This window comes from Paenibacillus sp. FSL H7-0716 (assembly GCF_038002705.1).
In the GTDB taxonomy this organism is placed as follows: domain Bacteria; phylum Bacillota; class Bacilli; order Paenibacillales; family Paenibacillaceae; genus Paenibacillus_AQ; species Paenibacillus_AQ odorifer.
In genome coordinates, this window is record NZ_JBBODA010000016.1 from 1 (window position 1) to 57,671 (window position 57,671).

Below are 57,671 nucleotides of genomic sequence, written 5' to 3' on the forward strand. Positions count from 1 at the left end.
TTTCGCCATTTCCAGCTGAATCGACCAATTGTACGGGAGTTATACCGTTCATTTCGCCACTTCCAGCTGAATCGACCAATTGTACGGGAGTTATACCGTACATTTCGGCATTCCTAGTATGTACAAGAAAATTGTGCTAGTCAGCTATTGATTTTTCTTTCGTTACTATCATGATTAATAGTAAAAAAATCAAAACTAGTTGAATACCTAAATATATTATAGGAAAAAGATAGATAAGACTTATCAGATCAAAGTCAGGCTTCATATCAAAAAAACTTAAATCAACAACCCCTGAACCTCTAGACTCTTTTCCTTGTAATTCTTTTAAATAAAATAGAATTCTCGTGCTAGGAACAATACTAATAACTAACCAAGAAATATTGTACCTAAGCTTTTCCGTCTTTAAAGCTATCTTGCAAGACACATTCAGAAGAATTATTGGTGCTGCATACATTATAAACATTTGTTTTACTACTTCTACTTCCAACTTCCCCGTTTTCATTCCCAAAAGGTAGATAATAATTAAATGCAAGAAAACAACAATGGTAACTTGTAGGAGTGCTTTCATCCTTGTGCTTCTAGACTCACCTTTCAATCTATCACCTCTCACAAGTTATATTCTAGTTTCTATAATTTTACAATGAAAAAATGGAGATACTGAGATACAACAACAAATAAAAAAAGAGCCGTGTAGTGAACACGACTCCCTCTTCATATAAACCGCATCAGTAGCGGCATATTTGCAAGGAGCTTAGCAATAAGCTGTCATCCTTGATTTATTTTTTCGCTATATGAACCTTCAGCTGCTTGCCCTTCACGGTGGTCTCTCTCATCGCTTGCAGCACCATTGCGCCTTTACCGTTCAAAATATCCACGTAGGTCACATTGTCCTGAATCGAAATAATCCCGATATCCTCGGCGGAAATACCTTCAAGCTTTGCTATTGTGCCGACAAAATCCACGGCTCTTAGCTTCTTTTTCTTGCCGCCGTTGAAGTATAACTTCATAATCTCTTTGTTTAAGCTTTCGCTTTTGTCCTTCTTGCGGACAGGCTGCTTATTGATCTTCTGCTCGAACGCTTCCTTTGCGTAGGCAACTGCGTCGTCCGAAGGAGCTTTCATATTCGGAATGCTGAAGCCAATATAGCTTTCAATTTCAGTTACCCACTTCTGCTCATTCGGAGTGACAAAAGTGATCGCTTTACCTGTCTTGCCTGCACGCGCGGTTCTGCCTGTACGATGCACGTAGCTTTCTTTTTCCAGTGGAATATCGTAATTAATCACATGGGTGATATTCTCGATATCAATCCCTCTAGCCGCAACATCGGTAGCGATTAAATAGCGGAATTGCCCTCTTTTAAAAGCATTCATGACCTCAAAGCGCTCATCCTGCTCCATGCCCCCGTGGATCTTATCACAAGGATATTCCAGATCCGCCAGTCCTCTGAATACAGCATTCACCTGCTCCTGCGTACGGCAAAAAATAATACAGCTATCCGGATTCTCCACCGTAATGATATCGCTTAGCAAAGAGAATTTGGCAGCTTGTCTCACCTCAATCAACGCATGTTCAATCGTAGCCGTCGTAATTCCACTTGCCTGAATCTCGATATCCGTTGGATCGTTCATATATTTTCGGCACAAATTCTTAATGACTTCGGGTAAGGTAGCTGAGAATAACATGGTTACTCGCTCTTTGGGCAGCTGCTTGATGATCTTCTCGATCTGCTCAATAAAGCCCATGCTCAGCATTTCATCAGCTTCATCGATGATCAAATATCTGATTCGATTTAGCGGAAGTGTGCCTCTTTCAATATGGTCAAATACGCGTCCAGGCGTACCTACGACAACATGTGTTTTTTGCGTAAGCTCTATCTTTTGGGGAGCAAAGGGCTGCTTGCCGAAAAGAGCAACTGCCTTAATCCGTTTAAAACGTCCTATGTTCGTAATATCCTCTTTCACCTGCATCGCAAGCTCTCGAGTTGGCGTAAGAATCAAAGCCTGCGGCTTATTCTCCACCCAATCCACCAGATCGCAAAGCGGAATACCATAAGCTCCCGTCTTGCCACTGCCTGTTTGCGATTTCACAATCAGATCCTTTTGCTGCAAAGCCACAGGAATTACCTTGCTCTGTACCTCCGTAGGTGTCATAAATTTCAGAACATCCAGTGCTTTAATTATCTCTTCGTCTAACTCATAATCTCTAAATTGCAATTCACTCATCGTTCAACCTCTTCTATGCCGATTGTTCTGGTTAAAGCGGAAACTCCGCGATCCTTCCATCTTGTGCATACTTATCATTATAACAGTTATTGGCGTCCTTGATTCCATTCCTTATAGAACTGGTCCAGAAAATTCAACATGAAATCATGCCGTTCTTCCGCTAACTTGCGTCCATAAGCCGTATTCATTAAGAATTTTAGTTTCAACAGCTTCTCATAAAAATGATTCACAGCCGTCCCCTTGCTATAATCCCTGTATTCCTTTTGCAGCGACTCCTCGCGTGGAGCCACTTCTGGATCATAAGCCGGACGTCCCTTTGCGCCTGAGAAAATAAAGGTTCTGGCAATGCCAATCGCGCCAAGTGCATCTAGTCGATCTGCATCCTGCACCACTTGACCTTCCAGAGTCTGCATAGGTTCTCCTCCACCACCACTAAAGGACATCGTTTCAACGATCAGCATGATATGACGAATTTGCTCCTCCTCTGTAAGGTTTGCCGTGAGCCAAGTGTGGACTTTAAGCAGACCTGCTTCTTTTGACGGATTAAGCTTCTCATCTGCAACATCATGCAGCAAGGCTGCCATCGTACAGATAAAAAAATCCGCACGCTCGATCTCAGCAATTTCACATGCCGTGCTGCGGACCCGATGGGTGTGCCACCAGTCATGACCCGTAGTATCTTGTCCCAGTTGTTCTTTAACAAATTCTTCCGCCCGGGCTATTATTAAAGGTTGATTCATCGTCAACAAACTCCCTTCGCCTATGAAGTATCGAAGCCCTATTATAGCTGATTGCCTGTCCATTCGCCTACTAAAAATCTTCGTGATAACAAATTCTTACTTGCACGACTCCAAATGATCCGCTATAATCGGCAGTAATCAAAATGTCGAAGGGAATTGATTCTGATGAACACCATAACAATCATGCTGAATCAACTTCATTATTATCACAAACAGCGTTAGCAACCCTGAATTTCTCAGGGAGGCTAACGCTACTCGCGTTGGCCTCCCTGCGGCATAGATCACGCGCAGGACCATGAGGTCCTGCGCGTTTTTTTATTGTCTAAACTATGCCAATTCAAAGGAGCTACTAACGATGCAAAACATTAAAGGAACTTATGATTACTTCGGAAAAGAACAGGCGCTGAGAAAGAACATTCAAAATACGCTGGAGAATTTGTTCGAACTCTATGATTTTGAATCCATGGACACCACATTATTAAATGAACTGGAGTTATTAACCTCGAAATATGCAGGTGGGGATGAAATTCTCAAGGAGATGTACCAACTCACCGATCAAGGCAACCGCAAGTTGGGCTTACGGTATGATCTGACCATTCCTTTTGCCAAAGTGATCACTTTAAATCCTGGAATAGAGTTTCCCTTCAAGCGTTATGAGATCGGAAAAGTATTCCGTGATGGCCCCGTGAAACGTGGGCGCCTGCGTGAATTTTTGCAATGCGATGTTGATGTTGTTGGTATTTCAGGACCTGAGGCGGAAGCTGAATTGATGCAGCTGGCCACAGAAGCTTTTCGCAAGCTGGATATCCCGATCATCCTAAAATGGAACAATAGACGTTTTCTCGGTGAGATTCTGGAATCGATTGGTGTACCTGCCGAGGACCAACTGTCCGTTATGCTAACCTTGGATAAATTAGAAAAAATCAACCTCAGCGGCGTGAAAAATGAATTGATCAGCAAGGAAATAGATCCTGTAACCATCGCTGCTATTCTAGAGCTTATTGAAATGGACAATCCAAGCTTTGAGCAGTTATGCGAAAAATATAGTCTTACCGGACAACCGGGAGCGATAGAGGTTCTTATCCTGCAAAAGCTGCTTCAAGACATTCAACTGCAGCAGACTTGCCGTTTCGATCCCTTCTTGTCCCGCGGGCTTTCTTTCTACACCGGAACCGTCTACGAGATCTTTGATGCATCCGGTTCCTTTACCTCAAGCTTGGGGGGTGGAGGCAGATATGACGCTATCATCGGACAGCTGGTAGGCAGAGAGGATATTCAATACCCTACGGTTGGCTTATCTTTTGGTATGGAGTCTATCATGGCGCTCCTTGCAGAACGTCCTATCCAAGAGCACAAGACAGCAGAGGTTATGGTCATTCCGATTGGCGAGACGCTCCCACAGGCTTTAATTGCAGCCGCCGAGCTCCGTGCCTGTTCTATCCGAACCTCTCTGGTATCCGGTAAAAGAAAACTTAAAAAGCAACTCGCCACAGCCTCATCCCAAAAAATACGTTACGTTATTCTGATCGGCGAGAGCGAATCCAGTGTGGATAAGGTGCGTCTGAAGGATATGAAGGAACAAACAGAGGTTATAGTTCCATTAGATGAAGCCATCTACCTTATTACTGGCTAAACTGCTGCCTGATATTCTTCTAAAAAGATCCGTATAAAAAAAGACCCCGCCGGCGACCGGCGGGGTAAAGTCTATATATAAGGGAGGTTATACATGTACTATAACCCTGCAAGCTTAATATTTTATGAAAAAGAGATAAGGATTCCCTTAATTCATTTCAAACCCTTAGATCTTAAACTTATCTACTAACCCTTGAAGTTCTTTGGCACTTTGAGTATTTTCATCAGCCATAGTAACCTCTAGGAATGTTTTTTCCACGATATCCGCCGTTTTCACCGCGATATCCTGAATCCCTATAGCTCCTTCGTTTACTGTAGCAGCTACCTCATTAACGGCAATATTAATACTTGATATGGCCATACTCAAATGATCAGCTGCGCTCTCGAATTGTTTTAACAGCGTATTTACAGTGGCAGCATCACTGTTGTATTGCTGACTTACCTCAGTTAATCGTTCATAATCTGCTAGGACATTCTGGTCTATAAAGGAAAGTAATGCCTCAGAATTCTCCTTCATGGATTCAACAGAGGAATATACACCAGTTACCACACCTTGAATTCCAGCCGCAATCTTAGACGACTTCTCAGCCAACTTCCGAATCTCACCAGCTACAACCGCAAAACCTTTGCCTGCCTCACCCGCTCTTGCCGCTTCTATAGCTGCATTCAGGGCCAGCAGATTGGTCTGACTGGCAATGGATAGAATCGTATCCGTCAGTACATTAATCTCTGCAATCGCGCTCGACTGCTCAATTGCTTTTTCCATATCGATTCGCACGGATTCATAAATTTGTTTAGCATTCGTCGTAGATTCTGTTGCCTCATCCTGAAGAGTCAGCGCCCGCTCACTAATTTGTCTAGAAACGGCAGCGCCTTCCTTCACATTATTGGTGATCCCGGATACATTGTTATCAATTTCAGTAATTGCTGCTGTCATTTCCTCTGTGGAGGCTGCGGTCTCTTCCATACCTGCCGATAGCTGCTGCGTAGTCGCTGAATTATCGTGGGCATTTTCCCGCACATCTATAGACAGCTTCTCCAGCGTTTCTGCATTTTCAAGCACTTTGGACGAGATCGTAATTAAGCTTCCAGCCATCTCACGAAGTGTAGCCCGGGTGCGGAACATCGCTTTGGCAATCGTCCCTGTCTCATCTTTGTTTTTAGTCAAATACTCATACTCTGAGTCATGCGTCAAATTCAATTCTGCCGTTTTATTAATCATGTCCGTTAGTTTAACAATCGGAGAAGAGATTTTTTTAGCAAAATAAAAAGCAATCAGCAAGGCAATAATCAAACTTCCGACACCAAGAAATAAGTTGAAGTTTCTCATATCAGTGACAGGTTTCACGATTTCATCGAGGTCTGCGGTTAATACAAGCAACCAGTGCGTCTCAGGTAAAACTGTATAGGTTGATTTTTTTTCCACATCATTATATGTATTATTGAGCAGGCCATCCGCTACCTTCTCACCAGATTTCACACGCTCCATAACAGCTGCGATCTGCGTATTCTCAATAGGCTGACCAATTTGTGTTTTATCCGGATAATATAATTTATTGCCGTTCTCATCCAGTAAGTAAGCGTAAGAGCTCGTCGTGTTTACCACTTTGGTATCCGCCAAATACTTGATCATACTATCTGCGGAAACAGCTGAAGCAATAAATCCAATCATCTTACCATTACTCTTTACGGGCTGTACAAAAGCCACTACATAAGCTCCTGTAGATTTTGATTTCAGCGTTTCACTGATCACAGGCTCAGCTGTCTCCATTACTCTTTTCGTATAAGCTCTTTCACTAAAATCTGTCCCTATAAGCTTAGTATCACTGTCAGCCACACTAATACCTTTCATATCACTGACTAGAATGTGCTCAAGGTTTCCGGCCTCCTCCACAATGCTTTGAAGACTGGCGTTCACCTCATTCTGAAGCTTATCTCCTTTGTTAACTCCACCATTCCCAGCTTGCAGCAGTAGATCAACAATTTCCGAGCGGCTCGCAATAAGCTCTGTACTTCTCTGCTCTTTTGCTATCATGGCTGATATAGTCTGAGCTTTGTTCGTATTGACCTGCTTCATAGAATTCTCAGTAAGATTCACAATCGCCTGAGTTGATTTCAAATACGTAAATATCCCCATTACAGAAATACACAAAAGGGTCACACCTATCATAACAAGTGATAACTTTAGGCGAATCTTCATATTCTTTTCATCCTTCCGACTGCTTGTTCATTTGCGAACAATGAAATTGTAAATAATACAATTACTATCGGGTGGGCAAGTTGAATTGTGAATATAAATCGCGCAAAAATAAGAAATATATCATAAAATGTCGAAAATTTTCATGTAAATGAATAAAATATCACAGCTTTTAGGTCATATATCCTTCATAAGGTGGTTAACAAGGCCTGTCATCTGTCCTAGAAGAAACAGGTGGTTCTATCTGAGAGGCAGTATTCACTTGCATTAATGCACCCTCACTTAACAGTCGTTTAGTTCTACTACGTAAAAATAGACCAGACATCGCAGCGAGTATTTGTTGGAACAACATCCCCGAAATTACTGGAAGTGCGACAGCAGGAGGAAAATATTTCACTGCTAATACAGCTCCTGCACTTAAATTCCGCATACCCGAATTAAACTGCACAGCCACGGAATCTTCATAACTAAAGCGGAAACGGCGTGACACCAAAGCTCCGATCACATAGCCAAGCACTACGGTTATGAAGGTCACTCCAATAATGATGGCTAATTTGCCATCCGGATGTTTTAGATAACGGGCAATGCTGGCCCCATTAATAGAAACAACTACAAATAATCCGACTTTAACAAACGGAGCAAGCGGCGGTCCACATACCGTATTTACTTTCCCTTTTGTCCATTGATTCAGCAGCATCCCAACTACAGAAGGAATGACTACCATCCATAGCAGCCCTTTCATCATATCGCCTAGCTGAATTTCCACACTCGCTCCCATCAGCAAATATAAGGTACCCGGGACAACAATTGGCGACAAGAGCGTATCAATCAGAATAAGCGCCAATGTCAGCGCAATATTCCCTCCGTACATCGACACCCATACCACACTTACAACACCTGTAGGAATCGCGAACAACAATACATAACCAGTCACTGTATATGGATCTCCCGGAAAAAATGCCATAGCTGCAAGCCAGCCGATCAGCGGCATTACAATATGTAAAATTACCATTAGAATAATCAGCTTCTGAGGTTTCAGAAGTACCCCCAGCAGATCCTTTAGGTTGGACTTCAAGCTACCTATCAGCGTCATTACAGCGAAAATCCAGGGCACGAGACCTGTGAACGGCAGCAGTCTGCTTTCGTTAAGTACGCCGACCACGATGGCCGTGGGTGTTAATAACGGCATAATCTTTTCTAGAACAACATTAGATTTAATGAGTCCATTTCTTATATTAGCAAACACTTGGCAGTACACCTTATGTATGAGGCTCATACATCCCTTATCTGTGTTTTTTATAAGTCTACCATAAAAAAATAGGAACCAATTCTTAAATTGGTCCCTCGAAGTAATCTATATAGAGTGTTAAACTTCTATGCCTTGTGGAAACAAGGCATCCAGCGCTGGGCAGGGTTGCTTATCCAAAAACTGTGCCAATGGCGCCGGCATATTATTGTATAAATCTTTTAGTGAAGTTCCTTGATAAATGTTGCCGATAATCACCGGATGGCAAAGCTCTGAAATCAAAATGTCGCCATTTCCATGCAGATGAAGCTGCTTTTTCCCCTCGATACAGTGAGGAAAATACACACCCGGCTGCTCTTCGAACCCAAGGGCGTCCATAAAGCGGTCCATGCAGGTGAAATACAGAATCGTATCTTCTTTCTTCCGTGCGATCAGCTCACTCACTGCATTCTTTAATTGTTCCCGAGCAGCTATCGACTTCCACCCTGTATGATCCATGATAATACTGTTCTGAATTTCATGTGTGCGCACGCCCATTGCGTAGACATGATCGCTGATCTCCTTCATATTATCCTGGGTTTCACTAAACAGCAGCGTCTCCAGCACAGTATCTACACTTGTTGCGGCGAACAGGGTAATATTTTCTCTTATTTTTTCATAGATGCTTGGATGAATATTATAATATTTTGAGAAAGCTTCCGCAGTAGTAAAATTGAAGGAAATATGTATAGTCGTTAATCCTGCGGAGACCAATTGGCCAATTCGTTCAGCATTTAAAAGACTACCGTTGGAATTTAACTGTGTCTGAATCCCTCTGGATGCGCAGTAGGTTACAATTTCCACACAGTCATCGAACTTCAGCGTCACTTCTCCACCTGATAAGCGTACTCTTTTAAGGCCTGGAAGTTCGTCCAGAATGCGGATGACCTCTTTGGCTTTGATGCTTTGTCCATCATTTCTATTATATGCACAGCAATAATCACAGCGGAAATTACAGTTCGAAGTTACCCCTATTTCTAACCCTTCCAACTCATAAGTAAGCGGTTTGTCGAGCTCTAATGCTTTATATCTCATACTCTAAAGTCCTCCTGAAAAATAATGAATTTCGTTCAAAAGTTCAACCTTAGAGATTATATAGGTTTATGGCTTAGGTTAATGTGAGTTTTATAACATTCGAGTGTACGGTTTGATTAACGAATTAGTCGGAAGCGCATGCGTAATCACTTTCAGATACGCATAGTAATCTGTAACGGACTCAGCTGATCCTAAACCTAAAATTATCCTATTTTAAGAATGACAACGGACTCCAGTGCACTTATTGACCGGAAAAACGCCCAATATGAGCCTTTTGCCAATGAATAGCGTCAGCGGAGTCCGAAATCATGTTTTGATAGCTGATAACATACAAATAACGTCATCCGAGTCCGAAAGCCTCGTGGAGTGATGGATAAACAGATACGCATTCAGGCATGTATATTACAGGTTATCTTCAAACTGGTGATGTCCACCGACACTTTTTATAGGGATATAAAGATCAACTTTTGCTTTACCTGCTGGGTCTGTATATGGATCATTCATACAAAATTCGAGCGCATGCCGATCATCCGGTTCATAATCACTGTTAGGTAGCCATTGACCGTACACACTTTGATAGGCAATGGCCAATTTGTCGATCGTATCATAAAACGGATATAAGGCATAAAGACCACCAGATAAAGTTTTAAACTCTACGTTCGAATCACCCTCTTTAACAAACTCTTCTGGAATGGTTATGCAGGCATCATATCTACAAGAGTATTCGTCAGTCACGCTGGGATCATCTAAAGAAATACCAATGAAGTATTCTGTTGACGGTAAATCATTTTTCTCAACCCACTTGCTGAGTGTTTCCCATGCCTTATACGTTTCAAGATAGCTGCCAACATGCCTTACATATGCCACTTGATAACTTGGAAGTTCTTTTACCTCAATGTTCATTTCCCATACTCTCCTTAAAAAATTATTGATGTTGATACTCACATCATAATTTTTAGAAGGAGACAATTCTTCCTGATTATTGCTGGACATTAACTGATAATTGCTATGTTCTTGCATTGACCTTTTCATCTCGCTTGGGGTTGTCTTAAACAGTTTCCTAAAGGATGAATTAAAACTTGAGATGGAACTAAAACCGCATAGAATTGAGATATCCAGCATCGTTCTATTTGTTGTCTCAAGATAGGTTACCGCGTGATGTAGGCGTCTTTCCGTCAGATAGGTCATCGGTGTTTTATTTGTTATTGCAGAAAAAACTCTAGAGAAATGATACTTAGAAAAATTAGAAACTTCAGCTAACGTTTCCAGATTTATTTCTTGATCTAAGTTGTCCTCGATAAAATGAAGAACAGTCTGAATACGCACCCTGTAATCATTGTTCACTAGACCTACCTCAATCCCCTGATGATAAAATGTTTTTTTTTTATTTTCTACGCCCTATATACAACAGATGAGATGAAATCCCCAAAATGGATGGATCCTTTGCTGCATTAATGAGAAATTCTAAGAGCTCCTCATGCTCACCCCGGTCTGTCCAGTATTGTTTCTGCTCATTTGTCAGTAATGCTCCGAGGCTAGAAGAACCAATTAAATCAATGGTTTGAAATCCATTCTCCTCCATGAAAGATTTTATGTCCTCAATATTGAAGTAATAAGCTCCCGTAAACCTACCTTCATCTTTATGATTAAAAATCCCGCTATCATAAAACTCTTTAATTGAATCCATGTTGTCATTAGGCTTCCAGTGTTGTGGGAACTGTAAGGATGTAAGAGTCATTCTCATTCGACTTTGAAAGGCTACAAATACGATGCCGTTCTTCTTTGTCACACGTAACAATTCCTTAACTGCTAAAATCCGATCCTCTTCTTCTTGCAAATGATATAAAGGGCCTAACATCAGAGAAGCATCAAAGCTCTCGTCTGATATTCCCTCTAAACTAGTTGCATTCAGCACATGAAAACCCTTAAATTGCTCAGTTAATCCTAATTCATTAACCTTCTGCTTAGCTATTTCAACTAACTTAGGGGTAAGATCCGATAACGTTACGTTATAGCCCAGCTTCGCCAGCTCCATGGCATATTTACCGGGTCCAGCACCATTATCCAGTATAGATTGTGCGGTAGTTAAATACTGTTTTATATAATGCAGATTAATGATGAACTCCAGCGGCTCCCTATCCAATCTTCCCCACTCATCAAATTTGGAATAATAATCAATAATATTGCCCATAACCAAAACACCCACTTCAATTGTATTTTTTCTGTAGAGAACAGAAAAAACCTATCGCCTCCAAAGAGGCGATAGGTTTAACCTTCGCGGTACCACTCTTTTTGATCGTTGCTTATTGCTCATAGTAAACAACGAATCTTAGAACCCGATTACGGAGGGTTAGCCGTTAAGATCTACTGAGGTTCGATCTTACCGTTCATGGGTGAGTTGGGGAACCTAACTACGCTGTCTTGCACCAACCGGCAGCTCTCTGGGCAGTAGTTATTCCTTAATACTCCCAATCATTACGTTTATTCCGTATTGTATTTTGACCTAGTATATAGTTAACAAATATTCCCTGTCAATACAAATTCCACTTACAGCTCTACTGACTTCCCCATCTCGTTCCAGACAGGCTGTCCGATCAGACCTAAACGCCAGATTGCAATTCCTTTAAGACCATATCGTTTAGCAAGTCCTACCTTCGAATTCACTGAAGATTCGTTTTCGCTATATACAGAGATCCCGAGGATCAGCTTATCCTTACTCACTTGCTGAAGCGCAAGCCGGATGCCTTCATCAACTAAACTCATCGGCTCTGGAACTTTTTTCTCTTGTAAATAATCGTACGCCATAATGACCAAATCATCTGCAAGTGTTCCTAAAGTTTTGTAATCATAACCTTTATAAGAACTATTTAATGGATGAAGAATAACGGTAAGTTTAAGTCCTGCTGCATGTGCTTTTTGAGATAGGTTTTTCACAAAAGCATTGTAATCCGCTTGCACCTTCGCCTTATCACCTGTTAAACCTAGGCCCTCCAGATCCAAGGTAATGCCTTGGAATCCTTTTTGCGTTGCAAGATCTACGATTCCAGTAATCGTCTGTTCCTGAAGCTGCTTATCTTCCAGGTTCTTAGTTAACTCTGATGCAGTATCTCCAGAGAAGACCATCAGATAAGGAGCTGTTCCGCCTGCCGCTGCATTCGTGACAATCGATTCTGGTGTTACGTCACCAGCCGCTTGAGGCCATTTGAAATCAGTACCCGTAGTGGTGAATTGCCCGCTTTTATCAATCCCACTCCAACCAAAGGCCACAGCATCAAAATTAGGAAGTAAGGAAATCTCACTATAAGAACTCAGAGCATAGAAACCAAGAGTGTACAGCTCAGTCTTCGGCGAAGTAATAGATACGATCTTCGTGGATTGATTCCAAGCTACACCCGCACCAAACTGCTGGCCGAAGAAGCTAAGGGGAATCATCGTTGTATCCCGGATCGTCTGTGGAGCAACTCCTAACTTCACAACCGTGCCGTTAACTCCTGCATCTTTGCTGCCAAGGGTCAGAGTTACCACTTTGGTCCCTGCAGTATCTGTTTTGGTAGCCGTAATTTTCTTCTGCGCTTGATTCCACTCGACATTAATTCCCAAAGCTTCAGATATAGCTCGGAATGGCACCATCGTTGTTCCGCTCATCACAACAGGTTCTACTGGAAAGGGTAGTGGATAACCATCCAACACAATACTAACTCCACCAGCTGTGGCTGCCTGTGTGGTATTTTGAAATAATGCTGTGGTGCCTCCTAGCGAAATAGCCATACATAATACTAATTTACCGATTCGCTTATTCATGAATGTTAAGTCTCCCTCTTCTATGATATGCAGTCTAATCTTGTAAACTCTTATATGTCCTCTACCATTTTACCAAAGATTATCCAATTGTAAAATTAATAGATTGTCATCTATGAGCTTCGAAATTATTTTTCATATTAGAAGAGGTCGGCAAAATTACATAAACACGCTCAAAAAGGTTCCCACTGCTCGTTCAACATCTACATCCACTGCAACTTGTATGGGTTTACCCACTTTTGGCTGAGCCCGCAAGTCCGCTACGACCATTCCCGATGTAAACTCACCTTTGTGTTCCACACGAACATTCATCTCTTTGTAGGTTACTAGATCTGGTTGCAGCGCAACCATAAGTGCGAGTGGATCATGCAGCGGTGCGCTGTTGATCAAAAAGTTCGCTTCACGATAGAAATTAAAATAATGAGTAAGCGATTGTTCCATAAACGAAATGATCGCTTTATTTTCTTCACGTCCAAAACGGTTTAATAAATCGATATGCTCTTGTGTAATCCGCGTCTTAAGCGTAACGTCTAGACCCACCATCATAATAGGAAGCCCAGATGTAAATACATGATCAGCAGCTTCCGGATCCCCGGCAATATTCGCTTCCGCAACCGGTGTTCTATTGCCGGGATTGAAGATCGTACCGCCCATCACCACTACTTTTTTCAAAGTATTCTTAATACCAGGGTCCATATCAAGCGCCATAGAAAGGTTGGTTAGATGTGCCAGTGTGACTAATACAATCTCTCCGGGATTATCATTAGCCATCCGAACAATAAACTCAGATGCAGTTTCGCTAATGGGACGCTGGCTGGATGGAGCAATTTCCACATTGCCAATACCGTTCTCACCATGCACATGAGTGGCGTAGCCTGAGTGCTCACGAACAAGTGCCTTGGATGCTCCTATCGCTACAGGAATCTCATAACCGGGCTTAGCAAGCTCAATTAGCCGCAGTGAATTGTCCGCCGCCTTTTCGACATCAATATTCCCAAAAACGGTTGTAATCCCTTCTACAATTACGTTTGGAGCGCGTAAGGCATATAGAATCGCCAGTGCATCGTCAATACCTGTATCTGCATCAATAATAATTCGTGTTTTGCTCATTTATGTTCTCTCCCATTATGTTTTTTCATAAAAACTATCATATCACGGCCAACGAGGGTCGCTCAATTTTTATTCAATTCCTGTTCTTTAAAGGCTTCAATAAACCGCTCAGGATCGCACTCTATCAAATAAGCATACACGCCCTTACTCGTGTGGAGATAGAACATACCGCCCATATCCCCCATTGAGCGATAAGACATATCGAAAATATCTTTAAGCGGGAATTCCCGATGACGAGTCACAATTCTATCTTGATACAGATACATTAGCCGATTGGAAGCAACACTTCGTTGTTCTCCATCCCTGATTTCTCGTTGTATTTTATAATACGGAAGCTGAGCTACCCATTTCATTTGCAGTCCTCCTGCTTATCGTAATGGACTCCATTTTATTATTCTTTTTACCCTATTGCAAAATAAAGAAGCTTAACGATCCCATTAGCGGAATCATCAAGCTTCAGTAATCACCGTTTATTTCGTTGTATAAGCTGCTGCTGCCTTGCAAAAGCGTTCCAATGCCTCAACTAACGTGGATCTCGGACAAGCCAGATTAATCCGCAGATGGCCTTTGCCCTCTGTTCCAAAAACAGAACCTTCATTAAACGCAACTTTAGCCTCTTTGTACATCAGCTGCTTCAGACCGTCTATTTCCAAATTCAGTTCGCGGCAATCCACCCAGAGCAGGTAGGTTCCTTGCGGCTGCATCACATGAACCTGTGGTAAATGCTCCGCCAAATAGCTGACCGTATAGTCCACATTATCTGATACATATTGTAACAGCTCATCCAGCCATTCTTCTCCGTCGTTGTAAGCGGCTTGTACCGCTCCTTGCGCGAAGAAACTAGCCATATGTAAGCTCAAGGCTTTCATTTTTTGATCAAATTTGCGTTTCAATTCCGGATTCGAGGACACGATAAAAGAGGATTGAAGCCCCGGAAGATTGAAGGTTTTGGTCGCAGCAAGTGTGGTTAACGTAATATTGGCAATTTCCTCAGACAAGGATGCAAAAGGAATATGCTCATACCCTGGAAGCGCCAAATCGCAATGGATCTCATCAGAGATAACTGTCACTCCGTGACGCAAGCACAGTTCACCGAGCTTCAACAGCTCTTCTCTCTCCCATACTCTACCGCCTGGATTATGCGGACTGCATAACAGCAGCAGCTTCGCTCCACCCAACATCAGCCCTTCCAACTGCTCATAATCCATCTCAAAGCGCCCATTACGGACGATAAGCGGATTCTTGGCAACCTTCCGGTCATTCATCTGTATGACATCATAAAAGGGATAATAAACTGGCGATTGTAAAATTACCTCGTCCCCAGGCTCAGTAAACAGTTCAACAGAGAGGCTTAAGGAAGTTACAATTCCGGGAGAATCTGAAATCCACTCCGGTTTGATCTGCCAATCATGCCGTCTTTTAAACCATGACGTGATGGCTTCTTTATAAGTATCACTAGGTACACTGTAACCGTAAACTCCTTGTTCTGCGCGGCGCAGAATGGCTTCCTTCACTGCGGGAGGACTTTCAAAATCCATGTCTGCCACCCAAAGCGGCATAATATCCTTCTCACCAAACAACTTCTCGGATTGGTCCCATTTGTAAGAGCTAGTATTACGGCGGTCAATTACGCGATCGAAATCATACTTCAACTAAAGTCACCTCATCCTTATAAACTTATCTTTTATTGTATCATGAGGAAACCGATATGGCATCTTAAGATAGAATCAAAAGAATTCACATAAATAGATGATTAATTCCAAGTCGTTAGACGATAGAAAAACAATAGAATATTAATAGTAAATACTCTGAATAAAGAGGAGGACCTTCGTTCGTCCTCCTCTTTACAATATTTTATACGAAATACACCTAGTTACGCTAATTGTGTAATAACGAGATGCGCTGAAACAGATCTTGTTCCTCCAGCGAGAGGAGTAATAGTAAGTGCAGTAGAGTTACCGGCAGGATTCCGAACGGTCAGGATGGTGTTAATGACCGTTGTTTGCACTATAGCCATTTCTACGATTTGTGATGTACCTGTTGCGCGTCCAACTACGGTATAGGCGAGATCCGCACCATTAAGAGTCAAGATTAGTTGTCCCGCTTCGGTTACACTAACCTGAAACAACACCTGATAAGTCCCTATTGCCGCTAAATTAAAAGAACTAGGACCTGTTCGTGCAATTGTCGTCCCGCTGGTAGGTCCGTTTTGAGGAAAACTTACGTCTGTGCCCGGTGCTACAGTTGCTGCATTATCAGGAGGCATTAGGGCAAAAAAATCAGCAAAACCTAATACGCCTCCTGTTGCTCCGGTCGCCCCCGTTGCTCCTGCTGCTCCCGGTGCTCCGGTTGCGCCCGCGGCTCCTGCTGCCCCCGGCGCTCCTGCTGCTCCCGGTGCTCCGGTTGCTCCCGCGGCTCCTGCTGCCCCCGGCGCTCCTGCTGCTCCCGGTGCTCCTGGTGCTCCCGGTGCTCCTGTTGCTCCGGTTGCTCCCGGTGCTCCTGGTGCTCCCGGCGCTCCCGGCGCTCCCGGCGCTCCCGGCGCTCCGGTTGCTCCTACAAAACCTTGGGGTCCTATAGCTCCTGCAGGACCCGGTAAACCTTGCGATCCCTGAGGACCTACAACTCCTTGGGCACCCGGCACACCTTGTGCACCCTGAGGACCAACGGGTCCCGCTACACCCTGTGGACCAATAGCTCCCGCTGGCCCAGGTTCACCTTGAGGTCCTTGGGGTCCCGGAGGTCCGCCGGCGGGTCCTGGAGGTCCTTCAGCTCCTTGGAGTCCTCGTGCTCCTTGAGCTCCGGGAACGCCTTGCGTCCCTTGTATTCCTTGGAGTCCTTGTGCTCCTTGCGGCCCTTGTGGTCCTGTAGCACCAACGACTGTCGGAGTAGTTACATTCACTTCTGGTGGAGGACAAGTGACTTTTACAATCTTCTTAATAACTTTTCGACGATGATCTTTTCTTTTTCTTTTCGAAGGAAATACAGTGGCGACTTTTTTCTTATGACACTTTTTATCGTCTGGACAACTCAATGCGTACACCTCCCTATAAATATAGTTCAGTGTACGCATCTTACTAATTTTAGACATGGACCAATAACTAGTTTCTATTAGACTGGAACCTATTTTCATAAAAAAGGGCTAATAAAGTAGGAGGTGGCCCTTAAGTACATTACAATGTCCACACCATTTTTATTTACTTTTCGTATTTTATGATTAGGACAACTGACACTTCCCTATTAGGCCCAAATCATAGATTTGGGTCTTTTTTATGAGCACATAAAAAAAACAACCCCCAAACCACGGGAGCTGCTAATCATCAACTATTATATTGTATCAACAGGCTTACAGATGGTATTGCCTACCTTCGTAAGAATATCCGCCATTGATGCCGAATCATTTACATCATAATCATCAATGTTCAGTCGGAGCACTGGGCAAGCTGTAAACTCATTGATCCATTTCGAATATCTGCCATGCATATGTTCCCAGTAGGACACGTCCGTTTGAATTTCCATTTCACGGCCACGTTCATTAATTCGCGCTAAAATAGAAGGAAGACTGCCTTCAATATAAATCAGCACATCAGGGTGCGGGAAATAAGGTGTCATAACCATAGCTTCATACAAGCTTGTATAGGTTTCATAGTCTGTCTTGGACATCGTGCCTTGATCCGCATGCATTTTAGCAAAAATACCAGTGTCTTCATAAATCGAGCGATCTTGAACAAAACCACCGCCCATTTCAAACATTTTCTTCTGTTCTTTAAAACGTTCGGCTAGGAAATAAATCTGCAGATGAAAACTCCATCTCTCAAAATCATGATAGAACTTTTCAAGATAAGGATTATGATCAACTTGCTCCAGCGAGGTTTGAAAATTCAACCTTTTAGCCAAAGCACCTGTTAAAGTGGATTTTCCCACCCCCACGGTTCCTGCCACAGTAATTATGGCGTTATCTGGGATGTTATATGGATTCATTTCATTAGCTCCTTTAGGTGAGAGGCAATTTCGACGAAGTGTTCGGAGTTCTCCACGAAATCGACTGCATTTCCATCTATGGTAATAATAACGGTAGACGGCTCTTGAATCGCTAAAGAGGCCATCGCATCATCATAATCTTCTATCAATTGCTGCAAATACGCAGTATCCATATCCCCTTCAAAAGGGCGTCCGCGTTTGGCGATTCTTTTTAACAAGGTGTCGAGATCCGCTTTTATATAGAGAATAATATTTGGCTTCGGCAGGTCATCCGTCAGCACATGATAGATTTGTCGATACTTTTCTCGTTTCGTTCCCTTCAGCGTTCGTTCCCCAAAGATAAGGTTCTTATAAATATGATAATCCGAAATCACCGGTTTACCTTTATCTATGTATTGAGTTACTGTATCTTCAAGCTGCTTGTACCGATTACAGAGAAAAAACATCTCCAGTTGAAAGCTCCAGTCATCCATGTTCTGATAAAATTTAGCCAGAAACGGATTTTCATCCACAATCTCCTTAATAATCGGTAAGTTTAATTCCTCTGCAAGCATCGAAGCTAATGTTGTTTTTCCAGCCCCGATCGGGCCTTCCACTGCAATAAACGGTGCATGTTTCATTGATGCTGACTTCCTCCTCAGATACGGACCCTTCAATAACTATTTTTAAAAACAGACTAAATTATTGTATCACATGAGACCTTACTTGTGAGCGGCTAATTATGAAGAAACTTTTCCAGTAATACAAGTATCCAACTGTAAGATAAACCCAATATCAAGAGAAGGATCCCTATGATAAAACGGTTCGATATCTATCTTCTCCCCACGAGCATGAATCGGACCGAGGAGACTCTATTTCCGAAAAATCGGCTGTTTCAGCATACAATTGGACTCAGTTGCAGCTATTCTACCAAATGCACCTTAATAATAGTCACTATCCGGCCAATAAGAGCTATACAGTCCATAACCTTAGCTAAATAAGCTAATAAACACCAATAGCTGCTATACGGTCCTTTAGCATCACTTCTCTTTTCCTAGATGTAATTGTGCATTCAAAGGACTGGAACCATAGCAAAAAAAGGTGTCCCTGAAGGGACACCTTTTTAGATCATTCTATTAAGATAAACGTCCGCTGAAATCTTCGAAAGCGAACTGTTTGATTACTTTAATTCCCTCTTCGTCATTGTAGCTGACGATAGCTGGCAGATTCACGCCGTTAAACATATGGTTCTTCACCATAGAATAATGCGCCATATCTAGGAATACGAGTCTATCGCCGTATTTCAAAGGCTCCTTGAAGGAATAATCTCCAATAACATCTCCGGCTAGGCAAGTCATTCCACCTAATCTGTAAGTATAAGGATATTCCCCAGGTTGTCCAGCATCGATAATGTTCGGACGGTATGGCATAGCCAGTACATCTGGCATGTGGCATTCAGCCGAAGTATCAAGAATCGCAATGTCCATACCGTTATGCATAACATCCAGAACGGTAGCTACCAAATATCCAGTATTAAGCGCAACGGCCTCACCTGGCTCCAGATAGATTTCCACACCGTAAGTCTCTTTCATATGCAAAATGCAGCGGACAAGGGTCTCCAGATCATAATCGGGACGTGTAATATGATGACCGCCACCAAAATTAAGCCATTTCATCCCTTTGAGATAAGGTCCGAACTTCTCTTCGACTACTTTGAGCGTACGCTCCAGTGTGTCTGAATTTTGTTCGCACATGGTATGGAAGTGTAATCCATCAATTCCCTCAAGCTCTTCAGGTCTAAAGTTAGGGAGAGTTACTCCCATTCTGGAATAATTGTAGCATGGATCATACAGCGGAACTTCGATCTCGGAATACTCCGGATTCACTCGAATACCGCAGCTGATGTGCTTCGGTGCATTTTTCACACGATCCTTGAATCGATTCCACTGGTCAAAAGAATTGAACACAATGTGATCGGAGTATTCAAGAAGCTCATCGAATTCACTGTCCACATAAGCTGGTGCGTAGACATGAACCTCTTTGCCCATTTTTTCATAGCCCAATCTGGCTTCGAATAAGGAGCTGGAAGTTACGCCATGCAAGTACTTGCCAACTAGCGGATACAAGGAATGCATAGAGAAGCCTTTTTGGGCGAGCAAAATCTTAGCTCCTGTACGTTCTTGTACAGAATTCATAATCTCAAGATTGCGGGTAAGCAATCTTTCATCTACAAGGTAACATGGTGACGGGACAACGCTGATATCAATATCCATCAATCGCGCCTTAGTCTAGCAGCGTTGGCGAGAAATCTTCTTGCCAAGGCAGACCATGTTTATTCAAAGCTTCCATGAATGGATCTGGATCGAACTCTTCTACGTTGTAAACGCCTGGTTTCTTCCAGATTCCTTTTATAATTAACATTGCTCCGATCATTGCAGGAACGCCTGTAGTATAGGAAATGGCTTGGGAGCCAACCTCTGCATAACATTCTTCATGATCGCAAACGTTGTATACATAATAAGTTTTTGGCTTACCATCTTTAGTACCTTGGATGATACATCCAATGTTAGTTTTACCTTTTGTTCTTGGTCCCAGGGAAGCTGGGTCAGGCAGCATTGCCTTCAAGAATTGCAAAGGAACGATCTCTTTACCTTCGTACATGATAGGCTCGATAGAAGTCATACCCACATTTTCAAGCACTTTCAAGTGAGTCAGATAGTTCTGCGAGAAAGTCATCCAGAAACGGATCTTTTTCACGCCCTTGATGTTAACAGCCAAGGATTCCAGCTCTTCATGGTACAAAAGATAAATATCTTTAGGTCCAATTTCCGGAAGATCGTAAACTTTCTTCTCAGAAAGTGGTGCAGTTTCAATCCACTCGCCATTCTCGAAATAACGGCCATTAGCTGTAATTTCACGAATATTGATTTCAGGATTAAAGTTTGTAGCGAATGGATATCCATGATCACCTGCGTTGGCGTCAACAATATCAATAGTATGGATCTCGTCAAAATAATGCTTTTGCGCGTAAGCCGTGAATACGCCAGTTACACCTGGATCAAATCCACTGCCGAGCAAAGCGGTAAGGCCAGCTTTCTCAAATCTTTCTTTGTAAGCCCACTGCCAGGAATATTCGAATTTCGCTGTATCTTGTGGTTCATAATTGGCAGTATCCACATAGTGCACTCCTGTTGCCAGGCACGCATCCATGATCGTCAGGTCCTGATATGGGAGAGCGACATTAATAACGACATCCGGCTCAAAGCTCTTGATCAGTTCAATGACTTCGTCCGTGTTATCTGCATCGAGCTGAGCAGTAGAAATCTTCGTGCGGCCTCCGGCTAATTTATCTTTCAGAGCGTCACATTTCGCGACAGTTCTGCTAGCAATGCAGATCTCTTCAAATACATCCGGGTTCTGGCAGCATTTATGAACAACAACACTTGCTACGCCGCCAGCGCCAATAATTAACGCTTTTCCCAAAATAAAAACCTCCTAAAATTCCATTTGCAAAATCAACAAGGCTGATTATACATAATATTTTTGAATAAATCAATAAAAACCGACAAAAAATGATGTGTTTTGTGTAAAATCTCTAAGAAATCTTGTTAATACTCTTAAATGCTCATATTTCCTCGATTATCCACGTGTATAGATCAGGTGTTTTGCTGGAACAGAGTGGATTTTCAGAAACTAGGGCAACTAGATTATTCTATCACAAGAGGGTTATACTTCATACGATTTATTTTAAAATCAATGAAAAAACTCACCACCCTTTCAACTCCGCCTAAAAACGTTCGGTTTCCACCATTCCAATTAACAGTACTGCAGCAAATACAAAAGGCCGTAATATATACTCTTACCCGTTTTTGTTCCAATAGTAATCGTTGTTGCTATGCCCAACCGTTTCGCGACCCTAATTGAACGTTCATTGGGATAATTATAAGTTGTCCCATTTTTCCAATATTCATCATCATCCGTATAAATAATCCTCGAAAAGATTCCCGCTTACATTCTTCAAAATCGCGTACTGCCTTCCACGCAAAAAAAGCTGAGCTTCCCTGAAGGAGAGTTCAGCCTAAAGCTTCTAATAAATAGTCAACTTATTTATTGGAATTTATTCGAACGGCATAAGCATCTGCATCCCATTCTACCTGCGCCCCCAACATTTCGCTTATCAATCTGAGGGGGACATAAACGCTATCATTAATGAAGACCGGTTTTTGATCTGTCTCTATTACCTTTCCATTAACAGTCGTTTGTCCAGTTACCGAATTCAAGATCAGAGTTGTAGATCCTTTCACAGCAACCACAGCTCTCGATGGAACATCCCAACGAACATTAACTCCCATCTGCTCGAAGACTCCTCTTAAAGGAACATATGTCGAATTATTAATTAGTAACGGCGGCATCGTCAGTTCCATTTCATTCCCATTCAACAATACTTGAATAGATTTCTTCACGAGCTGAGGCGTACTCACCTCGATCTCTCTGACCCCCAGACCCGTCTGTCCAAATTCATTTGCTCCCCAGGCAAGGACATGACCATCTTTTAAGAGTACATAATGATTTCTGCTCCCTTTAGAAATGGAAACTGCATTCTGAATACCCTTAGACTGTGTAACATTAATCTTGTTCTTATCGCCAACCGTCCACTGCCACACGGTCCCATCCGCCTTCACTGCGGAATCTGTTGTCAGCGAAATGACGTCTGTAAGTCCTGGAACCTGAACAGGCTTTAGAGCTTCTCCCAGATATGGATCTATGTAATTATTCCAAATCCATACTGTACCATCCCATCTCAATGCCGCCCCATAAAGTCCATAGGCTCCATCCATATCAACCGCTCTATATTCTCCGCTTCCTTTAATAAGCGTAGGCTTTAAGATTACGCCCTTCTGAGTTCCCAGCGGTTGCTGTGATCCCCACACCCATACCTCTCCGCCGTTACCAAGAGCCACTGAATTATTCGATCCCGCTGCTATAGACAGGACGGAGGGTAGTCCCTTCACCTGCACCGGGGCTAGCTTGTTTTTCCGCGAATCGTCACCGAGTTCTCCTTGTTCATTGCCTCCCCACGCCCAGACCGTTCCATCTTTAAGAAGAGCTAAGCTAAAGGTGCCCCCCGCAGAAACAGCTTTCACATCTGCTAGCCCTTGCACTTGAACAGGCTCTACAAGAATCTTAGAGGACTGTGTTCCAATGCCAAGTTGTCCATGCTCGTTCCCCCCTACCGCCCACACTGTTCCATCGTCCTTCAACATCAAGTTATGGCGATAACCACCTGAGATTTGCTTTACATGATCGATATGCATTTTGACAGGAGTATACGCTGGTGTGGTCGCCCCATTACCAATAGAGCCATACCCACCACCCCACGCCCAGGCTGTTCCATCCGCAGTGACGGCATACGCACTTCTGTCACCAGCGTCCAGTTGGGTGATGCCAGACAATAATTTCTTTTCTTCAATTGAATTCACATTATCTGCTGCTGCCACTAAAGGTGAGACCATAGTCAGGCAAAGAACAGTCCCAACAACAACTCTACAAATCCGACTTACCTGCACTTTTGACATCAAGCTTTGTTTAAACACTTGAGATCACTCCTTTTTATTAAAAAAATAGATAACGCAACAACTCACGGTCCCGTCCCAAAACCTCCAATCTTCCAGCCGTTAGCGTGTTTGGTCAACACTGCAAAGCGAGTTTCCCGACCATCTGGGGTATTAAAGACAGGATTTAGTGATTTCATATACAGATCGACCACAATATTTAACGTTGTGCGATCGCCGATGTCTTTAATTTCTGAGCCAGTATCATAATCCATCACTTTATAAGAGGTAGGCTTAGCCTCAACAATACTTTCACTGAGCGCATTTTCACCACCAAAACCCGGGTTATAGAGTTGATGCGCTTGACGGTTAACCGTCAATGCAGTGAGTAAGGCATTAGGATTCAAACATGCGCGGGCACGGGTATGTTTACCGTCCTGAATAGCCTGAAAAAAAGCATCCAGCAGCTCGAAATGGTCTAATGAGGCTAAGTCACCATTCTCACCTTCCTCAGCAAACAAACCTTCTCTCTCCGTCCACTCCTCAAATGTAAGTCCTGTAATGTCGGTCAAGCTACGCTTCTTAATAGACGGGCCGATACTTTGAATATTAAATTCCAGCCACGCACCAACGGTATTCCCTGATTGCACAAGCAAAACAAGATTCGAGGGATAAGAAAATTCTTTTTGTTCGCCAGAACCTGGTAAACCTTCGACTAAAGAATACCGCTGTACCTCTACCGTGGTCCCCTTCAGCAGTGTCAAATCCAATCCTGCATCTTTAGAGAACTCATTCGCTAATTGCCAGTAAAGTCCCGCTGGATACTCCCCTAGCTTATCTTCCCAGTTCCGCGGTACCTCAACTGCAAATGCCTCCGGATGGCTCTGAACTTTATAATCCAGTGTTTGCAAAAAGTCTTCGGGAATCATAGTTACTTGAGCAGATGTTGGCGTTACCTGTGGTACAGACGTTGAAGCTATAGAGGCAGTAGGTTCCACACCTATGGAGTTCTCCCCTTGATTACAACCAGAGTTTAAGAGTACAAAAAAACAAATCGTTACCATCGTTAAAAACTGCCGCTTAGTCATCTGATTCCCGCCTCTCTAATCACTCCTCTATATTTAGACTGAGGAATATTATACAAAGTTGCGGGATACTGGAAATTATTAAAATCATTTTATACGCATAGGACCCTGTAGTTTGGGTTTGGCGTTGATTTTACCTGCTTATGCGGCATAAATCGCCTGTTGCTTCGCTCTAGGGCTCTCGTCCACCTTTTGACACTTGTTAACTTCAAGAGCATAATAAGCTTCGGCATATTGCAACGGATTTCCATGAAATACAGGTATATGCAGGACCTTGGTGTAATTGCATCAGAGAGGATGATAACGAGTGAAAAAAGATTTTGATATAAAAAACAAACCCTTCCTAGTCTTTAGCTTCGTCCTGCTGCTAAAATGCGCAGTGGCCTGGTTCGTAGTTTTTAGCGACGGTCCTAACTGGAGCATGCTGCTGACAGAGATCCCATTTTTCTTTATCGTATTTGGACTCATAGAATGGATGGCTTCCAAACGAAAATTTCTGTATTACATGATAGCCAATCTATTGATTTCAGTCATATATTTTGCCGTGCTAATGTATTACAAATATTACGGTGTAATTGCTACTTATCATGCCTTGGAACAAGCAGATAAAGTAACTAAGGTGGGAGAAAGCACATACTCATTGCTGGACCCTTACTACTTGTTCATTTTTGTGGATATTGTAGTTTTCATGTTTTTTATGTTCCGTCCGAAATATATTGCGATCTGGAAAGAAAGAGGTATGAACCGCCGCATGAACCGGACTGCTTTGTTTGGAATCATCAGTGTTTCTTTGGCGGTCTGTGTCTTTAATGTTTGGCCAAATCATGCCAGTATGAACGAGAACAAAAAAGCGGAGAGTATGGGGATTCTTAATTACGAGGTTTATACTATTTTTGCCGATACAAGGGAAACAGAAGAAATAATCGACAACAAAGAAATCACGCAACAATCCATTAACAAGACCAAAGGGATTACAGAGCCTGTCTCACCGAAGTACTGGGCGGCAGCTCAAGGTAAAAATCTAATCGTGGTACAAATGGAATCTTTTCAGAACTTTTTGCTGAACCTGAGCATTGACGGGCAGGAAGTAACACCCAATCTAAATAAGCTTTTGAAAAGCGAACATTATTTCAATAACTTCTATACTAATGCCGGGCAAGGAACAACTTCGGATGCTGAATTTGTAGTGAATACTTCGTTGTACGTTCCCCACCACGAGGTAGCCACTTCATCCAATTATATGGATAAGGCGCTTCCGAGCCTGCCTAAGTTGATGAAAGCTAATGGATATAACACAGCAACCTTTCACACCAATAGCGTAGAATTCTGGAACCGCAAAACCCTATACAAAGTACTAGACTTTGATAAGTATTATGATCAAGCGTTCTATGGGGATGACGATCATATCGCATTCGGTGCTTCAGATGAGGTACTCTATGCCAAGACTGTTCCTGAATTAGTCAAAATGGATGCTAAAGATGATCCTTTTTACGCGATGGTCATTTCTATGAGTGCTCATCACCCTTATAAAATGCCAGAGTTAAAAAATAAAATGACACTGCCTAAACGGTATGAAGGTACCCTAGTTGGCAACTATATTCTAGCTCAAAATTACGCAGATTATGCAATGGGACAATTCCTGGATCAATTAAAGTCCAGTGGTCTATGGGATGATAGCGTCATTGTCTTTTACGGTGACCATCAGGGTGTATCGCTATATTCCCTTGATGGCAACGAGAAATCGTTAATGGAAGAAATGGTCGGCCACGAATATGGTTATACCGATATGTTCAATGTTCCTTTCATCGTTCATGCCCCTGGTGTAGGTGAACCTGCCGTGTACAGCCAAACTGGTGGTCAGATCGATATTATGCCAACTGTAGCTAACCTGTTAGGGATTTCAATGAAAGACCAGCTCCACTTTGGAGAAGACCTGATGAACCAACAGACCAATATGCTGCCTGTCAGACACTTTTTGCCTACCGGCTCTTTCATTAATGACACAAGCATGTATTTAACTGGTGTCGATTACGACGATGGAGACAACTTTAATCTAATCGATGGCTCAGAAACAGAGGGCGGTTCGACAAAAGAACAATTTGACGCCGTTCAGCGGCTTCTAAATATGTCAAACAGCTACATTCAACAACTGCCGGATTTACCCTCTACGGATGATGCAAAGTAACTATAAAAGAATGCCCCTCAGCCAAATAGCTGAGGGGCATTTTTGCATTTTTTTATAAGAACCTAAACCTTAATTAAGCTTCAACATCCTATCGATAATCACTGCTGCTTGAGCACGGTTGGCAATATTTTTAGGACCGAAGGTATCCGCAGTCAGACCTTGCACAATACCTTCCTGTGTTAGTAATGCCACCGCTTCTTTACCGTAAGCAGCGATTGTTGCCTGATCTTTAAAGTTAACCAAAGCGGCATTTGTATCACTTACCGACTTGCCTTTAAATTTCTTAAGTGCGTTGGATACAATGATTGCCATTTCCTCGCGTGTAATTGCACGGTTAGGATCAAACTTTCCGTTGCCTACACCGTTAATCAATCCGTTCTTGACCCCGGATGCAATGTATCCGTAAGACCAGTCAGAAGCTTTCACGTCACTGAAGGCAGCGGATGATTTCACATCAAGCAGATTAAAAGCTCGCACGATCATGGTAATAAACTCGGCACGCGTCACCTCTTTAAGCGGAGCAAAGGTATTGTCGCTCACCCCTTGCAGAATCCCTTTTGCCGCCAGCTCTTTAATCGCCGATGCTGCCCACGCCACCTTACCTAGATCCGTGAAGTTTGAACCTATTGGGTTTGGTGTTGCAGACGGCTGCACAGTTGGAGCTGGCGTTGGTGTTGCAGACGGCTGCACGGTCGGTGCAGGTGTTGATGTTACAGATGGCTGCCACGGTGTCGAAGGTGTTGTTGGCTCTTGTTCATTCACCCCGTTATCCATACCATCCTCTTCGGTCGCCGCTGGAGCAGCAGCATAGATTGAATTGGCAAGCAATCTGAATTGATTTTGCGGATGATATTTATTCATCAGATCATTCGCAAATAACGTCACATGAATGTTGTCTGTATTGTAAGTAAGCGCCAATATTTGGTCTTGTGCAGCCTCGTTATTCGGCCACCAGCCTGCTTTGAAAAAGTCAGCTCCTGATCCGTATTTCGCCAAGATCTCTGCGCCTTCAGGCACTTTCGTAATATAAGCCGCGGAAACCGTGTAGAGGTATTCGCTATCGGCATAAGGCGCTGTAATTACATTGTCCTGAGAGACCTCAGCCTTAAACAATCCCTCATGAGCATCTTCTTTGCCATCCTTATTGACCGGAGTTGAATAGTCCAGCCCAGGGAGGACCTTAAGCCCTTTAACAGTTTTCAGCATCGTTCTTCCATAACCGATAAATGGTTTACCTGCAGCAATCAGATTCGTTCCCGAATTGATTAGAACATCTGCTGCCACTGTATCCGTAGTTACGTTAAATCCAAGATCCTTCAGCATAAATGCAGTCGCTCCTGCAATAGCTACCTTAGGAGCCTTAAGCAATTTACCCGTTCTGTTCTCTGAAGCACTAAACGGAACAATATCCAGCAGATATTTAGACGATACTGTTCTAAGGTTGGATCTGGAAACAAGGAAGCTTCCCTTCTCGTAACCCGTCCCCCCATTCTCCAGCAATGTTACTGCCTTATGATTGGCTAGCAGCTCATTCACAGCTTTTATGGCATCATTGTTGCTGTTTTTAATGACATAATTTTGCTCGAACGGAGATTGATCCAGATTCGTACTAGGGATCGTTACACTGCTAACCTGTTCTGTCTTCCCAGTGAATGCTCCTACAGAACGGCTAATATATCGGTCAAAACCACGCATAGCCGAGAAATTCTGTACCGTATCTGAATACATCTCATTAAAATCCGAGACATCTAGTCCATCATACAAGACAAGATTCGCATAACCTCTTTTGGCTTGATGCATATTCACCACATAGGTTCCAGCCGGATAGACTACGGAATCTACAGTTACACTGGTTGTTGTCCGTTCTACCTTCACATTGTTACGTAATAGGTACTGAACCATTTTGTAGGTTTCCAGATCATTTTTTTGCAAATCTTTTGCAACCGGAAGAATGTAATACTCAGGGAAGAAATTCGTATTTTCCTCTACCCCTGGACGTCCAATAGACTCATTTTGTGCATTGATTAGATAATCTTTAACAGCAGCATTAGTATTCTCATTTTGGATACCCCGTTTGAAGATTTCCAATTGATTCAGGAACAGTTCCTGCTTGTTGTTGATCACATAATCGGTTGCCCCCAAAGCCGCATAATAAAAGGCATCCAGTGAATCTTCATTCAATTCAGGCACTTCAATGGTATGCCCAAGTGCTCCTTGATGCATGGCATATACAGCTGTGTAGGCTGGTGAAGCATCATCCCAACCTGTTGCATTCGTTCCTTTATAGTTCGGATCCTGTTGTGTTTTTTCGTATTCTTCATAAGGGATATGGTAGGAATCATATTTAGTATTAGCAATTCCCGCCTTACCCATGGCATTTGCTTGCTCAAGCATACTTGGCATTACAAGATCATATTCAATGTTAGGATCATGAGGTGGTGTGCAAGGCTCAATCAAGAAGCCACTTACAAATCCATGCATGTCCAAAAAGGTAAGCGGCGTCCACTTAGCAATTTGTGCAGTTACCGCTTGTGTCTCAGGTTGCGTCTGGTAAGAGTTGTCCCGATTTGGATCAAGCAGTGTTGAAGTTTGACGCGTGTTTAACGCGCGACCGTCAGGATTCTCTACATAATCAAGCAGGAAAATCACATGGTCAAGCGCTTCGTCGATGTTCAGAACAACCTTTTTCGGATTTCCATTCTCATCAGTGGTATCATAGGTGACAATTTGCTGTGTCATCAGCGTATCCAAAAACTTAATGATTACATCGACACCATTGGCTTCATCGGCATGAATGTTATTCAACCAGATAGGTACCTTATAATCCTGCAGATCCCCGTCGTTAATTTTCTTTTGCAGGGCTTCAGGATCATTCATCATAAGCGGTAAGGTCTCGTTCAAATATTGATCTACTGAGGACTTATCCTTAGCAACAATAGAGAAATGAATGGCACGACCTTGAGTTGAGGTCCCAATTTGCTGATACTCTACATATCGATCATATTTATTATTGCTTTCAGCAGTAATCCTATCGATCGCGGGTTTAATCTCATCATATGTATGATAGGTTTCATATGGATTTAGTTTGACTTGCTGCTCTACCAGCACATCTCCAGCAGGTAATGTCCCGATTAGATTATAAATTCCCACTCGTTTAACGTACTCTGCACGTATACCCGTTAGTGAGAGATTCTCTCCGTACAGCAAATCAAAATGAATTAAAGCTTTTACTTTTGAACCTGAGATCGGCTCATAGGTCACTGTTACGAAAGGATTACCTGAATAATCTTTCGCATCTTTATTCCATTTCTTCCACTCTGCCAGCGGCTTCATCTCTTCCGCCGTTCTGCCAAAATTCCAGATGATATCTTGAGGCGATGCCCCATCAGGAAGATCTAAAGTCAATTCTAATGTTCTAGCTTCCGTCATAGAAGCTTTGTATACTTCTGTGGAAACTGTCGCCGCTATTTGTTCATAGACAGCAGTCGCTACCGTAGTTTGTTCTGAAGAAAGCACCGCTGGATCAGCTGTGTTCTCCGTAGAAACCGGAGCAACAACCGCCTGCGGGTTAATTTCGGTTGCAACTTCACCTGCATATGCAGCTGGAAGCAGACCCGACATCATAAGTGTAAAAGCTAGTAATAAAGATAGTATTCTCTTGGACATTTTTTACCTCCTATAATTTTGTCTACTTTCACCCCGAATTGAATGAATATACACTTATATGAATCTGTATTCATAACATAATATAGTATTCTATTAATTTTGGAAACAAAAATAATAGAAAAAATAATATTTTTATACGACTTGCCTAGGTAAGCGCATTCATTTTGTGCAAGAGTCCTACACTACCGCAACAAAAAAAAGCGCCCGGATAACCGAACGCTTTGAATTACAATAAATATATTAAACGGTTTCTGGAAAAGAAGCTTCACTTAACTCTTGTGCAGGTACAAGTTCACTGCTACCCTCTTGCTCTACAGGTGCGTTAACCAGCATATACACACGGGACTCGTAAGGCCGTAATGCGACAGTCTCAATCGGCTCCGCAGGATCAACCTCATAGTTATGCAAGAGCAATTCACTAGTATCAAACTCCAAATCAAATGGAAGGTCAAACAGTGCTTCCTCTGCTGTCAGGTTAGACATGACCAGCAGTTTTTCATTTCCAAGCGTCCGAGTATAAGCATAAATACGTTCATCTTCAGGCAAAATGAGATCATAAGTCCCGTAAACAGTAACGGAATTAGCAGCCCGAAGAGCGATAAGCTTTTTGTAATGATGATAGATGGAATAAGGGTCCTGCTTCGCCCGCTCCACATTGATTTCCGTATAATTCGGATTCACCTTCATCCATGGCTTGCCGCTGCTGAAACCAGCGTTTTCAGAGTCGCTCCATTGCATTGGTGTTCTAGAGTTGTCCCGGCCGTTCTTCCAGATTACCTCCATGACTTCCTCATGTGTTTTACCGGCTTCAGTCTCCAAACGGTACAAGTTCTTCATCGCCACATCATCGTAATCATCCATTGATTCAAATCTTACATTGGTCATCCCAATTTCTTGACCTTGATAAATAAATGGTGTTCCCTGCATCAGGAAATACATCGTAGCCAACGATTTAGCTGACTCTTTCCAATACTGGCCATCATTTCCCCAAGTAGAAACTGAACGCGGCTGGTCGTGATTTTCGATGAACAATGCGTTCCAGCCTCTGCCCTCAAGACCTTTTTGCCAACGGGAGAGAGCTGATTTTAGCTGCAAAACATCCAATCCACCTGTCACACTCTTATTCCAAAGAGCTAAATGCTCGAATTGAAAAATCATATTAAATTTGCCTTGCTCTTCACCCACCCACGACTCCGCCTGATCAACATTTACACCACTCGCTTCGCCAACCGTCATGATGTCATATCGGTCAAACGTCTCCTGCTTGAGCTCCTGCAAGAAATCGTGAATCCCTTCACGGTTCATGTGCCCATCGCCAGACGGAACATACGGAAGATTCTGTGGATTCGGCAGATCGGGATGTCCGGTGATTTTTTTAATATGTGAAATGGCATCCACCCGGAAGCCGTCGATTCCTTTGTCCAGCCACCAGTTGACCATGCTATACAATTCACGGCGCACCTCAGGATTCTCCCAGTTGAGGTCTGGCTGTCTTTTGGAAAATACATGCATAAAATATTGCTCTGTGGCAGGATCAAGCTCCCAAATCGAACCGCTAAAAATACTCTCCCAGTTATTCGGCTCCTTCCCGTCCTTAGGATCACTCCAAATATAATAATCCCGCTTCGGATTATCCATGCTTGAACGTGCTTCAACAAACCATGGATGTTCGTCCGAAGTATGATTAATCACTAGATCCAGAATCAGCTTCATGCCTCGCGCATGAACCTCATGCAGCAGCTGATCAAAGTCGGCCATGCTGCCGAACTCCGCCATAATATCCTGATAATCCGAAATATCGTAACCATTATCATCATTTGGGGATTTATAAATAGGACAGATCCAAATGACATTGATGCCAAGCTCCTGCAAATAATCAAGTTTAGAAATAACTCCCTGCAGATCGCCTACACCATCACCATTGCTGTCCATAAAGCTCCGTGGGTAAATTTGATACGCCGTGGCTTCTTTCCACCATGTTCTGTTCAATGCATCCAGCTCCTTCGTATTCATATACCCTTCACGGGAAAATATTTTCCCGAAATTCATTAGAATTAATAATTCAGTTATTATTTTTAGCAAAAATTCAACTTTATCGTTCAAAACAAGCTTTTTTCAAGGAAATAATTTTCCTACAGCGATCATTATAGGACCTTTTATTTCCTAGGTCAACAACAATCTTTTGGATTCTTGAAGCTATCCGTGATATGCTTGCGAGAGTTGAAACACCAAGTGAATCATATGGAAAGTTATGGTGATCTTCTTGAAGGTAAAGATAAAAGATATAGCCCAAATGGCGAACGTTTCGATCTCTACGGTGTCCAGGGTAATCAATAACAGCAAACCAGTAAACGATGATGTCCGTAAACGCGTACTGGAAGCTATTAAACAAACCAACTACCGTCCGAATGTCATCAGCCTTGAAACGGACAAAGCTAATACACAGTTGATCGGTGTGATCATTCCGCAGAATAGCAACACTGTACTGGATGACTTCAATGTTGGTATTCGCGATCTCGCGGATTTGTATGGATACGACATTATGGTCGGATTAACGGACGGCAGTGCAGAAAGTGAACAACATTATTTGAAGATGTTCCAGCGGATGGGGACAGAAGGAAATATATTTGTGGGTTCTATTCCAAACCATGAACATCTGGAGATCATCCGCAGCTCAAATACACCTTGCGTGCTTGTCGGGCAACAATCGCAGGTGGATACGATTCCTTCCGTTCATCTGGACAATATAACTGCCTCTTATGAAGCTGTTACTTATCTGATTCAAAAAGGTCATCGCAAAATCGCTATGATTCGCGGCTCGGGAGATAATGCGGTGGGTGGGGATCGGTATAAAGGCTATCTACAAGCCCTTATGGATGCAGGCATAACCTTAAGGAAAGAATGGGTAGTAGAAAGTGCGATGGCCGTCGAAGATGGGAGCGACGCCATGCGCCGAATTATGGATAGCGGGGAGTTACCTACTGCGGTGTTTTGCTCTACAGATTGGATGGCAGTTGGAGCCATGAATCATTTAACCGATAACGGTCTACGGGTGCCAGCTGATGTCGCCGTGTTCGGATTTGATAACAGCTTCATTGCCTCTATCGTTCGACCTAAGCTTTCCTCGGTTGAATACTCTGGAACGGAGATTGGGATGACCGCCACCCGAACCTTAATCAAGCTGATTAAAGGGGAGACCGTTGTGCCGCATCATGCAAATGTGGCTCATTATTTGGCTATTCGGGAAAGTACGGGTTAGGAGATGTGGAGCTCCTAACCCTTTTTTATACAGATGATGTTGTTGATGTTATTGTGTGAATCCTACTTTGGCTCGTTCACGCGTTTTGGTATCTAGAGAGATGGAACAGATCGAGCTGATTGGAATATAAAACTCTTCAAAATCCGTCCGATATTTGACGAAATTTTCACTTACCGTTTCCAGCACTCCTTTTGTAGCGTTGGAGCCATCCACAAAATAGATTGTTACCTCTTTTCCCTGCAAAACCTCCAGCATAGCCTTCTTCACTCCTTCGTCTTAGAGATTTGTGATGACCTTATCGATAATTCCGTATTCCACCGCCTCATCGGCTGACATGAAATAATCTCGATCCATATCTTGAAGTACCTTCTCTACCGTCTGCCCAGTTCGGTCCGCTGTAATTTGCACAAGCACTTCCTTTGCCTTCAAAATACGTTTGGCACTGATCGCAATGTCACTAGCCTGCCCCTGCGCCCCACCATGCGGCTGATGAATCATAATCTCGCTATTCGGCAGGGCATAACGTTTCCCTTTGGCCCCAGCCAATAACAACAAAGAACCAAAAGAAGCCGCCATTCCTGTACAAATGGTATTCACCGGCGGCTTAATAAGCTGCATCGTGTCATAAATACTGAAGCCTGCGGTGATAGAGCCACCTGGACAATTAATATACATGTGTATATCTTTATCCGGATCTTCTGCTGATAAAAACAATAACTGGGCAACAATACTGTTAGCCAGCTGATCCTCAATTTCCGCACCTACGAACACTATCCGGTCCTTCAACAGCCGCGAATAAATATCGTAAGATCTTTCACCTTGATTCGTTTGTTCGACTACATAAGGAACGTACGCCATCCGTATTCGACCTCCATCTATTTTAGAGTTTTGAAATCTACCCTGTAAACGGATTAGCATGGGGATAGGATACGTTAGGCGTGAGAATTTTTATTTTTTAAAATTGCGTATCTTAATTTCCTGCTCATTCGTTTATTATTAGAAGTAATCGAAATCACCTTACTGGAAAAGGAGTTATGCAGAGTGATCATCCTTGAGAAGCTTAGCACCGGAGATGCGCCGGATGAAAGTAACACCAGGTCTTTGCAGATAGCTCTGAAGCGATATTGTCTTGCATTGACACAATCCCCGTGGGATGCCGATGATTTAGCTCAGGATACATGGGTCAAGGCCCTTGGTTATATGAAGCCTTCGGACTCAACGAGCACAAATAATGGGAACAGTCTAATGAATGAAGTTAAACAAAATAAAGAAACCATTGAAAATGATAAAGCTAATGAAAAACTTGAAACTAATCAAACTAATCAAACTAATCAAATGAACTATACGTTTTGTACGGCTGCAACGTCTGCTAATACTGCAACGTCAGCCAAGGCTGTAACGCCATCTAAGACTGCAACGTCTGCAAAATCTGCAATGCATTCTACGATTCCTACAAATTCTACTCATCATACAAGTTCTACAAATCACCCAAATCCTGAGGCATTGCTTTTTCGGATTGCCCGAAACACATGGATTGATATCATGCGGCGAAAAGCCACCTTGTCACGAGTGTTGGAGCTGGATCAGTCCCCCACTGAGGCCTCTGCGGAGTATGGTTCATTTGAGATTGAAGCTGCTTTTCAAGCACTACAGGAGCATTTATCTCCGCTGCAGCAGGCGGTGTTCCTGCTTCGAGATGTGTTGGGGCACTCTGCAATGGAAGCTGCCGAGATTCTCGATACCACAGAAGGGGCAATAAAAGCCGCTCTGCACCGAGCCCGGCAAGCCCTTCCTCTCGTAAGACAAGAGCTGCTTCAGGCCGATGGTCCTTCTTTACCACAGGACACAGCCATGCAGATCGTCTTGAGCCGCCTTGCAGCCGCGTATGAACATGGAGAAATTGCCGAGCTGATCGAGCTTGTATTTGCGGACGAAAGCCAGGAACCTGTAATGGCGGTATCGAGCCAAAGCTTGCAAGGCTTCCAGACCTCCCAAGCTGGTGGATTCAGTTCAAACAGTTGGAACTATACCACGCCAGGAATGTGTATGGTGGCGTAGTTTTTCGTTATGCTGGATTTCGGGCAGCTAAGTGTCTCGTTACGTTAAAAACGAACAGATATATTTGCGATTAGTTCGCTTAATGTGTAATTAGCGGTTAGGCAGTTTGTAGTAACTAGCTGTAGACTTGCATATTGTGCAACAGAATCAGCCGTCCTGGCCGCAAAATTGAATCTGCAGCACTTTCTGCAATAGATTCTGGTGAAAAGTTAGTTCAATGCCACTTGCTCATCCATTGATTGTATAGAGTGCAATAGGATCTCGATGATCCTGCCGCTTATCCACAATGAGTCAGAAGCTTTATATAAACCAATAAACAGTCGTTTTAATAACCATTAATAGCAATCAAGGAGTGAGGTTGATGAGGAAGATTCTTATTTTAGGCGGCACACGCTTTTTTGGAAAACGTTTGGTCGAGCGTCTGCTTGAGGATTCTAAGAACGAAGTAACCATATTAACGCGCGGGGAAACAAGCGATCCTTTTGGCGATCTCGTTCACCGGATACAGGTAGATCGGTCTCAACCGGAGGTCTTCGCTCAAGCATTAGGTGGTACGAGTTGGGATGTAGTTTACGATAATATTTGTTTTTCACCTGATGAAGCGGATCAAGCGCGCCGTATTTTTGACGGCAAAACCACACGTTACATACTGACTTCAAGTTTATCTGTCTATGATTTCAGTGAGCAAGCGCTGACGGAAGAGATATTCGATCCTGAAACGTACCCGATTCGTTATGGAGGACGAAATGATTTCACCTATCAGGAAGGGAAAAGACTGGCGGAAGCCGTCCTTATCCAACAAGCTAACTTCCCTGTAGCCGCTGTCCGCTTTCCGATTGTCCTGGGAATGGACGATTATACACGAAGACTCCATTTTCATATTGAACATGTACGTAACGAACTGCCCATCGGGATTCCGAATCCAGATGCAAATATCTGTTTTATCCGTTCGGACGAAGCCGCTGATTTTCTATATTGGCTCGGCAACTCGACGGTGACGGGTCCTCTCAACGCTTGCTCAGACGGTACGGTTAGCATTCAAGACCTTATCTGGCTGATTGAAAAAGAGACCGGAAAACAAGCCGTCATTCAAAGCGAAACAGCGGATGCACATAATTCTCCATTCGGGATCACACAATCTTGGTTTATGGATACAGCTAAAGCTCAATCGGAGGGATACAAGTTTCTCACTCTAAGCGACTGGCTCCCAGAGTTAGTTGACACCCTAAATCAAACTTACGAGGACTAATTACTAACTATGTTACTACGATAAAAAGCTGGCTTTTCGTGGACACTCCCACGAATGAGCCAGCTTCTTTATGCAACAAATCACAATTACGCGTTGAGTTAATTGCACTCTATACAACTATTTTCAGGTATGTGTACTCACGCCTGGTTTTAGTTGTATTTCATGCAATTATATCCCCACCAAACCACCGTTATCATCATTTCGCCTCGAAATAACTGCACTAAATACAACTAAACCCTAATCAAGCTACATACAAACTTTTTTAGTTGTATAAAATACACTTAAAATCAAAACGGCAGGTAGAACCTTACTAAGCGCTAAACTTTAGCCTCTCATGTTTAAACTCTACTCTCTAGACTCTACTCCCTACTCACTACTCACTACTCACTACTCTTTACTCACTACTCACTACTCTTTACTCACTGCTCACTACTCTTTACTCACTGCTCCCTACTCACTACTCACTACTCACTACTCACTACTCACTACTCTACTCTATTCTCTATTCCTCCTTACGCTAAGAATGCCAATTCCCGCTGAGCTAAGCAGAGATTGTCAGATATGATCCCTCTTTAGAAACGTCTGCATTTGGTGTACCACCATCATCTGGAGGATCGCCAGCACCCAATGTATCATCTCCTAATGCGTCTCCTAATGCATCTCCTAATGTGTCCCCAGCTTCTGGAGTGCCAGCATGCTTTGTATCCCTGTCACCTTCATCGCTGATCCCTTTGTCTCCATCCGAATCAATCTTAAAAATGTTGATTTCTTTGAATAAACTCTGCGAAATTTCATTAATCTCAATGGCTTGACGGGCTATATCACGGATAGCATGATCCTGCTGTACGCTGGAGGCGTTCACCTCTTGCACCCCTGCCGCAGTTTCCTCGGCGATGGCCGCGACGGCATGCACAGACTCTGCGAGTCTACGGTTCATAGTCTGCGTCATATCCACTTTGTCGTGAATTTGCCCAATCTGTTTACTAATCTCCACAATAGATTGATCAATCGCTTCAAAAGAGGACAACGTTTCAGCCACTTTATGATCCTGTTCCTCAAGATTTCCTTTGGTCACCAGCATATATTGCTGGAATTCATCCATCCCGGATTGCAGCTCGCTAATAATCTGACTGATATGTACGGAGGACTCTTTGGTCTGTACAGATAATTGTCTTACTTCATCAGCGATGACAGCGAACCCTTTTCCGTAGGCACCTGCCCGGGCTGCTTCAATTGCTGCGTTAAGTGAGAGAATATTGGTCTGATTAGAAATATCTGTTATGGATTTAGTAATGCGCGAGATGTCCTTTGATTGATCACTCAGTTTGGTTAAAGCCAGATATACTTTATTCACAGATTCTCGCGAATGCTCAGACACCTCCCGGAGGGCGATGACGGATTCAGATCCTTTACGAGTATTGTGATTAGCCGTTTGACTGGTAGCCAGCATAACCTCGGTATACTCCGTGATCTCATTCACTTCACGTTCCAGCTCCTGAATTAGGCCAGCGCTCTGCTCGGATTGTCCTGCCTGCTGTTCTGCCCCTACCGAGATTTCCTGTATTGTGCTTACGATATCTTGATTCGTATGCGCAGTTATAGATGAAGATTCTTGAAAAGAATGCGAATAAGTTGCCAGCGAAGAGGCTACTGACTGGGTATGCTGAAGCATTTCCCGGACCCGCTCTACCATATGATCAAAATGATGACTCAAACTGCCCAACTCATCGTTGTAAGGAGAATTAATCTGCTGACGCAAATCTCCTTCGGCAATTTTTCGCAGAGCCACTTGCAGTTTATGAATAGGATTCAGGAAGGAACGTATGAGCATAACCGCAATCACTAATGTGAAAATAAACACTAGCACAGCTGCGTAAGCAACTATAGAGGTGGTTAGATTAAGCAGATCAAAAGAATAATCCTGTGCTTTTTCTGCATTTTCTGCTGCTGCCGTATACAATTTTTCATTAGTCACTAGCATGACTTCACTCAACGCTGTAGCCTTCGTATGTAATTCATCGATTTGTTCCAGCACACTCATGGGATCAAGCTGCTCGTCTTCTATGGTCTTTACCAATTCGTCAAAATATCCCGTATATTCCCCAATCTGACTATGTAATTGTTCTAACTCTTTAAATGCCGGCGAATCTGCCGCAAAATTCACCGTCGCCAACTCTTTAGTCAGCTTTGTTTGCTTGTCCTTAAAGGGTTGGACGAACTCCAAATCACTCGAACCCGCTAACGAAGATTCTACCGCATTCATTTCCTGCAGCAGTTGCGTAATGATTGACACGGTAATTCGTTTTTCCATCTCAGCTTTTTGCGTTTCCATAGAAATCTCCACTTGGCTGATTTTATGGTTTTGATAAAACGCTACTCCCAAAAAGAAAAGAACAACGGCGGAAAAACTCAAAATCAACTTCCATTTCATAGTTAGATGCATAGACCTAGCTTTCAACAATATCATCCTCCGTATAAAGCCTCATATTGCAATAGGTACATTCTACCAATATCTTGATTGTAGAAGCTGGACGTTAAATACTGGACAATGTTTTGTATGAGAAATGTAAATTATCTCGAATACCCAATCATTAATTCTCCTTGCAATTGACGTAACGTTAAATGCTAAAATAATCCACATAAGGCGCCTTATCAAACTATGAAATGGGAGTTGTCTATGAGCGGATTTGTTACCATTGATAAGCTTTCTGCGCAATTCGGACTGACGAGTCGGACTCTGCGTCACTGGGAAGCTCAAGGATTGTTTGAAAGTAAGCGGGATAGCAGCTCTGGCTGGCGGATTTATGATGAGAAAGCAATACTTGCCATTCGGGTTACCTCATTATTAAGAAAGCTGGATATTAGCATCAAGGATATTGGAACCGTGCTTGTAAATATGTCCGTTCAGTCCATGTACGAAGCGCTCAGCCAGCAAGCGGCTTCTATTCACAATCAAAAAGCAGAACTAACGAATAGAGAAAGTGAAATCCATCTCTTTTTACAGTGGATATCCGCCCATGTCGAGGAACCCATTACAAATCAATTATTATCTGAACTAAACGAAAAGTCATGCAATCCTTCGGATGGTATGACTAAAACTGAGGAGGTTATATCTATGCCAACTATTAATCACTCTACCCCTATTCATGTAAGATTCATTACTCTTCCAGCTATGAGATTTGCCTACAATGTTGCGGTTAGTACCTCTCCAGAAGATGAGGCTATGATCCCAGTTAATGAATGGCTGGAAGCTAGTCAACTATTAGGCACAGCACGGCTTTTTGGCGGCAATACGAACCCGCATCCAACTGGTGAGAATAAACCTTACGGATATGGATTCTGTGCCTCAATTCCGGAAAATGTGAAGATACCAGCTCATCTAAAGGAAATGCGGCTCGACGGCGGCCTCTATGCTCTGACAGAAAGCACTGATGATATCTACGGCTCATGGCAAGCCCTAATGCGGTATCTGGATACTCATCCTGATTATCAAGCGGATCACAATTCCAGATTATGTCTGGAGGAGCATATCCGTAACGATAGTCCCAAAGGTAGCGGAAATGAGTATGCCCTAAATCTACTCGAACCTGTAAAAAAGAGAGTTCACGCGCTTGCGTAAATGAGCGAGCCATAGATAAACGTTTCTAATCTTTAAAAAAACAAAACGCTCTCATCTGCTTATTCGGGCAGACGGAGAGCGTTTTGTTGTACATTGCTTCTATTGATTTATTCCCTGCGCAGACACAGCTGGAGTAATTTTCACAAAAATAAATCGTGTAAGCGGCCCAACTAAAATGATCTGCAGTGGAAGTGCAAAAATAAAATTTTTACCTATGGCAGACAGATAAGCTCTTGGTAGTTCAGCAGAAAATCCAACATGGAGAACTGCGCCATAGAAGGACATGAACAATACCATTCCGGTCACCATAAAAAAGGATATGAACATGATTTTTTTGATCATCGGATCATTTTCTTTAACCAGCTTATGCGCGATCCCCTTTGCAACCTTGCCTACAACAAATACATCTAGAATGAGTGCAACTATAAATGCAGGCAAGTAGCCGACAATCACATCCTTAACTAACGTGCCTGACCAACCCTCCATTAGTGCTACATTGTAAATACTCATCCCCAGCACCATTAAAAAACACATGATGAACGTAAATAAAAATGCTTCTTTTTTGTTTCTTCCCATCTTCAAGCTCCTTTTATCTCTGTATTGTCAACTTGGATTACAATAACATAGATCCTCAAATCAAGTCAACCAAGTTGACAATATTCACAAATGACTTATACTGGGATAAACGAGCCATCATTTAGGAGTGTTCTAATGAATAAGCAGCTGCAAAAAATGAACCTGATTGATTTACTCAGTGAGAAGCATCTAGCTTTACGTAAAATAGTGACAGACAAAGACCCGGATCAAATCAATAAGACCGAATCCCACATTCTTGCAGTTCTTGCGGCCCGAGAAATGTTATCGATCTCAGAAATCAGTAGAATAATTCATATTTCAAGACAGGGCACGCATAAAAGCATTCAAGGCATGTTATCCCGTGGTTATGTTGAAGCCGTTGAAGTCGAAGGAAATCAGCGTGACAAAAATATTGTCCTCACTCCAAAGGGTATAGAATGCAATAACAGAATGATGATCACCAAAATTGAATTAGAGCAGCAGATCGCTGCCAAGCTGGGAGTAACAAATGTAGAGCTTCTTAAATCTTTGCTAAAAGAAGATTGGCTCTAATCTCCAGCAAAAAAAGCCGCAGAGTTGTCTACTCTGCGGCTTTAAAAAGTTTGAATTATTTTCCGGGAAATTGTCGTTAATTAGCTTTCAAAGCACTGTTTGCCGCGCTCTCTCCACCTAGACGACCTGAGGTAAAGGAATAACCAATTCCAACCCCATTGCCTACATAGGTATCGTTGAATAATACGCCTTCCGATTCAAGCCCTACAGCAAACAATCCTTTTACTGGTGTACGTTTATCATTTAGCACTTGGAACTTAGTGTTTACCAGCAAGCCACCTACAGAACCCAAGTTGTTGATTTCAGCGACGATGGCATAATACGGTCCTTCTTCGCCCATTGGCTCTAAATAATCAGCAGCTTTACCAAATTCAGTATCCACACCAGTTTTTGTAGCTTCTTTATAACTATTGTAATTTTCTACAAACACATCTACATCCATACCTGCATTTGTTGCTAATTCTTCGATTGTATTTCCTTTGAAGCCATCTCCGTTTTCTACCATAGAATCAAACACCTTTTCTGCATTTACCCATGGATTCTCTAACGTGAATTGATCTGCAAATTCGGCATAAAATTCTGGTGGCATTCCTGGCAGGCTTGGTGCGTTAACACCCTTCATCCCCTTGGACTGAAGAGCAGCCAATTGTGATTTTGATACGATAACCATATGATAAGCACCATTAAATGCACTCGTATTAGCTGCGGCGACCGATGTTAATGTCGCTGCTTCATCTCTGAAACGTGCTCCGGAAGAACCTACATTCATGAAGTTAGGCAGATACGTCAACATCAGCGGATAACTTGCTTCAAAAGGCTCATATTGTGCTTTTAGTCCTTGTGTTGCTCTGGCTAATGTTTGGTGCAGCATCTGACCACCGAAGTTATCAGGAACCTTGGCTCCTGCTTCCCAAGCCATCTTCAGACCTTCCCCAACATTCTGACCTAGTCCTCCGTTAACCCCTTCAAAACCAAAAGCTTCTTTAACCATTTCCGAATTTGCAGCATAACCGCCTGTTGCCATTACGACACTTTTGGCTGTGATTTCAAGAGTAGTCCCGTCTGATTTCTCAGCCACAATACCTGTAACTTCTCCTGCTTCATTGGTAATCAGCTTTTTGGCAGTGGTTTCGGTGATCACTTGTCCACCCTTTTGTTCAACCGATTCAGCCAACATTTTCCGAAGGGTCTCTTCCCGGGTTTCATAAGCTGGCAGTACATGCAGCTGCTCTCCGAAAAAGTTTAGAAAGCTGGTTTTATAACCTTTTTCCGCTAACCAATCATAAGTTTCACCGGATTTCGTTACGTATTGTCTAATCGCTGCAGCGTCAACTCTCCAGTGATTGTTGACAATCCAATCGGTAATTTCTTTTTCCACATTTACTTTAAGATTATTGTCAGTAGCTGCGGAAGAATTATAGAACTTACCGGCCCAGGATAGATTACTTGCTCCCCCGATAACTCCTGTTTTTTCGATAATAATAACCTTGGCACCTTTATCAGCAGCGGTTACCGCTGCGGACACACCAGATGCACCGGCGCCTACTACCACTACGTCTGTTTCAAGCTTTTCCGTTTTACCTTCACCCGCTTTTTGCACGCCACCGGCTTTGAGGACTTCCAGATTTCCTCCACCTTTGGTTACGGCATCTTCAACGGCCGCGAGCATTGCTTCACTGGAAAGACTCGCACCACTAACAGCATCTACCGCCAAGGTTTGTCCTTCCAGAATTTGATCTTTTATTTTTTCAAGTGCACTATCGCCTAGACCACCTGTTTCTGACTGGCTTACGATCTTGATATCTTTAATTTTATCTGGCTCATCCATAGTGACTTCTACTTTAATCACGCCCTCTTTGCCTTCCGCTTCCCCAGCGAATGTACCGGCTTTAAAAGATGATGATGACGAATTTGCCGACTCCCCATTTCCTTTGCATCCACTCAGCATGGAAACGATCAGCACCATACAAAAAGTTAACATGAGCATTTTCTTGGTGAAATTTCTGTTGCGCATTCTCTTCTCCCCCAGTATCTAATATCTTATAGCTCGCCAAGAACGTGATATTTTTCACATTCATATCTATATATATCTACCGAACGTTGCCAAGCTATATACCGAAGTATAAACATTGGTGCAGCACCAAGGTCAATGTCCAATTCTTGTCCAAAAAGAAAAACACCCGCTCTCAGAGCAGGTGTTTATAGAAATACACTTATACAATTGGGATATTCACTTCCAAATACGAGCGGTTATTGCCTTCTATTTTTTCAGTAAGCATTAATTTACCCACCACATCACCCGCTATGGTATAACCATTTGCTTCGATGTAATCTATCATAAACTGCAAGGATTTCTTCGTGATATAATGTCCATCCGTAGATAACATGATAGCAGAGACACAGATACTCGGGCTAATGTACTCTACATATTCATCGATATCCATAGCAAATTTCTGCACTTCCTCCTCGGGTAAGGTAAGCCCCCAGCTATAGTCAAAGTTATTATCACCGGATAACACCCCCGCGTCCTCAATCTTAAAAGAATAAAACGCATAAGGAAGCCTATCCATCCAAGTGTTGACGAGGCTTTTTACGATATCATTTTTTAATAATGCATTTTTATCCGTTTGCTTAAGCCTGTACATGCCTGGCAGTTGTTTAAGTTTACATATATATAATGAGGACTCTATTTCCTTAAGCTCTTTATGAATTTCATTCATCTTGTTTAGCAGCATCGTCTTTTGCTTAATCTCTTCTTCTAAACTCTGCTGAGACTGCTGCATCATTCCCATAACTTGCTCAATAGAGGACTCCTTCATTAAAAGTGCCACTTCGGGCAATGGAATTTCCATACTGCGATACCATCTGCTCATTAACAGATCCCTCGCATCTAAATCATTAAAATATCTATAATTATTGCTGTTATCTTTTGTGGGCCTAACAATATCATGTTTCTCGTATAATCTCAGCGTATCCGCAGTTACCCCGAGAATGGAAGCAAATTCACCTATGCAATACTTCACCTGAAGTCCCTCCATTCATTTCATGCATACCCTACCACACTAAATGATAAAGAGAAGGACGCTGTTTGGATATGAAGTAACTCATTTCATACTCAGGGTGTACATGCTAACTACGCTAGTGCAAGTAAGTGAACTAACATAAATCCAACTAGAGATAACATGACCGATCCTATAAGTCCCGCTGCAAAAGACTTCATTCCAAGCCGTCTAAATGCCGCCAAATCAACGTTTAACCCAAGCCCTGCCATCGCCATAGCGATTAACATATAAGCAATTGTAACGATCCCATTGGCTACTGATGCAGAGACGATCCCTAACGAATTCACACCACTGACAACTAGAAATCCTAGAATAAACCAGGGGATTGGAATGCTTTTCCACGAAGCTTTAGCCGCTTCACCTTGCACTTTTCTTTCTTCACGATTGGACCAAATCCCAATTAAAATAGCCACCGGCACAAGTAAGGCCACCCGGGTCAATTTAACGATGACCGCCATATCAACGGCAGCATTTCCACCAGCATCCGCAGCCGCGATTACGTGAGCAATTTCATGTAAAGTCGCTCCTGAGAATACCCCATAACCTAAATCTGATAAGCCGAGAAAAGGATACAAAAATGTGTACAGCAGTGTAAATATTGTGCCTAATATAGCTACTATAGCTGCACCAATGGCCGTTTCGTCATCTTTGGCTTTTATCTGTGGAGCGATGGCAACCACCGCTGCCGCACCGCAAATCGCAGTTCCGCAGGCAGTTAAGATACTGAGGCGCTTATCTACTTTGAACAGTCGAGCCAATCCGTAGACAACGGAGATCGCAAATATAATGACGATGACTGCCAAAAGAAATACCCGAGGTCCTGCAGCAACGATATCCATTAGATTAAGCCGCATACCGAGCAGGATAATCCCAAGACGAAGCAGTTTTTTACTGGAAAAATCGGTGCCATGTGTGATGCTACCTGGCACTCCTATCGTAGCTCGCCAAATAATCCCGATTAAAATGGCAATAACTAATTGCCCCATAATAGATAGGAATGGAAAACCCGCTAAAAATTTCGCCAATAATGCGATAACTAAGGTTAGCCCTATCCCTAATGCAAACCCAACCTTTTTGTTGTGTTCTGGTTGATACAAACCTTCTGATTGACCCATGTCGTATACACTCCTTGATGAATCTCTAGATGATGCTGTATAAATACTTCCCATAACTCAACAATAATACGACAGCGCTCGGAAGTTAAATATCAATATCCTATCCGTAAGATTAGGAATACTTATGCTTAATTTTAGACAAAAAAAGCTCCTTCGAGTGAAACATAAATGCCGTAGCATCTGCCTCACCAAAGGAGCAATTATAATCGTTAGTGATATTTAAGCTTCCAGCTTCTGTAGTCGAGTCCCTTTTGGAAGTACAGAAGTTATATATTCGTGTACCGGATGTTGCCCTTCCTCTTCCGCAAGTACAGTTACAATTCCTTGATCTGTACCGGTTCGAATCAGCCGCCCCATCCCTTGTTTGAGTCTTAACAGCATGTAAGGCAAATCCACATCTTCAAAAGGAGTGGAGGTTTCCGCCCTCTTTGCCATAAACACTGGATCAAGCGGAGGATACGGCAGCGACCATATGATCACATTAGATAATGAAGGTCCAGGGATGTCCAGCCCTTCCCATAAGGTGACCGCACATAACACGCTATGCTCATCCCGTTGGAATGCTGAAATCAAATAGCTGATTTCTTGATCCCCTTCATATAAAAATGAATATGAGCTGCTTTCCGGTCGTAATGAGTTAAGCTGCTTGAATTGCAGAAGCTCTTCACGAGTACGAAACAGTAGCAGTGCTCTACCTTCAGTCTGCTGAATAAGCTTCAGGGAAATTTCCATTTTCTCAGCAAAATCCCCACTCTGAAGCTCTGGCACATAGACATTCATCTGGTGCTCATAGTCATAAGGTGAGTCTACAGAGAAGGATAAAAAATCTTGTATCCCAAGACTGTCCTTTAAGTATTGGAATGATTTATCCACAGACAATGTAGCCGATGAGAATACGATTGGCATTTTTTGCGTGAACAGGCTGTCTTGAAGTACCTCTTTGACATTTCGTGGCATGACCGACAGCGTTAGACCATCGCTTTCTTCTGTCGCCCAGCAGATTAGAGCTCCCGAATCCTCAAACAATCGCAAAGCGATCTCTATGGTCTCCAAACGTTCCTCCACAATTCGCAGTTGGTATTCATCAATCGTGTAGAGTCCGCTTTCGAATACTAATTCTTCTTCGATAGCTGCAATTACACTCCGCATCCGGTGTACCTCACGAATCAATGAAGCATTCAGCTCAATGCTTTTCCGATCTGATCCTGGTATGTTTCGGCATTGACGGCGAATCGCTTTGAACATTTGCTCACTTTGCATGATCGCTTCATCAATCAGAACGGCTAGCGTTTCACGAATTTCGTTCTGTAGCAGGCGAGAAATCAATTCTTCAAAGACGACATGCTTCATCTTATAGCCAAGCGCCTTCATGGCCGCTGATTCTAATAAATGTCCTTCATCGAATACAACCGCACAATGATCTGGAAGCAAAGGAATTTGCCCTTCCCGCTTACGCGCTTCATAGGTCCAAATATGCTCCATGTAATAATCGTGGGAACAAATGATCAGATCGCTTGATTTCCGGTAATGATCACGGGACAAGGTCTGCCCGCAGCGGTGACGCATATCGCAAGTAAAGCAGTCCTGAAACGTATCCCAGTTAATCTTGTTCCATTGTTCGTCATTCAGATCAGGATAATCTCTGCGGTCTCCATAAGCATGGAATTGCTGCATCGGTGCATGTGAATGTACAAAATCAGGTAATGTACTGTACAAGCTCTCCAGTGGTAAGCTTTCATCATCATGGTTCCGAGCCTGATCCAGCTTTTTCAGACACATATATTTATCCGGTGATTTCGCTAGTCTGGCATCAATATTCATGTTCAGATGCTTTGCAAGCTTGGCGATATCGCCTTCCGGTTTCACAAGCTGCTCAATCAAGGACTCGTCCGCACATGCAATAATCGCAGGTTTGCCCATATATCGCGCATAACAAATGCTATACAACAAATACACTAATGTCTTGCCTGTTCCGACCCCTGCCTCAGCAAAAATCGTCTTTTTCTCGGCAAAAGCTCGCTCTACCTGAAAGGCCATGTATATCTGTTCATCACGTACTTCAAATCCAGCCTCAGGAAGAATTTCATAGAATACATCACCGACCCATTCCCCTACTTGCTCCATAAAAGGTTTGGTCCGATCATATTCAAAAGGATACTGTTTCGCCAACAAGCCTACCTCCAATATTTGATCAGGCATCTCTACCATGCCATGAAAAATAGAATCAACGGAAAAACTCTATTATCTCATACGTTTGGAGGAATTACAAAAAAATAATTAGAGATCTAAAGATCAGATTAACAACGAAGATACTCATTTTCGTATATATCATTAATCCTTTCCAAAACATTCCGGGCTTGATCCTTAAATTTCAAATTCGCAACCTGACCTTTCCGAAGAAATACCCCCGTCTCCTCACGGTGTTCTCCCAGAGCCCCCTTGTACAATTGGCCGGCGCCGTGGGTAGGCGGAGAGAAAAACAGCTTCATCAACGGCTTAACTATAAGAGGCAGTCCAGAATTTTTTCCTTTTCGCAATGTGTTATTGCTACCCGGATCAACACTGCGAATCATGATGCCCTCGTTAGCAAGCTGCCCCGCGGCGGCCTGTGTCCATAACGATAATGCCAGCTTTGAGGTGGCGTAAGGACCAAGCAGCTTGCGGAAGGTTGTGGGATGCTCCAGGATTTCGATCGTAAACTCATTCGTAAACTTAAGCGCTGAGGATGAAGTGTTGATCACCGTTTTTAAGCGTCCTTTTTGTAGGCTATCCTTCAATTCCATTAAAATAATATACGGCACAACGGTCATCAACTCATAGTGCTTTTCACGCCCCTGTGTCGAGTAACTTAGTTCAGGGAAGCTCCCGCCGGCATTGTTGAACAAAATATCGATCCGCTGCTCCTTGCCTTTGATCTCTTCCAGCGTCCCTCTCAAGCTGGTAAAATCCGCGAGATCGGTTGTTTTATAAATACGAAGCCAGCCGTTTTTGATGGCTTTTTGGATGTTCATATCATCGGCTGGAAAACCGGAACGGTTCAAAGCAATCACCTGCCAATCCTCCGCTAGCAGTTTTCGAGTTAATTCCAATCCAATCCCAGCGTTAGCGCCTGTAATCAATGCAATATTTTCACGTTGCTGTGTGCTCATTGTAAATCTCCTCCTGAATTCGGGATATCCTCTTCTTATAACGCACATTTTATTAATTGGAGTCGACTCCAAGTCAAGGCGTAATAAAAAGATTTTGTCCCAGAGATAAGGTCTTGACTTGGAGTCAGCTCCAAGTTGTATAATGCACACACAAAACAATCTCCAGGAGGTAGAGTATGAAGGCAGAGCAGACGTTTACGATAAAAGAAACCGCCGCGCAAACCGGAATATCCGAGGACACGATCCGCTATTACGAAAAGATCGCGCTGCTTCCCCGGGCGGACCGGAAGGACAACGGGCATCGCGTTTACCGGCAGGAAGACATAGATACAATCCTGCTGCTATCCTGCCTCAAAAAAACAGGCATGCCCTTGCAGGAAATGCAGCCATTTTTGGCGGTCTCCGCCGACGCTGATCCCGCGGATTATCCTGAACTGGTGGAGCATTTAAGAAACCATCGAGAAAACATCGTCAGCCAAATCTCGTCGCTGCAGCAGGTTGTCGATTTTATTGATATGAAGCTGGAACAAGGAAAATATCGCCGAGACTGCTCAGATAAAAGCGAGGACAAATCGAAACCAAAAAACATCTCCCCTGTTGAGATGAGTTATTTTTCTGGATCAGCAAAAATGAATATTTAATGAATTGGAGGTTTTAGGATGAAAGCAATGATCATAAAAAAATACGGGAATTCCCCTCTTCAGCTAGCCGACATCCCAACACCCGCAGTGGGTGATTATGATGTATTGGCAGAGATCCACGCAGCAAGTATTAATCCTATCGATTTCAAAGTGCGGGATGGCAAAGTCCGTACGCTGTTGAAATACGACATGCCCCTAGTTTTAGGAAATGATTTTTCAGGGATTGTCATTCAAGTAGGAAAGAATGTTAAAAAATTCAAGATAGGTGATGAGATTTACGGACGGCCCAGAAAAGATAGAATTGGAACCTTCGCAGAATATATCTCCGTACATGAAGAGGATATAGCGCTCAAACCTCACAATCTTTCCTTTGAGGAAGCTGCATCCATCCCATTAGTCGGGCTTACTTCTTATCAAGCATTGCTTGATATATTACAGCTAACGGCAGGACAAAAGGTATTGATTCAAGCGGGAGCGGGCGGGGTTGGCACTTTTGCTATCCAACTTGCCAAAGCGATGGGGATATACGTGGCTACTACTACAAGCGATGCTGGAGCAGAATTGGTCAAGTCACTTGGAGCCGATCAAATTATTAATTATAAAATAGAAGCATTTGATAAGGTTTTACAAAATTATGATGGAGTATTCGATACCATTGGCGGTGAAACATTAGAAAAAGCTTTTAAAACAGTCAAACAAGGCGGACAAATTGTATCGGTTTCAGGGTTGCCTAATGCTCGCTTCGGAAAAGAGTATGGAGCTGGGTTCATAAAAACTAATATTTTTCGCTTGATTACCCGGAATCTGAGCAAATTAGAGGCAAAATACAAGGTCAAATACAGCTTTCTGTTCATGAAACCAAGTGGCAGCCAATTAGAAATCATTTCAGAGCTTATTGAATCCGGACAAATAAAACCTGTTATTGATCAAGTGTTTCCTTTTGTAGAGGCACAGAAAGCAATGGAGTATTCTGAATCGGGCAGAGCTAAAGGAAAGATCATATTAAAAATAAAGTGATACAACACATAAATAAAACGGCAGTCTAAGACTTTACGCTTCTCGTCTAGACTACCGTTTTTTATTTGTGTACTCGTTAATTAAATTATCTATCTCCAAAAATCCGTTCCAGCAAAAACAAACTCTTTATCCAGCGTCTCGTCCCCATCTTCAAAGCAATCTGCCCAAGAAACACGTTGCTTACTCAGGAGAATTACATCCTTCACGCCATATTCCTGATAACTAACGGTTTGTTCATTAGCGGTGTTGTTCCAGTTATCCCAGCCAAGTGGATCAATATGTGCACCCAACTGGCAATCCACAAATACGGTTTTAGCATACTCACGCCAAGGACGGCCCAGAAACACCGGATCAATATCAGGGGCTGCTGTTAAAAAGCAATTTTTAAAAATATAACCATACGATTGTCCCTCAGGTGTGGAGGCTGCCGTGATATAACCTGCTTGATTCTCACTATGACGCAAGCTGCGAATTTCACATCTGTCAAAATAAGCCGTAGCCCCACCAAATATAAAGTCCACTGTTCCCTCTATATAACATTGCTGATACATCTGCCGATATTGGGCATGGTGTTCTCTCAGTGGTATACCTCCAAACGTAGATCGCTCTTTGGGTACAGGTGGCAAAGGTCCCGTGAATAACGTGTCCTGATGCCCTTTTAAGGTGCAATTTCTGAATACGGTTTGATCACAATTAGCATACACGGCTACCGCCTGCCCGATATTTTCACCCTGCCCTGCATTATTGGTAATCACCAGATTCTCCAAGACCAGATGGCTCCCGCCCAGAAATAACGTTGGTGTAGAGAATGTATTGATTTCTTCGCCCGCTTCATCACGCTCTTTCGCGTAACGATTCATAACAATCTCCACGTAGCCAATCCCTATGATCGTAAGATTAGAACGATAAATCCGCACTGCCTCTTTATAGACCCCTGACAAAATATAAAGCGTATCCGCTTGACCGGATGGCTCCTGCTCTAGTGAATCTATCGCCTCTTGAATCGTGTGATAAGCGCAAAAGGATTCTTTTCCTACAACAAGCATAGTGGATTCTTTTCCTTTCAATAAATTGATGACTCTCTCTTATGGACAGACATTTTGTTCTTCAGGTGACACTGTGGCTTGTTCTACTAATTTTTCCGGCTTCTTTGTGTTTTTTGATCGACAATTTATGATCTCTACAGCTTCTCCATTTTCAATGTAAAAAGCAGGCCCTTCATGGTTCTCAATCGTCACCTGATGAAATTGAACATCTCTTGCATTCCCGAGGAAAAATCCGCGATTATTCATGTTTTCGATCCCTGTCATCATGTCTGGATGGCCGGGAATTGCATTCGTCGCCATGGAGATGTCCACATTAGTAAACGTAATCTCGGATACATATTGCTCCGCAAGCCCGTATAAGAAACCCGCTGCGGCATGAACATTACGTGCGGTAATATTGGCAAAATGAATGCGTCTAAAACACGGCGTTTCCTCTGTAACCGGATAAGGATTTTTATCCCACACATATTTTTCTTTCCCGCGTGGTCCACAGAAATAATATAAATTTAGAGTAAACGGACAAATAACGTCCTCCATTACAATATTGCTGATCCGAATATCTTCAATCGTTCCCCCGCGTCCCCGTCTTGATTTCATCCGGATTCCACGATCGGTTTGTTTAAACACACAATTACTAATCGTGACATTACGAATATCTCCACTCATTTCACTTCCGAGTACGACACCCCCGTGTCCATGTACCATAGTGCAGTTGGTGATCGTAATATTCTCACAAGGAACTCGTTCTTTGGTATCCTCAGTTCCTGCCTTGATCGCTATGCAGTCATCACCGACATCAATATTGCAATTGCTAATTCGTACATTGGTGCAAGACTCTGGATTAATGCCATCTGTATTTGGAGAGTCCGCCGGGTTCAGAATGGAAATATTATCAATAGTCACATTGTAACAGCCTATCGGATTAACGGTCCAGCTTGGAGAATTGACCAGCGCGATATCTTTAAGGGTTACCCGCTGACAGCTGTCCAAGCCGATTAGAGTCGGCCGGGGATACTCCAGCTCTTCCCGGCGGTTCCGAAACGTATCCCACCAGAGTTCACCATTTCCGTTAATCATTCCGCTGCCAGTGATCGATACATTAACTAACTCTCTTCCATAAATACAAGGTGAATGAACCCGCTGCTTCACTCCTTCCCATCTGCATTCCACTGCAGGGTAATCCTCCGGGTTGGTACTAAATGAAAGAATGGCACCAGGATTTAAATTCAATTCGATATTGCTTTTCATATGAATTGCACCGGTTAAGAACGTGCCAGCCGGCACATAAACGGTTCCTCCACCGGCTTTATTTGCCGCTTCAATCGCACGTATTATCGCTTCAGTCGCTAACTTTTTACTATTCTTAAGCGCTCCAAAATCCTCAATATTGTAGATCAACATTCATAAGCCCCCCTGTTCTATATCAGATCCAGCCTCTTAATTGTTCGTATTCCACACAGGCCTGAAGGAAAGCACCCACACCTTTTTGGTCGTTAGTGACAATAGGCTCGCTAATGTAATAAGCGAAAGTACCGTCACGTTGGTCCACTCCACCTAATCCTGCTACTTGGCAATTCTTATTTAAATTGACCCATTCTTCTTTGGTTTCTAGTACAAACTCCGAGATAAGTCCTTGTTGAGCCAGATCTAATGTTTCGTACCATCCAGCGTTTAACACGCCTAATCGGATGCCTTTAGCCATGGCATACACGATCATACTTGAAGCAGAGGCCTCAAGATAATTTCCTTTGCGTTCCCCTAGATTAATCACTTGATACCAGACCCCGGATTCCTTATCCTGATATTTCTTCACCGCAGTTAAGGTATCATTTAGTATTCGTACCAGCTCTGGATAATCTGAGTGCTCACTAGGCAGCAATTCCAGAACATCAACTAAAGCCATGAGATACCAGCCAAGTGAACGGGCCCAAAAGTTAGGCGAAAGTCCTGTTTCAGGGTCGCACCAAGGTTGAATACGCTGTTCATCCCATGCATGATATAGCAGACCTGTTACCGGATCTTTCGTATGCTTCTCACACAAGATAAATTGTTTGGTTACATCCTCAAGTCCCTGCCCTTCTTCAAAAGCTAGCAAGTAGGCTAAATAAAAAGGAGCGCCCATATAAAGTCCATCTAACCAAATCTGATAGGCATATATATTTTTATGCCAAAAAGCACCTTCCGAGGTTCGCGGATGGGTCTCAAGTTGCTTTCTAAGTAAAGCAGCCGCTTTTTTGTATTTTTCCTGCTTCGTTTCTTTATATAGAGTCAATAATAATTTTCCGTTGTTAATATGATCGATATTATACTCCTCTAGGTGGTAGCCCTTGACACTGCCATCTTCCTGAATAAAGTAGTCCATATTATCTTGAATGAACTGCAGATACTTCGAATCACCGGTCAGCTTCCAAAGCCATTCAAAACCGTTCAATACCACGCCATAATCGTAGGTCCAGCTTCCTTTATAGCCTTTATCTTCATAAAGCTTCGGTGTCCGCGCCATAATAGAGTCTGCCGTTTGAATTGCCCATTGTGATTTCTTCATCCCAACCCCCAAAATATTTATAAATTTAAGAGCTCAAAAACTAAAAATAGGTTCACCCGATTTAAGGATTACTTTGTACATAAAATAATACGACTTGATTCTCTGAAATCTCAGAGAATCAAGTCATTGTTTAGTAAGGATACGGAGCGATTCAGTCTTGGAGCATTGACTGTATTTCAACACAAGCCATCACCAATGCGCCCACACCATGCAGATCATTTTTAACCTTAGGCCGAGTCACGTAACTCTCGTAATCTCCAGCTGAGGTACCGATACAAATGTCCGGCAGAACTAATCGGTTATGCTCATCCCACTGGATTACTTTGGTTAACCCTTCATATCCTTTTTTAGCGGCAGCTGTAGCGATAGTCACATCACTTACAACGCCATGCTTCACGGCTTTGGCAATCGTATAGACGAACAAACATGACCCTGAAGTCTCCAGCCAATTATCTGGCTCATGTCCCTTATCTACGACTTGATACCAAAGTCCACTTTTTTGATCTTGGTAACGAATAAGTGCATCCACAAAATCTCTCAGCGTAGTAGAAAGCTCTGTCCGGGCTGAATCATGGGAAGGTAACAGATCCAGAAATTGCGATAAGGCGAGACCATACCATCCTAATGATCGGCTCCAGAACTCCGGTGAACAACCCGTCTCCGGATTCGACCAAGGCATCCGCCGGCTCTCATCCCAGGCATGGTATAACAAACCTGTTGTCTCATCCTTCATATGCTTGCGCATTAACATTTCCTGATGAAGGACCGTTTCACGCAAGCTTGGTTCATCGTAGACATTAGCATATTTCAAGGAGAATACGCCTGCCATATAAAGTCCATCCAACCACATTTGGTTGGCGTACTTATCCTTGTGCCAATACCCGCCCTCAGAGGTTTTATTTAGTGTGAGCAGTAAATTCCTTAGCTTCTCTGCTGCAATACGATACTTAAGTTTGCCTGTCCGTTCATAAAGAGTGAATAGTAGCTGTCCTGCTTGAACCGCATCCAGCTCATCACGTGCAAAATAAAAGTTCCCGTATTCATCCACCAAATCATCTACATATTCCTGAATATAGTTGATATAACGCTCTTCTTGATAAGCATTCCACAAAAGCTCCATGCCACACAGAAATACACCCTGATGATAGTGCCATCGATGCGCAGGGGGAAGCTCTCCCGCCCTGTAAGTATCCATTAGTGAATCGCAAGCTTTTTTTGCCCACTCTATCGGCGTTGTAGGTATCTGTACAGTCATCTCGAAGCTCCTCCCCTAAGTATAGTCTCTCTCTTTCTTGCTAGCCCTTCATAGAACCCAACATGGCACCTTTGGCAAAATGCTTTTGCAGGAACGGATACACACATAGGATTGGCAAAGTAGCTACCACGATAACAGCCATCTTAATCGTTTGATCCGGTGGTGGAACAGTGGCATCCAGCGTAGCACTATGGTCCATTCCACTAGCCAGGACAACGATTTGTCTCAATAGGACTTGAATTGGCCACTTGCTGCTATCATCCAGATACAGAATCGCGCTCATGTACGTATTCCAATACGTTACCGAATAGAACAACCCGATGGTCGCTAAGGCCGGCAAAGATAGGGGCAGTACAATCCGGAATAAAATTCCGAAGTCATTGCATCCGTCAATTTTGGCAGATTCCTCGAGGCCCTCAGGGATGTTTTGAAAAAAGTTCTTCAAGATAATCATATTAAAAGCACTAATTGCTGAAGGCAGAATAAGTGCTGCATAGGAGTCGATAAGTCCTAATTCCTTCACAACCAGAAACGTTGGAATCATTCCACCGTGAAAAAGCATGGTGAATACCACCAGAAAGTTAACCACTTTACGTCCGTCCAAATCTTTTCTAGCCAGGGCGTACGCCATCAAAGAGGTAATAAGCATACTGAAGGCTGTTCCAATGACCGTTACACCGATGGAAACTCCCATAGCTTTAAATAGTGTGTTCGTTGAAAAAATGAACTTGTAAGCTTCCAAACTCCATACTTTTGGGATCAATACAAATTTATTAGCGGCTATCTCCGCGCTTGTTGTAAAAGAACCCGCTACAACGTGTACGAAGGGAAGCACTGTCACCAATGCAATAATTGCTAGCAGTGTAAAGTTTACAGCAGAAAAAATTCTGCCACCGATTGTTTTATCCTCTACCATTTCGATTCCTCCTACAACGTATCAATAGACGCCTTCTTCTCCCATTTTCTTGGAGATTTTATTTACTGTCATGACCATGATCAAACCAACAATGGATTTAAAGAATCCGATGGCTGTACTGTAGCTAAACTGTCCTTGTCTCAAACCTGCGGTATACACATACGTATCAATAATTTCCGCGACCTCTCGATTCATGGAGTTAAGCAGCAGATAGACATGTTCAAATCCAAGATCCAGAACGGAACCGATTTTCAAAATAAACAAGGTGATAATCACGCCTCGAATAGCTGGAAGTGTAATATGCCAGACTTGCTTAAGCCGCCCAGCCCCATCCATACGCGCTGCTTCATAGAGTCCAGGATCGATTGCAGCAATAGCAGCCAAATAAATAATGGTTCCCCAGCCCGCTTCCCTCCAAATGACCTGAATAATGTACATCGGTCTGAACCAGCTTGGATTAAGCAGGAAGTTGATTTTTTCAAAGCCGAAATAGGCAAGCAGCTCGTTGATAATCCCGCCGTCCATCGTAACCATTACAAACGAAATGGAGACGACGATAACCCATGACATGAAATGGGGTAAATAGAAGAGTGTCTGAAAGGTTCTTTTGAAAAAAGTACCTCTAAGCTCATTCAGCATCAGAGCCAATATAATCGGTATTGGAAAATAAATAAGAATATTCATCCCAAACAAGATAAGCGTATTCACTAAAATATTTAAGAAGTCAGGTTCAGTAAACAGCCTGCTAAAATGCTTCATTCCTACCCAGTCACTGCCCATGATTCCTTGATAAGGTTTGTAATCTTGAAATGCTATAATTAATCCATACATAGGAAAATATTTAAAAATAACAAAGTACAGTACGCCCGGCGTTAGCATGACATAGAGCCATTTATTTCTCCACAGCCGCTTTTTCAGTTCACTGTTGCTCTTATAAATACGTTTTGGTTGTGGAGCTGGCTGTGCGGTGAGTTCCTGCATGTTTCTCTTCCTTTCTCCTTCTTTATTCAAACTCTTTATTTCTTCATGTGACTATGAAGAGAAAAGGCTGTTGAACCTAGATCAACAACCTTTTCAGCTACATATAGTTCATTCAAGCGCTTCGAACAAAGGGACTACTTCTTGTACAAAGCGTTGTACTCTTCAAT

46 protein-coding genes and 1 other annotated feature (1 of these 47 running past the window's edge) are annotated in these 57,671 nt (G+C 42.9%); of the genes, 9 read left to right on the forward strand and 37 right to left on the reverse strand.

Annotated elements, in window-relative coordinates; translation table 11 throughout:
• Positions 1-136 precede the first annotated feature (136 nt).
• The 3 genes from MHH60_RS19485 to MHH60_RS19495 all read right to left on the reverse strand — a co-directional run bounded on the left by MHH60_RS19485 (position 137) and on the right by MHH60_RS19495 (position 2,962).
• A complete protein-coding gene (locus MHH60_RS19485) occupies positions 137-595 on the reverse strand; it encodes a hypothetical protein (protein ID WP_076134031.1) in 459 nt (152 codons plus the stop codon).
• A 181-nt stretch (positions 596-776) separates the two neighbouring features.
• On the reverse strand, positions 777-2,222 hold the full coding sequence (locus MHH60_RS19490) for a DEAD/DEAH box helicase (RefSeq protein ID WP_076134030.1): 1,446 nt from the start codon (positions 2,220-2,222) through the stop codon (positions 777-779).
• 86 nt (positions 2,223-2,308) lie between these two features.
• Positions 2,309-2,962, reverse strand: coding sequence for an HD domain-containing protein (locus tag MHH60_RS19495; RefSeq protein WP_076134029.1), 654 nt, complete (start codon positions 2,960-2,962; stop codon positions 2,309-2,311).
• A gap of 355 nt (positions 2,963-3,317) precedes the next feature.
• Between MHH60_RS19495 and MHH60_RS19500 the strand changes: the two genes are divergently transcribed.
• A complete protein-coding gene (locus tag MHH60_RS19500; protein WP_076134028.1) occupies positions 3,318-4,595 on the forward strand; it encodes a histidine--tRNA ligase in 1,278 nt (425 codons plus the stop codon).
• A 165-nt stretch (positions 4,596-4,760) separates the two neighbouring features.
• Here the strand turns inward: MHH60_RS19500 and MHH60_RS19505 are convergent, their stop codons facing one another.
• The 16 genes from MHH60_RS19505 to MHH60_RS19580 form a co-directional block, all read right to left on the reverse strand.
• Complete coding sequence (locus MHH60_RS19505) at positions 4,761-6,794, reverse strand: methyl-accepting chemotaxis protein (protein WP_076134027.1); 2,034 nt, start codon at positions 6,792-6,794, stop codon at positions 4,761-4,763.
• A 196-nt stretch (positions 6,795-6,990) separates the two neighbouring features.
• Positions 6,991-8,037 (reverse strand): bile acid:sodium symporter family protein, encoded by a 1,047-nt coding sequence (locus tag MHH60_RS19510; RefSeq protein WP_232061252.1) that lies wholly within the window; start codon positions 8,035-8,037, stop codon positions 6,991-6,993.
• Between the two features lie 120 nt (positions 8,038-8,157).
• Positions 8,158-9,111 carry a radical SAM protein gene (locus tag MHH60_RS19515; protein ID WP_038569765.1) on the reverse strand — a complete coding sequence of 318 codons (954 nt, stop codon included), beginning with the start codon at positions 9,109-9,111 and terminating at the stop codon, positions 8,158-8,160.
• A 402-nt stretch (positions 9,112-9,513) separates the two neighbouring features.
• Positions 9,514-10,455 carry an AraC family transcriptional regulator gene (locus MHH60_RS19520; RefSeq protein WP_076134026.1) on the reverse strand — a complete coding sequence of 314 codons (942 nt, stop codon included), beginning with the start codon at positions 10,453-10,455 and terminating at the stop codon, positions 9,514-9,516.
• A 40-nt stretch (positions 10,456-10,495) separates the two neighbouring features.
• Positions 10,496-11,302, reverse strand: a complete 807-nt coding sequence (locus tag MHH60_RS19525; protein ID WP_076134025.1) for a class I SAM-dependent methyltransferase — start codon at positions 11,300-11,302, stop codon at positions 10,496-10,498.
• 61 nt (positions 11,303-11,363) lie between these two features.
• Positions 11,364-11,596 (reverse strand) — a binding site (T-box leader).
• A gap of 62 nt (positions 11,597-11,658) precedes the next feature.
• Positions 11,659-12,912 (reverse strand): stalk domain-containing protein, encoded by a 1,254-nt coding sequence (locus MHH60_RS19530; protein ID WP_076134024.1) that lies wholly within the window; start codon positions 12,910-12,912, stop codon positions 11,659-11,661.
• 156 nt (positions 12,913-13,068) lie between these two features.
• On the reverse strand, positions 13,069-14,019 hold the full coding sequence (locus tag MHH60_RS19535; protein ID WP_076134023.1) for a nucleoside hydrolase: 951 nt from the start codon (positions 14,017-14,019) through the stop codon (positions 13,069-13,071).
• Between the two features lie 62 nt (positions 14,020-14,081).
• Positions 14,082-14,372: a hypothetical protein gene (locus tag MHH60_RS19540; RefSeq protein WP_036679330.1), complete on the reverse strand. Its 291-nt coding sequence runs from the start codon at positions 14,370-14,372 to the stop codon at positions 14,082-14,084.
• A gap of 117 nt (positions 14,373-14,489) precedes the next feature.
• Positions 14,490-15,671, reverse strand: coding sequence for a MalY/PatB family protein (locus MHH60_RS19545; protein WP_076125027.1), 1,182 nt, complete (start codon positions 15,669-15,671; stop codon positions 14,490-14,492).
• A 221-nt stretch (positions 15,672-15,892) separates the two neighbouring features.
• On the reverse strand, positions 15,893-17,059 hold the full coding sequence (locus MHH60_RS19550; RefSeq protein WP_306081853.1) for a collagen-like protein: 1,167 nt from the start codon (positions 17,057-17,059) through the stop codon (positions 15,893-15,895).
• A gap of 284 nt (positions 17,060-17,343) precedes the next feature.
• Positions 17,344-17,997 carry a deoxynucleoside kinase gene (locus MHH60_RS19555; protein WP_076134022.1) on the reverse strand — a complete coding sequence of 218 codons (654 nt, stop codon included), beginning with the start codon at positions 17,995-17,997 and terminating at the stop codon, positions 17,344-17,346.
• Complete coding sequence (locus MHH60_RS19560) at positions 17,994-18,617, reverse strand: deoxynucleoside kinase (RefSeq protein WP_076134021.1); 624 nt, start codon at positions 18,615-18,617, stop codon at positions 17,994-17,996. Before MHH60_RS19560 ends, MHH60_RS19555 begins: the two co-directional genes overlap by 4 nt.
• A gap of 495 nt (positions 18,618-19,112) precedes the next feature.
• The gene (nspC, locus tag MHH60_RS19565) at positions 19,113-20,249 is read right to left on the reverse strand and encodes a carboxynorspermidine decarboxylase (protein WP_076125019.1); all 1,137 of its coding nucleotides are present in this window, start codon (positions 20,247-20,249) and stop codon (positions 19,113-19,115) included.
• Positions 20,250-20,259: 10 nt separating this feature from the next.
• The gene (locus MHH60_RS19570) at positions 20,260-21,459 is read right to left on the reverse strand and encodes a saccharopine dehydrogenase family protein (protein WP_036679313.1); all 1,200 of its coding nucleotides are present in this window, start codon (positions 21,457-21,459) and stop codon (positions 20,260-20,262) included.
• Positions 21,460-22,079: 620 nt separating this feature from the next.
• A complete protein-coding gene (locus tag MHH60_RS19575; protein WP_076134020.1) occupies positions 22,080-23,570 on the reverse strand; it encodes a stalk domain-containing protein in 1,491 nt (496 codons plus the stop codon).
• Positions 23,571-23,614: 44 nt separating this feature from the next.
• The gene (locus MHH60_RS19580; RefSeq protein WP_076134019.1) at positions 23,615-24,616 is read right to left on the reverse strand and encodes a DUF4830 domain-containing protein; all 1,002 of its coding nucleotides are present in this window, start codon (positions 24,614-24,616) and stop codon (positions 23,615-23,617) included.
• A 304-nt stretch (positions 24,617-24,920) separates the two neighbouring features.
• Here MHH60_RS19580 and MHH60_RS19585 point away from each other — a divergent pair, with 304 nt between their 5' ends.
• Positions 24,921-26,798 (forward strand): LTA synthase family protein, encoded by a 1,878-nt coding sequence (locus tag MHH60_RS19585; RefSeq protein WP_076134018.1) that lies wholly within the window; start codon positions 24,921-24,923, stop codon positions 26,796-26,798.
• A 69-nt stretch (positions 26,799-26,867) separates the two neighbouring features.
• Here MHH60_RS19585 and MHH60_RS19590 read toward each other — a convergent pair whose 3' ends face one another.
• Both MHH60_RS19590 and MHH60_RS19595 read right to left on the reverse strand, forming a co-directional pair.
• Positions 26,868-30,464 (reverse strand): S-layer homology domain-containing protein, encoded by a 3,597-nt coding sequence (locus tag MHH60_RS19590; protein WP_076134017.1) that lies wholly within the window; start codon positions 30,462-30,464, stop codon positions 26,868-26,870.
• A 240-nt stretch (positions 30,465-30,704) separates the two neighbouring features.
• The gene (locus tag MHH60_RS19595; RefSeq protein ID WP_081388898.1) at positions 30,705-32,453 is read right to left on the reverse strand and encodes a glycoside hydrolase family 13 protein; all 1,749 of its coding nucleotides are present in this window, start codon (positions 32,451-32,453) and stop codon (positions 30,705-30,707) included.
• A gap of 262 nt (positions 32,454-32,715) precedes the next feature.
• Here MHH60_RS19595 and MHH60_RS19600 point away from each other — a divergent pair, with 262 nt between their 5' ends.
• Entirely contained in the window at positions 32,716-33,723 is a 1,008-nt protein-coding gene (locus MHH60_RS19600) for a LacI family DNA-binding transcriptional regulator (protein ID WP_076134016.1), read from the forward strand.
• A 48-nt stretch (positions 33,724-33,771) separates the two neighbouring features.
• Here MHH60_RS19600 and MHH60_RS19605 read toward each other — a convergent pair whose 3' ends face one another.
• Both MHH60_RS19605 and clpP read right to left on the reverse strand, forming a co-directional pair.
• Complete coding sequence (locus MHH60_RS19605) at positions 33,772-33,978, reverse strand: hypothetical protein (RefSeq protein WP_036679303.1); 207 nt, start codon at positions 33,976-33,978, stop codon at positions 33,772-33,774.
• Positions 33,979-33,999: 21 nt separating this feature from the next.
• Positions 34,000-34,581: an ATP-dependent Clp endopeptidase proteolytic subunit ClpP gene (clpP, locus tag MHH60_RS19610; RefSeq protein ID WP_076134015.1), complete on the reverse strand. Its 582-nt coding sequence runs from the start codon at positions 34,579-34,581 to the stop codon at positions 34,000-34,002.
• Between the two features lie 183 nt (positions 34,582-34,764).
• Between clpP and MHH60_RS19615 the strand changes: the two genes are divergently transcribed.
• On the forward strand, positions 34,765-35,781 hold the full coding sequence (locus tag MHH60_RS19615; RefSeq protein WP_076134014.1) for an RNA polymerase sigma factor: 1,017 nt from the start codon (positions 34,765-34,767) through the stop codon (positions 35,779-35,781).
• Positions 35,782-36,142: 361 nt separating this feature from the next.
• On the forward strand, positions 36,143-37,030 hold the full coding sequence (locus MHH60_RS19620; protein ID WP_076134013.1) for an NAD-dependent epimerase/dehydratase family protein: 888 nt from the start codon (positions 36,143-36,145) through the stop codon (positions 37,028-37,030).
• Between the two features lie 541 nt (positions 37,031-37,571).
• Here the strand turns inward: MHH60_RS19620 and MHH60_RS19625 are convergent.
• On the reverse strand, positions 37,572-39,362 hold the full coding sequence (locus MHH60_RS19625; RefSeq protein WP_341161154.1) for a methyl-accepting chemotaxis protein: 1,791 nt from the start codon (positions 39,360-39,362) through the stop codon (positions 37,572-37,574).
• A gap of 345 nt (positions 39,363-39,707) precedes the next feature.
• Between MHH60_RS19625 and MHH60_RS19630 the strand changes: the two genes are divergently transcribed.
• Positions 39,708-40,649, forward strand: coding sequence for a MerR family transcriptional regulator (locus MHH60_RS19630; RefSeq protein ID WP_076134010.1), 942 nt, complete (start codon positions 39,708-39,710; stop codon positions 40,647-40,649).
• Positions 40,650-40,748: 99 nt separating this feature from the next.
• Here the strand turns inward: MHH60_RS19630 and MHH60_RS19635 are convergent, their stop codons facing one another.
• Entirely contained in the window at positions 40,749-41,225 is a 477-nt protein-coding gene (locus MHH60_RS19635; protein ID WP_036679295.1) for a DUF2798 domain-containing protein, read from the reverse strand.
• A gap of 135 nt (positions 41,226-41,360) precedes the next feature.
• Here MHH60_RS19635 and MHH60_RS19640 point away from each other — a divergent pair, with 135 nt between their 5' ends.
• The gene (locus tag MHH60_RS19640; protein WP_076134009.1) at positions 41,361-41,777 is read left to right on the forward strand and encodes a MarR family winged helix-turn-helix transcriptional regulator; all 417 of its coding nucleotides are present in this window, start codon (positions 41,361-41,363) and stop codon (positions 41,775-41,777) included.
• Positions 41,778-41,853: 76 nt separating this feature from the next.
• Here MHH60_RS19640 and MHH60_RS19645 read toward each other — a convergent pair whose 3' ends face one another.
• The 5 genes from MHH60_RS19645 to MHH60_RS19665 all read right to left on the reverse strand — a co-directional run bounded on the left by MHH60_RS19645 (position 41,854) and on the right by MHH60_RS19665 (position 49,103).
• Positions 41,854-43,791 (reverse strand): FAD-dependent oxidoreductase, encoded by a 1,938-nt coding sequence (locus MHH60_RS19645; protein ID WP_076134008.1) that lies wholly within the window; start codon positions 43,789-43,791, stop codon positions 41,854-41,856.
• Between the two features lie 199 nt (positions 43,792-43,990).
• Positions 43,991-44,800 carry a MerR family transcriptional regulator gene (locus MHH60_RS19650; protein WP_076134007.1) on the reverse strand — a complete coding sequence of 270 codons (810 nt, stop codon included), beginning with the start codon at positions 44,798-44,800 and terminating at the stop codon, positions 43,991-43,993.
• A 110-nt stretch (positions 44,801-44,910) separates the two neighbouring features.
• Positions 44,911-45,954 carry a YeiH family protein gene (locus MHH60_RS19655; RefSeq protein ID WP_076134006.1) on the reverse strand — a complete coding sequence of 348 codons (1,044 nt, stop codon included), beginning with the start codon at positions 45,952-45,954 and terminating at the stop codon, positions 44,911-44,913.
• Positions 45,955-46,173: 219 nt separating this feature from the next.
• Positions 46,174-48,078: an ATP-dependent DNA helicase gene (locus MHH60_RS19660; RefSeq protein WP_370511165.1), complete on the reverse strand. Its 1,905-nt coding sequence runs from the start codon at positions 48,076-48,078 to the stop codon at positions 46,174-46,176.
• 173 nt (positions 48,079-48,251) lie between these two features.
• Positions 48,252-49,103 (reverse strand): SDR family NAD(P)-dependent oxidoreductase, encoded by an 852-nt coding sequence (locus tag MHH60_RS19665; protein ID WP_076134005.1) that lies wholly within the window; start codon positions 49,101-49,103, stop codon positions 48,252-48,254.
• Positions 49,104-49,279: 176 nt separating this feature from the next.
• On the opposite strand from MHH60_RS19665, the gene MHH60_RS19670 reads away from it, so the two are divergent.
• Entirely contained in the window at positions 49,280-49,744 is a 465-nt protein-coding gene (locus tag MHH60_RS19670) for a MerR family transcriptional regulator (RefSeq protein ID WP_076134004.1), read from the forward strand.
• A gap of 18 nt (positions 49,745-49,762) precedes the next feature.
• Positions 49,763-50,761, forward strand: coding sequence for an NADP-dependent oxidoreductase (locus MHH60_RS19675; RefSeq protein WP_076134003.1), 999 nt, complete (start codon positions 49,763-49,765; stop codon positions 50,759-50,761).
• 89 nt (positions 50,762-50,850) lie between these two features.
• Here the strand turns inward: MHH60_RS19675 and MHH60_RS19680 are convergent, their stop codons facing one another.
• The 7 genes from MHH60_RS19680 to MHH60_RS19710 all read right to left on the reverse strand — a co-directional run.
• Positions 50,851-51,807: a pectinesterase family protein gene (locus MHH60_RS19680; protein ID WP_076134089.1), complete on the reverse strand. Its 957-nt coding sequence runs from the start codon at positions 51,805-51,807 to the stop codon at positions 50,851-50,853.
• A gap of 39 nt (positions 51,808-51,846) precedes the next feature.
• Positions 51,847-53,208 (reverse strand): glycoside hydrolase family 28 protein, encoded by a 1,362-nt coding sequence (locus MHH60_RS19685; protein WP_076134002.1) that lies wholly within the window; start codon positions 53,206-53,208, stop codon positions 51,847-51,849.
• A 22-nt stretch (positions 53,209-53,230) separates the two neighbouring features.
• Positions 53,231-54,352: a glycoside hydrolase family 88/105 protein gene (locus MHH60_RS19690; protein ID WP_076134001.1), complete on the reverse strand. Its 1,122-nt coding sequence runs from the start codon at positions 54,350-54,352 to the stop codon at positions 53,231-53,233.
• A 151-nt stretch (positions 54,353-54,503) separates the two neighbouring features.
• Positions 54,504-55,607, reverse strand: coding sequence for a glycoside hydrolase family 88/105 protein (locus MHH60_RS19695; RefSeq protein WP_076134000.1), 1,104 nt, complete (start codon positions 55,605-55,607; stop codon positions 54,504-54,506).
• Between the two features lie 40 nt (positions 55,608-55,647).
• Positions 55,648-56,523 (reverse strand): carbohydrate ABC transporter permease, encoded by an 876-nt coding sequence (locus MHH60_RS19700; RefSeq protein WP_076133999.1) that lies wholly within the window; start codon positions 56,521-56,523, stop codon positions 55,648-55,650.
• Between the two features lie 21 nt (positions 56,524-56,544).
• Positions 56,545-57,504, reverse strand: coding sequence for an ABC transporter permease (locus tag MHH60_RS19705; RefSeq protein WP_076133998.1), 960 nt, complete (start codon positions 57,502-57,504; stop codon positions 56,545-56,547).
• 134 nt (positions 57,505-57,638) lie between these two features.
• Positions 57,639-57,671, reverse strand: the final stretch of a protein-coding gene (locus tag MHH60_RS19710) for an extracellular solute-binding protein (RefSeq protein WP_076133997.1). It continues 1,524 nt past the right edge of the window; the window shows 33 of its 1,557 coding nt (coding positions 1,525-1,557); the start codon falls outside the window, past its right edge — the gene reads right to left on this strand; the stop codon is at positions 57,639-57,641.

Bases quoted from the DNA above. Each gene is read 5' to 3' on its own strand.
- MHH60_RS19490 (WP_076134030.1), bottom strand. From the start codon at position 2,222: ATGAGTGAATTGCAATTTAGAGATTATGAGTTAGACGAAGAGATAATT.
- MHH60_RS19495 (WP_076134029.1), bottom strand. From the start codon at position 2,962: ATGAATCAACCTTTAATAATAGCCCGGGCGGAAGAATTTGTTAAAGAA.
- MHH60_RS19500 (WP_076134028.1), top strand. From the start codon at position 3,318: ATGCAAAACATTAAAGGAACTTATGATTACTTCGGAAAAGAACAGGCG.
- MHH60_RS19505 (WP_076134027.1), bottom strand. From the start codon at position 6,794: ATGAAGATTCGCCTAAAGTTATCACTTGTTATGATAGGTGTGACCCTT.
- MHH60_RS19515 (WP_038569765.1), bottom strand. From the start codon at position 9,111: ATGAGATATAAAGCATTAGAGCTCGACAAACCGCTTACTTATGAGTTG.
- MHH60_RS19525 (WP_076134025.1), bottom strand. From the start codon at position 11,302: ATGGGCAATATTATTGATTATTATTCCAAATTTGATGAGTGGGGAAGA.
- MHH60_RS19530 (WP_076134024.1), bottom strand. From the start codon at position 12,912: ATGAATAAGCGAATCGGTAAATTAGTATTATGTATGGCTATTTCGCTA.
- MHH60_RS19535 (WP_076134023.1), bottom strand. From the start codon at position 14,019: ATGAGCAAAACACGAATTATTATTGATGCAGATACAGGTATTGACGAT.
- MHH60_RS19540 (WP_036679330.1), bottom strand. From the start codon at position 14,372: ATGAAATGGGTAGCTCAGCTTCCGTATTATAAAATACAACGAGAAATC.
- MHH60_RS19555 (WP_076134022.1), bottom strand. From the start codon at position 17,997: ATGAATCCATATAACATCCCAGATAACGCCATAATTACTGTGGCAGGA.
- MHH60_RS19560 (WP_076134021.1), bottom strand. From the start codon at position 18,617: ATGAAACATGCACCGTTTATTGCAGTGGAAGGCCCGATCGGGGCTGGA.
- nspC (WP_076125019.1), bottom strand. From the start codon at position 20,249: ATGGATATTGATATCAGCGTTGTCCCGTCACCATGTTACCTTGTAGAT.
- MHH60_RS19580 (WP_076134019.1), bottom strand. From the start codon at position 24,616: ATGACTAAGCGGCAGTTTTTAACGATGGTAACGATTTGTTTTTTTGTA.
- MHH60_RS19590 (WP_076134017.1), bottom strand. From the start codon at position 30,464: ATGTCCAAGAGAATACTATCTTTATTACTAGCTTTTACACTTATGATG.
- MHH60_RS19600 (WP_076134016.1), top strand. From the start codon at position 32,716: ATGGTGATCTTCTTGAAGGTAAAGATAAAAGATATAGCCCAAATGGCG.
- MHH60_RS19605 (WP_036679303.1), bottom strand. From the start codon at position 33,978: ATGCTGGAGGTTTTGCAGGGAAAAGAGGTAACAATCTATTTTGTGGAT.
- clpP (WP_076134015.1), bottom strand. From the start codon at position 34,581: ATGGCGTACGTTCCTTATGTAGTCGAACAAACGAATCAAGGTGAAAGA.
- MHH60_RS19620 (WP_076134013.1), top strand. From the start codon at position 36,143: ATGAGGAAGATTCTTATTTTAGGCGGCACACGCTTTTTTGGAAAACGT.
- MHH60_RS19625 (WP_341161154.1), bottom strand. From the start codon at position 39,362: ATGGAAACGCAAAAAGCTGAGATGGAAAAACGAATTACCGTGTCAATC.
- MHH60_RS19630 (WP_076134010.1), top strand. From the start codon at position 39,708: ATGAGCGGATTTGTTACCATTGATAAGCTTTCTGCGCAATTCGGACTG.
- MHH60_RS19635 (WP_036679295.1), bottom strand. From the start codon at position 41,225: ATGGGAAGAAACAAAAAAGAAGCATTTTTATTTACGTTCATCATGTGT.
- MHH60_RS19640 (WP_076134009.1), top strand. From the start codon at position 41,361: ATGAATAAGCAGCTGCAAAAAATGAACCTGATTGATTTACTCAGTGAG.
- MHH60_RS19645 (WP_076134008.1), bottom strand. From the start codon at position 43,791: ATGCGCAACAGAAATTTCACCAAGAAAATGCTCATGTTAACTTTTTGT.
- MHH60_RS19655 (WP_076134006.1), bottom strand. From the start codon at position 45,954: ATGGGTCAATCAGAAGGTTTGTATCAACCAGAACACAACAAAAAGGTT.
- MHH60_RS19660 (WP_370511165.1), bottom strand. From the start codon at position 48,078: ATGGAGCAAGTAGGGGAATGGGTCGGTGATGTATTCTATGAAATTCTT.
- MHH60_RS19665 (WP_076134005.1), bottom strand. From the start codon at position 49,103: ATGAGCACACAGCAACGTGAAAATATTGCATTGATTACAGGCGCTAAC.
- MHH60_RS19670 (WP_076134004.1), top strand. From the start codon at position 49,280: ATGAAGGCAGAGCAGACGTTTACGATAAAAGAAACCGCCGCGCAAACC.
- MHH60_RS19675 (WP_076134003.1), top strand. From the start codon at position 49,763: ATGAAAGCAATGATCATAAAAAAATACGGGAATTCCCCTCTTCAGCTA.
- MHH60_RS19680 (WP_076134089.1), bottom strand. From the start codon at position 51,807: ATGCTTGTTGTAGGAAAAGAATCCTTTTGCGCTTATCACACGATTCAA.
- MHH60_RS19685 (WP_076134002.1), bottom strand. From the start codon at position 53,208: ATGTTGATCTACAATATTGAGGATTTTGGAGCGCTTAAGAATAGTAAA.
- MHH60_RS19690 (WP_076134001.1), bottom strand. From the start codon at position 54,352: ATGAAGAAATCACAATGGGCAATTCAAACGGCAGACTCTATTATGGCG.
- MHH60_RS19695 (WP_076134000.1), bottom strand. From the start codon at position 55,607: ATGACTGTACAGATACCTACAACGCCGATAGAGTGGGCAAAAAAAGCT.
- MHH60_RS19700 (WP_076133999.1), bottom strand. From the start codon at position 56,523: ATGGTAGAGGATAAAACAATCGGTGGCAGAATTTTTTCTGCTGTAAAC.
- MHH60_RS19705 (WP_076133998.1), bottom strand. From the start codon at position 57,504: ATGCAGGAACTCACCGCACAGCCAGCTCCACAACCAAAACGTATTTAT.